The sequence below is a fragment of the Nostoc sp. genome (assembly GCF_036917235.1).
GTDB lineage: Bacteria > Cyanobacteriota > Cyanobacteriia > Cyanobacteriales > Nostocaceae > Nostoc.
The window spans coordinates 1-57,671 of the sequence record NZ_JBALDU010000080.1 but is presented as its reverse complement, the minus strand read 5'-3'; the positions used below and the strand labels follow the sequence as shown (position 1 = coordinate 57,671).

General features: G+C 41.4%; 42 protein-coding genes (1 of these 42 running past the window's edge). 34 read left to right on the top strand and 8 right to left on the bottom strand.

Going from position 1 to position 57,671, the window contains the following annotated elements; all coding sequences use genetic code 11:
- The 6 genes from V7K44_RS23225 to V7K44_RS23200 all read right to left on the bottom strand — a co-directional run.
- Nucleotides 1-73 carry the start of an amidohydrolase family protein gene (locus tag V7K44_RS23225; RefSeq protein ID WP_334934794.1) on the bottom strand. 1,409 nt of this gene lie to the left of the window's left edge, so the window shows 73 of its 1,482 coding nt (coding positions 1-73); its start codon is at nucleotides 71-73; its stop codon lies beyond the left edge, outside the window.
- Between the two features lie 153 nt (nucleotides 74-226).
- Nucleotides 227-1,711 (bottom strand): amidohydrolase family protein, encoded by a 1,485-nt coding sequence (locus V7K44_RS23220; protein WP_334934792.1) that lies wholly within the window; start codon nucleotides 1,709-1,711, stop codon nucleotides 227-229.
- Between the two features lie 231 nt (nucleotides 1,712-1,942).
- Complete coding sequence (locus V7K44_RS23215; RefSeq protein WP_334934790.1) at nucleotides 1,943-2,953, bottom strand: ABC transporter substrate-binding protein; 1,011 nt, start codon at nucleotides 2,951-2,953, stop codon at nucleotides 1,943-1,945.
- Nucleotides 2,954-3,239: 286 nt separating this feature from the next.
- On the bottom strand, nucleotides 3,240-3,569 hold the full coding sequence (locus V7K44_RS23210) for a 4Fe-4S binding protein (protein WP_334934788.1): 330 nt from the start codon (nucleotides 3,567-3,569) through the stop codon (nucleotides 3,240-3,242).
- Complete coding sequence (locus V7K44_RS23205; RefSeq protein ID WP_334934786.1) at nucleotides 3,566-5,209, bottom strand: FAD-binding protein; 1,644 nt, start codon at nucleotides 5,207-5,209, stop codon at nucleotides 3,566-3,568. The genes V7K44_RS23210 and V7K44_RS23205 overlap by 4 nt, the downstream gene beginning before the upstream one ends.
- Nucleotides 5,210-5,723: 514 nt before the next feature.
- Complete coding sequence (locus tag V7K44_RS23200) at nucleotides 5,724-7,538, bottom strand: iron uptake porin (protein WP_334934784.1); 1,815 nt, start codon at nucleotides 7,536-7,538, stop codon at nucleotides 5,724-5,726.
- Nucleotides 7,539-8,605: 1,067 nt separating this feature from the next.
- Here V7K44_RS23200 and ssuD point away from each other — a divergent pair.
- The 6 genes from ssuD (at nucleotide 8,606) to V7K44_RS23170 (ending at nucleotide 13,560) form a co-directional block, all read left to right on the top strand.
- Nucleotides 8,606-9,754, top strand: a complete 1,149-nt coding sequence (gene ssuD, locus V7K44_RS23195) for an FMNH2-dependent alkanesulfonate monooxygenase (RefSeq protein WP_334934782.1) — start codon at nucleotides 8,606-8,608, stop codon at nucleotides 9,752-9,754.
- Nucleotides 9,755-9,845: 91 nt separating this feature from the next.
- Nucleotides 9,846-10,676, top strand: coding sequence for an aliphatic sulfonate ABC transporter permease SsuC (gene ssuC / locus V7K44_RS23190; RefSeq protein ID WP_334934779.1), 831 nt, complete (start codon nucleotides 9,846-9,848; stop codon nucleotides 10,674-10,676).
- Between the two features lie 144 nt (nucleotides 10,677-10,820).
- The gene (locus V7K44_RS23185) at nucleotides 10,821-11,591 is read left to right on the top strand and encodes an ATP-binding cassette domain-containing protein (RefSeq protein ID WP_334934777.1); all 771 of its coding nucleotides are present in this window, start codon (nucleotides 10,821-10,823) and stop codon (nucleotides 11,589-11,591) included.
- 251 nt (nucleotides 11,592-11,842) lie between these two features.
- Nucleotides 11,843-12,346, top strand: coding sequence for a GNAT family N-acetyltransferase (locus V7K44_RS23180; protein ID WP_334934775.1), 504 nt, complete (start codon nucleotides 11,843-11,845; stop codon nucleotides 12,344-12,346).
- 117 nt (nucleotides 12,347-12,463) lie between these two features.
- Nucleotides 12,464-12,610: a hypothetical protein gene (locus tag V7K44_RS23175; protein WP_334934773.1), complete on the top strand. Its 147-nt coding sequence runs from the start codon at nucleotides 12,464-12,466 to the stop codon at nucleotides 12,608-12,610.
- On the top strand, nucleotides 12,610-13,560 hold the full coding sequence (locus tag V7K44_RS23170) for a D-2-hydroxyacid dehydrogenase (RefSeq protein WP_334934772.1): 951 nt from the start codon (nucleotides 12,610-12,612) through the stop codon (nucleotides 13,558-13,560). The genes V7K44_RS23175 and V7K44_RS23170 overlap by 1 nt, the downstream gene beginning before the upstream one ends.
- Before the next feature lie 153 nt (nucleotides 13,561-13,713).
- Here V7K44_RS23170 and V7K44_RS23165 read toward each other — a convergent pair whose 3' ends face one another.
- Nucleotides 13,714-14,913, bottom strand: coding sequence for an acyl-CoA dehydrogenase family protein (locus V7K44_RS23165; RefSeq protein WP_334934770.1), 1,200 nt, complete (start codon nucleotides 14,911-14,913; stop codon nucleotides 13,714-13,716).
- A 439-nt stretch (nucleotides 14,914-15,352) separates the two neighbouring features.
- On the opposite strand from V7K44_RS23165, the gene V7K44_RS23160 reads away from it, so the two are divergent.
- From V7K44_RS23160 to V7K44_RS23025, 28 genes are all read left to right on the top strand, one after another.
- Nucleotides 15,353-15,490, top strand: a complete 138-nt coding sequence (locus V7K44_RS23160) for a hypothetical protein (RefSeq protein ID WP_334934767.1) — start codon at nucleotides 15,353-15,355, stop codon at nucleotides 15,488-15,490.
- A 1,696-nt stretch (nucleotides 15,491-17,186) separates the two neighbouring features.
- A complete protein-coding gene (locus V7K44_RS23155) occupies nucleotides 17,187-20,273 on the top strand; it encodes a peptidase domain-containing ABC transporter (protein WP_334934765.1) in 3,087 nt (1,028 codons plus the stop codon).
- Nucleotides 20,274-20,417: 144 nt separating this feature from the next.
- Complete coding sequence (locus tag V7K44_RS23150; protein WP_334934763.1) at nucleotides 20,418-21,962, top strand: HlyD family efflux transporter periplasmic adaptor subunit; 1,545 nt, start codon at nucleotides 20,418-20,420, stop codon at nucleotides 21,960-21,962.
- A gap of 140 nt (nucleotides 21,963-22,102) precedes the next feature.
- Nucleotides 22,103-22,891 carry a peptidylprolyl isomerase gene (locus tag V7K44_RS23145; protein WP_334934761.1) on the top strand — a complete coding sequence of 263 codons (789 nt, stop codon included), beginning with the start codon at nucleotides 22,103-22,105 and terminating at the stop codon, nucleotides 22,889-22,891.
- A gap of 436 nt (nucleotides 22,892-23,327) precedes the next feature.
- A complete protein-coding gene (locus tag V7K44_RS23140; RefSeq protein ID WP_334934759.1) occupies nucleotides 23,328-23,564 on the top strand; it encodes a hypothetical protein in 237 nt (78 codons plus the stop codon).
- A gap of 529 nt (nucleotides 23,565-24,093) precedes the next feature.
- Entirely contained in the window at nucleotides 24,094-27,060 is a 2,967-nt protein-coding gene (locus tag V7K44_RS23135; RefSeq protein ID WP_334934757.1) for a tetratricopeptide repeat protein, read from the top strand.
- Nucleotides 27,061-27,219: 159 nt separating this feature from the next.
- Nucleotides 27,220-27,717 (top strand): Nif11-like leader peptide family natural product precursor, encoded by a 498-nt coding sequence (locus V7K44_RS23130; RefSeq protein ID WP_334934755.1) that lies wholly within the window; start codon nucleotides 27,220-27,222, stop codon nucleotides 27,715-27,717.
- 242 nt (nucleotides 27,718-27,959) lie between these two features.
- A complete protein-coding gene (locus V7K44_RS23125) occupies nucleotides 27,960-29,222 on the top strand; it encodes a nif11-class peptide radical SAM maturase 3 (RefSeq protein ID WP_334934753.1) in 1,263 nt (420 codons plus the stop codon).
- A 6-nt stretch (nucleotides 29,223-29,228) separates the two neighbouring features.
- Nucleotides 29,229-29,399 (top strand): hypothetical protein, encoded by a 171-nt coding sequence (locus V7K44_RS23120; RefSeq protein ID WP_334934751.1) that lies wholly within the window; start codon nucleotides 29,229-29,231, stop codon nucleotides 29,397-29,399.
- A 108-nt stretch (nucleotides 29,400-29,507) separates the two neighbouring features.
- Nucleotides 29,508-30,788 carry a calcium-binding protein gene (locus tag V7K44_RS23115; RefSeq protein ID WP_334934749.1) on the top strand — a complete coding sequence of 427 codons (1,281 nt, stop codon included), beginning with the start codon at nucleotides 29,508-29,510 and terminating at the stop codon, nucleotides 30,786-30,788.
- A 369-nt stretch (nucleotides 30,789-31,157) separates the two neighbouring features.
- Nucleotides 31,158-33,161 (top strand): tetratricopeptide repeat protein, encoded by a 2,004-nt coding sequence (locus V7K44_RS23110; protein WP_334934747.1) that lies wholly within the window; start codon nucleotides 31,158-31,160, stop codon nucleotides 33,159-33,161.
- A gap of 224 nt (nucleotides 33,162-33,385) precedes the next feature.
- A complete protein-coding gene (locus V7K44_RS23105; protein WP_334934745.1) occupies nucleotides 33,386-35,371 on the top strand; it encodes a tetratricopeptide repeat protein in 1,986 nt (661 codons plus the stop codon).
- A 3-nt stretch (nucleotides 35,372-35,374) separates the two neighbouring features.
- Nucleotides 35,375-36,403, top strand: coding sequence for an NAD-dependent epimerase/dehydratase family protein (locus V7K44_RS23100; protein ID WP_334934743.1), 1,029 nt, complete (start codon nucleotides 35,375-35,377; stop codon nucleotides 36,401-36,403).
- 24 nt (nucleotides 36,404-36,427) lie between these two features.
- On the top strand, nucleotides 36,428-37,693 hold the full coding sequence (locus V7K44_RS23095; RefSeq protein ID WP_334934741.1) for a class I SAM-dependent methyltransferase: 1,266 nt from the start codon (nucleotides 36,428-36,430) through the stop codon (nucleotides 37,691-37,693).
- 39 nt (nucleotides 37,694-37,732) lie between these two features.
- Nucleotides 37,733-38,530 carry a sugar phosphate nucleotidyltransferase gene (locus tag V7K44_RS23090; RefSeq protein WP_334934739.1) on the top strand — a complete coding sequence of 266 codons (798 nt, stop codon included), beginning with the start codon at nucleotides 37,733-37,735 and terminating at the stop codon, nucleotides 38,528-38,530.
- Complete coding sequence (locus tag V7K44_RS23085; RefSeq protein ID WP_334934737.1) at nucleotides 38,527-39,180, top strand: PIG-L deacetylase family protein; 654 nt, start codon at nucleotides 38,527-38,529, stop codon at nucleotides 39,178-39,180. The genes V7K44_RS23090 and V7K44_RS23085 overlap by 4 nt, the downstream gene beginning before the upstream one ends.
- Before the next feature lie 39 nt (nucleotides 39,181-39,219).
- Nucleotides 39,220-39,777, top strand: coding sequence for a dTDP-4-dehydrorhamnose 3,5-epimerase (gene rfbC, locus V7K44_RS23080; RefSeq protein WP_334934735.1), 558 nt, complete (start codon nucleotides 39,220-39,222; stop codon nucleotides 39,775-39,777).
- Nucleotides 39,778-39,938: 161 nt separating this feature from the next.
- Nucleotides 39,939-40,823 (top strand): hypothetical protein, encoded by an 885-nt coding sequence (locus V7K44_RS23075; protein WP_334934733.1) that lies wholly within the window; start codon nucleotides 39,939-39,941, stop codon nucleotides 40,821-40,823.
- 40 nt (nucleotides 40,824-40,863) lie between these two features.
- Nucleotides 40,864-41,781 (top strand): NAD-dependent epimerase/dehydratase family protein, encoded by a 918-nt coding sequence (locus tag V7K44_RS23070; RefSeq protein WP_334934731.1) that lies wholly within the window; start codon nucleotides 40,864-40,866, stop codon nucleotides 41,779-41,781.
- Nucleotides 41,782-41,816: 35 nt separating this feature from the next.
- Nucleotides 41,817-43,157: a DUF4910 domain-containing protein gene (locus V7K44_RS23065; protein ID WP_334934729.1), complete on the top strand. Its 1,341-nt coding sequence runs from the start codon at nucleotides 41,817-41,819 to the stop codon at nucleotides 43,155-43,157.
- Between the two features lie 575 nt (nucleotides 43,158-43,732).
- Nucleotides 43,733-43,900 (top strand): CopG family transcriptional regulator, encoded by a 168-nt coding sequence (locus V7K44_RS23060; protein WP_334840183.1) that lies wholly within the window; start codon nucleotides 43,733-43,735, stop codon nucleotides 43,898-43,900.
- Nucleotides 43,901-44,440: 540 nt separating this feature from the next.
- Nucleotides 44,441-46,222, top strand: a complete 1,782-nt coding sequence (locus V7K44_RS23055; RefSeq protein WP_334934726.1) for a ShlB/FhaC/HecB family hemolysin secretion/activation protein — start codon at nucleotides 44,441-44,443, stop codon at nucleotides 46,220-46,222.
- The gene (locus V7K44_RS23050) at nucleotides 46,219-46,494 is read left to right on the top strand and encodes a hypothetical protein (protein ID WP_334934724.1); all 276 of its coding nucleotides are present in this window, start codon (nucleotides 46,219-46,221) and stop codon (nucleotides 46,492-46,494) included. Before V7K44_RS23055 ends, V7K44_RS23050 begins: the two co-directional genes overlap by 4 nt.
- 70 nt (nucleotides 46,495-46,564) lie before the next feature.
- Nucleotides 46,565-49,042 carry an S-layer family protein gene (locus tag V7K44_RS23045; protein ID WP_334934722.1) on the top strand — a complete coding sequence of 826 codons (2,478 nt, stop codon included), beginning with the start codon at nucleotides 46,565-46,567 and terminating at the stop codon, nucleotides 49,040-49,042.
- A gap of 99 nt (nucleotides 49,043-49,141) precedes the next feature.
- Nucleotides 49,142-51,691: a CHAT domain-containing protein gene (locus V7K44_RS23040; RefSeq protein WP_442940712.1), complete on the top strand. Its 2,550-nt coding sequence runs from the start codon at nucleotides 49,142-49,144 to the stop codon at nucleotides 51,689-51,691.
- A 194-nt stretch (nucleotides 51,692-51,885) separates the two neighbouring features.
- Nucleotides 51,886-52,806 carry a DUF928 domain-containing protein gene (locus V7K44_RS23035; RefSeq protein WP_334934718.1) on the top strand — a complete coding sequence of 307 codons (921 nt, stop codon included), beginning with the start codon at nucleotides 51,886-51,888 and terminating at the stop codon, nucleotides 52,804-52,806.
- A gap of 167 nt (nucleotides 52,807-52,973) precedes the next feature.
- The gene (locus tag V7K44_RS23030) at nucleotides 52,974-55,769 is read left to right on the top strand and encodes a CHASE2 domain-containing protein (protein WP_334934716.1); all 2,796 of its coding nucleotides are present in this window, start codon (nucleotides 52,974-52,976) and stop codon (nucleotides 55,767-55,769) included.
- Entirely contained in the window at nucleotides 55,766-57,067 is a 1,302-nt protein-coding gene (locus tag V7K44_RS23025) for a hybrid sensor histidine kinase/response regulator (RefSeq protein ID WP_334934714.1), read from the top strand. Before V7K44_RS23030 ends, V7K44_RS23025 begins: the two co-directional genes overlap by 4 nt.
- On the opposite strand, the gene V7K44_RS23020 is transcribed toward V7K44_RS23025, so the two are convergent.
- Nucleotides 57,051-57,623 carry a hypothetical protein gene (locus tag V7K44_RS23020; RefSeq protein ID WP_334934712.1) on the bottom strand — a complete coding sequence of 191 codons (573 nt, stop codon included), beginning with the start codon at nucleotides 57,621-57,623 and terminating at the stop codon, nucleotides 57,051-57,053. The two genes, V7K44_RS23025 and V7K44_RS23020, sit on opposite strands and share 17 nt — an antisense overlap.
- Nucleotides 57,624-57,671: the final 48 nt, after the last annotated feature.

Here is a 57,671-nt window from a genome sequence, read left to right as displayed (position 1 = left end):
TGATGGGATAACCAAGTTTTTCGCGAATTTGAGCAGACCTGGTTTTTTGTGGGCGGTCTAGAGCGATCGTCATGATAGTCTACCCTAAATTATTCAAAAGATTTGTGTATCTTTAGATCCCCCCTAGCCCCCCTTCAAAAGGGGGGAATTGAGCCACTTTTTGCCCCCCTTTTTAAGGGGGGTTGGGGGGATCATCAAGATTGAGGGACATAACGAGAAGATGGAATTAACGGTCGGCGCGAGCTAAAAATTCATCTGCTGTTTTTTCGACAGTTGTACCTTTGAAAAAGTCACGATTGAGGCTGGTGTACAACTCCAAGGGATGAATTGACAGAAAGTACTCCAAATCTTCTTCGGTGATAATCTTGCGTTCTACCATTGAATAGGTATTAGCTGCGATCGCAGTAATATCAGATACATCCCAGTGACCAGAATCGGAACCTAAGAATGCTTTAACCCTGTCGCCATAAGGATTAGCTTTCCGGTTAAAGGCTTGAGCTACACGGGTATCATCTGATTCTGTGCCGAAGTAGAAATGATTCAAGAAGCGATCGCGGATATCTTCTGGCTTGGTAACTCCTGCAACGGCGAATTCATCCAAATCACCTGGTTCTAAAGGAGATAATAACTCAGCGTGGAAACCTAAACCGCTACCTAGCTGATCCAAACGATCGTGTATTAATTCACCACCATAGCGGGTATAGAGTTCTAGCAATTCTTCGCGATCGATATTGGCGGGATTGTTATTTTCCACCAAATGATCTTTATTGCGGGTATCCCAATGCCAAATCAAATCGGTGTACAAACTAGCACCCCAAGCTGCACCTCCTTCTAAGAAAGCAAACTTGAGTGTAGGGAAGCGGTGAGTTACACCACCAAAGAACAGAGATTTACACAGCGCTTCTCCAGCCGATGCAAAGTGACCAATATGGTTGTATTGGTAATTGCTAATGGAACGCCGATTTATCCAGCCCATACCGGAAGAGTGGGTGGTGGGTACAACTTTCAGTTCTACGCACTTCGCCCAGAAGGGATCGTAATCATACTTGCTATCCAAGCCAAAGGTATCAATCCAGATGGCTTCGTTAGCTACTTCTTCGCCATATTTCTCGAAGGCGGGAATCGGGCGGCGGATATGTCCGGGGATTTTAATGGCTTTAAGTCCCAGTACTTTCACCGCATATTCTAATTCTGCGATAGCCTCTTCGGGCGTATGCATAGGAATAGCAGCAATGGGTGTTAAGCGATCGCTATAAGGACGGAAAATATCAGCGTGATAAGTATTAGCCGCCCGACAAACAGCCCGCCGCATTTCTTCATTGCCGATATGTGGTGCCATCGTTGCCAAGTTGGGATACACAACGGCAAAGTCTGTACCAGCTTCTTGTAAGCGTTCGTGTAACAACTTAGGTAAACTAACGGTAGCTAAATTTAAAGCGTCGTTAGTGGGACGAGTCCAAAAAGGAGGGCGGGCGGTGCGGTTAGCGCGGCGTTCATCCCAAGATTGCTTGAACCATTTAGAGCGAGATGCACCCGGTAAGTGTTCTTGAAAACGCTGTGCGATCGCAGTTCCAGCAACTTGCTCTAAATAGTCCAAGAATGCTGGGGGAAATTCTTGAGTATGTATATCAGTGTCAATGATCGGATAACCCAGTTTTTCCCGAATTTGAGCAGACTTAGTTTTCTGTGGACGGTCTAGTGCAATAGTCATAGCATTTTACCTGAATTTGTAGATGGATTGCTCAAAAGGCAGGAGCCAGGAGGCAAGCAAAAAGCTTTTGAAATATGACGGTTGAGCCTTTGAGCCTGGGAGTTGCACCTTTTAGCTTGGGAGTTGCACCTTTGAGCTTGGGAGTTGAGCCTTTGAAAGACTTAATTACAAAAATTTGTTTTTCTTGCTCAGAAAAGTTACTGATTTCTGCTTCCTCATCTCCTCCACTCTTTATTTTTCTTTAATAGCCCAATCTGTTAATTGAAAGTTTGACTTTGCTAAACCCTGCGAAACTAAAAAATTCTTTGTCCCTTCTAAAAGTTTCACGCCCTCGACTGGTAATGGTTCTTCTGATATTTGTTTGAGTGGTAACGATACTTTGATGATATCGATGGGATATTTAGTAATTTGGGCGTGGTACTGATAATATTCTTCAGAATTGGCTTTTAAATCCTTGGCTGCTTCTGTCAGAATTGCATTAAATTTATGTGAAAAATCAGGTTGTTTCGCCAAAAAGCTTTCAGTTGCGACAACTAATGATGTCCCTGACAAACCCTGATGATTTGCTGAAGAATCAATCACTGGAAACCCTTGTGATTTGAGAAAAGGCCCTAGATCGCTTGAGGTTGCATAAGCTGCGACATCACCACGTTCTAAAGCTGCTTTTGCCTCAGTAGTCATCAAGTGAACAACTTTTACATCTTTGGCAATTTTAGCTTCAGCTAATAGTCCCAGTAGGTATCGATGCATATAAGAACCTTTTTGGGTAGCTATTTTTTGTCCCTTAAGTTCAGCAAGCGATCGCGGGCCATTCTTTTTCGCCACTAACCAAGCGGTTGTATTAAATTGAGTAATCCGCAGCAGTCGGGTTTCTTGACCCCTCGCTCTCAAAACTATGGCTGGTGTATCGCCTAAAGAACCAACATCTAATTGTCCGGCGACAAGCGCCTCATTTAGATCGGGTCCGTTAGGAAATCTTGCAAAAGTAATATTTTTAAATCCTGATTTTTGCAACTCACGATCTAAAATTCCTTTTTTCTTAGCCCAACCAAGTGGCCCTGTAGGTTCTGAACTACCTACATAACCTATTCGTAATGTAGAAATATTATTGGATGCAGCAAGAGTGTTATTAACATTAACAGCCTCAACAGATTGAGCAGATTTAGTTTCCCCTTGGCTACATCCTGTAGTTAGTAGCAGCAGGACACAAGCCATCGAGGTTGATAATCTCGTACTAGACATAAGATATTTAGGGCGTATTTTCAAACCTCTGGTTAAGCAACCTAGTCTTTGAAGATCCCCCCAACCCCCCTTAAAAAGGGGGGCTTTAAGAATTTCTTTTCCCTCTTCTTTAAGAAGGGCTTTAAGAATTTCTTTTCCCCCCTTAAAAAGGGGGGTTAGGGGGGATCTTCGAGTTTTAAAACAGTCACTAGACTCAAAATTCCTAAATTTTCTAGGACTACATTCTGCTTCCTGCTTCTTGCCTCCTACCTTCTTTAATGCCAGCATGACTATTTTCTCCACCGCACTATTTCATCTGCTTCAAAATTTGGAATGTTTCATCGGCTTTTGCTGTTGAAGTGCGTTTATGTCCCCAACCAATGTTTTCACGGTAACTACCCAGTAGCCCAACTTCTATTAATTCTGCCTCGTTGACTGAAGTTTTCATATCGCTTTCTGGTGCAACATAAAGGGCATCAACTGGACAATACAATTCGCACATATAACAGGTTTGACAGTCACTCTGTCGGGCAATGGTTGGCGGTGTATCTGGCACTCTGTCAAACACATTGGTTGGACAAATATTCACGCAGAGATTACATTCTATGCACCGCGACTCGCTGACCAACTCAATCACACTGCCACCCCTATTTTCGATTTTGGATTTTCGATTTTGGATTGCGAAATATCTTCTGTATTTAGTAGCGGCTGACTCTTTACCCAGACTCGATCTAATCCGCCACTAATCAAGTAATGTTGCTGGTTAGCATCTTGTTCTGGATAGTCTAGATGTCTGTGCATACCACGAGTTTCTTTACGTTCAATGGCACTGCTGTACATCCATCGCGCTGTGGCTACCATTGCGGCAGCTTCTCGCGCCCGGATCAGCTCTTTATCTGAAGTTACCTGGCTACTGCGGAGTTCTTGCCAAAGATGATTTAGCTTACTCAAAGACTCGGTTAAACCTTGTTCTGTACGGAAATAGTTCTTTTCGTAAGGGAATACTTCAGCTTGGACTGCTTGAATAATTTCATCAGTTGCTAAGGAGCGATCGCTTCCACTATCTAATACTACCTCTCCAACTCCCTTAACTTGTCGTTGAGTTTTGTATTCTCCCAAACTGCGGCTATATTCAGCAGCCGATTTCCCCGACCAATAACCAGAAGATATTGCCCAAGCTGCATTATGACTACCACCGCCAGTAAATCCGCCACAAATTAGTTCGCGTGTGGCTGCATCTCCAGCTGCATAGAGTCCTCGTATAGTACTGGCACAACTCTCATCTACAATCCGAATTCCCCCCGTTCCGCGCACAGTTCCCTCTAAACGCAGAGTCACAGGGAAACGTTGAGTAAATGGATCGATGCCTGCACGATCAAAGGGTAAAAAGAAGTTGGGCTGTGCTAAACGCATAGATGGCCGCATTGATTCCGCCGCTTTGTCTATGATGGCGTAGACTGGCTGTTGTAGTAATGTCTGAGCTATTACTGACCGTCTATGAGAACTTGCCCCCGGAATAACAGTACCATCTTCGTGGGTGAAAGTTGCCCAATTATAAAACAGGGTTTTGGTAACTGAAGAAAAGGCGGGAGAGATGCCATAAGCATTAGAAAATTCCATGCCCGACATCTCGGCTCCTGCTTCTGCCGCCATCAGATAACCATCCCCCGTCAGGACGTTGCATCCTAACGCTTTACTGAGAAATGCACAGCCACCAGTTGCGATAATTGTGGACTGCGATCGCACTATCCATTTCTCACCAGTCTGACGGTTCACACCTGTTGCACCGGCAACAGCACCATCGTCATCAACCAGTAATTCTAAGGCGGGGCTGTTGTCTAAAATCTTGACTCCAGCACGTTGAATTTGCCGCCGCATCAGCCGCATATACTCAGGCCCTTGCAGCGATCGCCGATAGGGTTTGCCTTCATCGTCGGTAGGGAAGGGATAACCCCACTCTGCTAACTGATTGACGTTTGTATAGGTCTGATCCAGTACTCGATCCATCCAACTGCGATCGGATAAAAACCCACCCAACGATTCTCGACTCGCCTTTGCAGTTTCTCGTGCTTCTGGATCGGGTGGCACATACCACACACCATTTCCAGATGCAGCAGCGCATCCAGTTGTTCCACAATACCCTTTGTCTACGAGGACAACCCTAGCTCCACTTGATGCAGCACTCCAAGCCGCCCAAGTTCCAGATGGCCCGCCTCCAATCACAAGCACATCTGCTTCTAAGTCGAGTTCAAAATCGTTTGTTAACGTCTTCAGCATCTACCATTTCCCTCCATCAATAAACTCTTAAGCATCAAGTCTTCACCCCATCCATACTGCAAAATAAATATTTAAAAATCTAGAAATTGCGATCGCTTAATACAGGTTCTGATTAGCTTGACATTACTCAAATACTTTAAATCGATCGACAAACCGTAGTTTTTAGTATAATAAAGTCTTTCACAGTTTTCAACAAAAAGCAAGCATTTTACCAAACAACTCCAAACGTAAATTTATGTAAAACCAACTGAGTTATCTTTCTCAATAACTTGCTTTGTAGCGTCTTTTGTGTAATGGTCTAATTTTGGTTGATAAAATATAAAATATTTAAATTCGATAATTTTACCGTAGTTTAATAAATTTTTCTAAACGGTTTTGTCTAGATAGAAAAGACGCGATAATTGGATTGGGCTTTGTTTTGCGGTATTAACATTGGCTCCCTTAAGACTCAAGAATCCCCGGACTTTTGATTAAACGTCAGCAAATTTTTATTCAGTCCGGGGAGTGTCAAAGGTTAAAACCTAAAGACAGTACGAACCCAAGCAAATAAACTATCAGGATTGCTAGCATCCGAATTTGGTGCAGTAATCCAGATCAAACCCGGTGTAACCTCAATGTTATCTCCGATTCTATATTGGTAGAATGCCTCAACGTGCAGGGAAGTATCTTTGTCTGCTTGTCCCGCACCTGCCCCCAAATCTACACCCTTACTGAGACTAATCATTTTTGGTTCCATACCAACTAAAACCCCCCCTAGAGCACCTTCACTAAAAAGATCCGGGAATGCCAGTCCTACAGCCCAATCCATAGCTTCGCCATCTCCGCGCCCCAAATAGCGGTGTGCTGCATAACTTACCCAGGCATTGACTGCGAACTTGGGATTAACTTGATAGAACGCCTGTAGACCATAAAGATTGCCCACAGTTGAGGCTCCAGGCACGGTACTGTTTACTAGGTTACTCCCGACTGCTGGGCCAAAATTTGTTCCACTAAAACCTAGAGTGTTTGGTGGGCTATAAGTATTGACGTAAGTTGCCGCTACCCGAAAATTCCGATTAGAAGAGTAGTATATTAACTGTGCTAAAGCTAAATATCTGCCTGTAAATAAGCCGTTATTAGTTGTGGGATTACCACCGTTTGGCGCGCTGTACGCTAGCCCTAATTGAAGTTGTTTGCCCAATCCCTGGAGTACAGCAATTCCAGGGCCGCTATCTCCATAGTTATAGACCAAAGACCGCCGTGAAAATCGTGAAATTCCATTAGCACCAGTCGCAGAAGACGATTCAAAATATGGGTTAATGGGGCCAGAAAGACCTATCTCACTAGCTCCGTCAGACAAGGGATAAATGTTGACTTGGGTATTTGGAAAAGGTAGAAATCGATAGCGAACACCACTGAGAATAAGAGTGTTGCGTGCAAAAGTAATACTGGAGTTATCAGCAGTTCTGCCCTCATAAGTTCCCAATAATCCAGCTCTTGTTTGTCCCAGTGATTCAATATTTCCACCTCCTATTGTTATACCTAGTGAATCTTTTCCGTTAAAACTGGTGTTTAACCGTAAAGAAGTTGAGCCTTGAAGTGTGGCATTGTGAGGTGCTGGTCTCTTAGTGACTACATTATTACCCGCCAGAACTTCGCCAAAAACAATCTGAGATCGACCTATAAGTTTGGTTGTGGTCGTAAACTGAGTTGCTTCTAACTTCGCACTTCGTGCTTCCAGGCTATCTACACGTCCCCGAAGTTGGGCGAGTTCTGGAGAAAATTGTTCTTGTAGTTTTTTGATGGTATCCAAGTCTTCGCGTTTAACTAAATCTGTTGTCGAAGTCGCTATTAGTTCATTGAGGCGATCTAAAGCTGCATTCAACCCAGCGGCAAATTCATAGCGCGTTAGGGAGCGATCGCCTTTAAATGTACCATCTGTATATCCTGCAATTACACCGTAGCGCTCAACTAGAGACTGTAATGCTTGAAATGCCCAATCTGTAGGCTTAATATCTGATAGTTGCGAGACGGATGTTACTTGCCCTGCTCCATTATTTGGAGCTTTTTTGTTAGTTGGCGGTGCAACTTGCAACAATTGCGAGACTGGTGTCACTCGATCTCGGAGATCGTTTGGAGCTTTTTTAAGAGTGACTGGTGCAATTAAAGTGTCTACTGTTTGATTGACAACTGATTCTGGAGCTTTATTCTCTTCTACTTCAGTAGTAGATACATCAGATTTAGGCAATTCAGCCTGACTTTTGGCTGGATAAAAAACCAGGATAGCTAGAATATCTAGCACCGAAAGCAGGAACACTATGGATCTATAATTCCAGCGAAATTTCGACATTACTCCTTAACTCCTCAACCTTAAAGATGTATAAATTAGCCCTTTATTTATACAGAAAAGACAATATAAATCATTGTTCTAATGTTTATGTTCAACGATTAGAACATGGATTTACCAAAGCTTTAGCTGCTGAAAAAAGCGCAAAATTCTGATAAATATCGAAACCAGTACTAAGTAGTTGAATGTACAATCCTAAATTCGCAGTGATCTAGGAATTATGACGCTTAAAATAAGCCTAAAAACGTCTGGAATTACACAATAACCGACTTAGCAAAGACTTCTTTACTTTTAAGGGAAACTCAACCACACACTAGAGACATTCTAAAGTCCATTTTTTAGTTATGCTGTACAAAGTTCATCAATGGCTACTGACATTGACGAAAGCTTGATTTCGATTCAAATGATTATTTGCCAATTAACATTAGTTGAAAACACTATTTTGTAATCAGCTATATTTTGACAGCATCAATCGTTACACAAGTACGATAGTTCTATCGACTTACCGTACTTTTGTAGAATTATCTTTGCATAGAGCTTGGTACAATGCAAGACCTAGTACTTTTTCTTCGTAGATGCGCTCTATATATTCGCCTCAAATGCCAACACTGAAGTAACTGCACAGATCCGAGGCAGAAAATTGCCATCAAAATAATCCTAAACCCGGTTAAAGGCGAATAGGGGACAAAAAGACGCCGATACAAGACTAAGCTGTTAAGTACTTAATTTACACGTTGAGATCCCAGGGGAGAGGGTTTGAAGTTCTTACCCTTAGAAAGTGCAAGTTAGCAAGGTTTCTGTCGATGAAATTAGAAGTGAACACTTCAAAGTCGCAAAAAGGCGGGTAATTGACACAAAACTTGTATTCTTCACGACAGCTATTGTTGCAAAAAAAGTGTCATGATTATTGGCATTGTGTGTGAGAACGTCAATCTTGTGGGTAGTCATTCTTTATGAATCGTTAATCTATCACTGGCGTTTTAAATAATTTCCTGTAAAATGCTGACTATAAACTCCGGTAATTCGATCGATATGCCGTAGCATATATACTTGTACCCTGTCTGACACAAATGCAAATTCTTTGGTTTATTCCTACTGGATCTCATGACGGACGCTATTTAGGCACAGATATTGGCTCTCGTGTTGTCACACCTGATTATTTACAACAAATTGCCCAAGCTGTGGATAGTTTAGGCTACACGGGCGCATTGTTACCCACAGGAAGTTCTTGCGAAGATGCTTGGATAACTGCCGCTGCTTTCATCTCTGTCACCAAGCAGATGAAATTTCTGGTGGCAATTCGTCCAGGAATTACTTCCCCAAGTGTTGCTGCACGGATGGCAGCAACATTTGACCGAATTTCTAAAGGAAGATTGTTGATTAATGTAGTGACAGGTGGAGATCCGGTGCAGCTGGCTGGGGATGGCTTGCATCTTAGTCATGACGATCGCTATGATTTAACCGATGAATTTCTCAGAGTTTGGCGGGGTATCGTCAGTGGAGAAACAGTCGATTTTAAAGGAAACTACCTGGATATCAAAGGTGGTAAACTCCTATTCCCACCAGTTCAAAAACCCTATCCACCTTTGTGGTTTGGTGGCTCATCTGCTGCCGCCAAGCGGGTTGCTGCTAAACATATAGATGTTTACCTGACTTGGGGTGAACCTCCACAACAAGTGGCCCAAAAGATTGCCGAAGTTAGGAAATTGGCGGCTGAACAGGGCAGAATAGTCCGTTTTGGGATTCGCTTGCATGTAATTGTGCGAGAAACCGAGTCAGCTGCTTGGGATGCAGCCAATGAGCTAATTAAGTATGTCGATGAGGATGCGATCGCTAAAGCTCAGAAAGACTTAGCTCAATCTGATTCTGAAGGACAGCGGCGCATGAGTCAACTACATGGTGGTAGTCGAGAAACCTTAGAGATTAGTCCCAACCTGTGGACAGGAATTGGATTGGTGCGGGGTGGTGCTGGTACGGCCCTAGTTGGAGATCCCGACACCGTTGCCGCGAGGATGCTGGAATATCAGAATTTGGGCATAGAAACATTCGTTTTCTCTGGATATCCTCATTTAGAAGAAGCGTATCGTACTGCTGAATTATTATTTCCACGTCTACCTTTGCAAAGTGAACCTACACCTTTAACGCCACCAGTATTGAGTCCTGTTGGCGAAATCGTCACTAATGAAAAATTTGCGAAACAATTAACAAGTGCCTCATGACCTAATAATTCGTAATTAAAGAGCAAGTTACGAATTATGCGAACGATGCTTCTAGATTCATCCTTGTGGACAATCTAAAATCCCAAATCTCATGACTATTTCTCTTAAACAGACCAAAAGCAACAACAATACAATATTTCTGACCGGGTTGTGGGAAAACCAACAATTCCAGAAGATAGTTCCTTGGATTGTGCCTGTTACCGTATTAGTTCTTTGGGAACTTGCTTCTAGAATTGGTCTACTTTCAACCAGGATTTTACCAGCACCAAGTGGTGTAATCGCTACAGCAATTAAACTAGGCTCAACTGGAGAACTGTTCCAAAATATAGGAATTAGTGCTGGGCGGGCGATATCTGGTTTTATAGTTGGTGGCAGTATTGGCTTCGGTTTGGGATTACTCAATGGCTTTTCCCGTATAGCAGAAAAGTTATTGGATAGTTCCTTACAAATGCTGCGTACTATCCCTAATTTGGCATTAATTCCGCTAGTGATTCTCTGGTTTGGTATTGGCGATCAAGCTAGATTATTTCTAGTGTCTATGGGGGTATTTTTTCCGTTATATCTCAATACATTTCATGGCATTCGCAGCGTTGACCCTGGACTGATTGAAATGGGAAAAGTCTACGGCTTAAAAACACCACAACTTCTGTGGCAAATAATTTTTCCAGGAGCTTTGTCTTCGATTCTCGTTGGTGTCCGTTTTTCCTTGGGGATTATGTGGTTGACACTAATTGTGGCAGAAACGATCGCGGCAGATTCTGGTCTTGGTTATATGGCAATGAATGCTCGTGAGTTTATGCAAACCGATGTTGTAGTTTTGAGTATTGTAATCTATGCACTACTAGGTAAATTAGCAGATGCTGTTGCCAGAGGATTAGAAACGAAATTCTTGGCTTGGAATCCCAATTATCAAAAGTCATAAATGCTAAACTCACCAGAATTAAAGGTTGAAAATTCCTGATTTTAACTTTTGACTTCTGTTGATTTTGAGTGTGATTTGCTTTCTTCAAAGTCTTATCAAATAAATAATAAAATTCCAGTTGTTATCGAAAAGGAGGTTTTGCAAGTGAATTCAAATGTACAGGGTACACAACTAAGTATTTTGGATTTGACGAAAGCTTTTGGCAATAAAACTGTTTTAAACTCGCTGAATTTAGAAGTTGAAGCAGGTGAGTTTGTCGCTATTGTCGGACGAAGTGGTTGTGGTAAGAGTACTTTATTGCGTCTGGTGTCAGGATTAGATAGAGCAACTTCAGGTGGAATACTACTGGATGGAGAACCACTACATAAACTGAGCCGCTCTGTAACAGTGATGTTTCAAGATCCCCGCTTGCTGCCGTGGAAGCGTGTTATTCAGAACGTGGGGTTGGGCTTAGAAGGTAATTGGCGTGAAAAAGCTTTATGGGTACTCAATAAAGTCGGACTCAAAGATAGAGCTGATGAGTGGCCTTATGTTTTGTCTGGAGGACAACGGCAACGGGTATCATTGGCCAGAGCCTTAGCCAGTCAGCCCCGTTTGTTGTTGCTAGATGAACCTTTGGGAGCATTGGATGCTCTAACTCGCCAAGAAATGCAGCATTTGATTGAAAACTTGTGGCAAGAGCGAAGATTTACTGCGTTTTTGGTTACTCACGATGTGGAAGAGGCTGTGGCGTTAGCAGACCGAGTGATAGTGATTGATGAAGGAAAGATTTCTATGGATTTACCTGTGAGACTTTCACGCCCGCGAGATCGAAGTAGCGAAGTATTTATCAATATCAGAGAAGCAGTTTTAGAACGAGTAATGAGCAATGAGAATACTCAGGTAAACAACCAGTTATTACAATTGAGTAGTTGAAATTTAAGCTTTTTTTAGCCAATCAAGATTAAACTTGAGGTAGCTGCGGTAAATAGGCTACTTCGAGATTAAGACTTGCTTTGGAAAAGCAGCTATATATAACAATAAAAAATTATTAATGAACAATCAAAATACCTCCCAACTCTCCTCTCTGCTGGTGTGGCTGATTTTTTATATATTCACGATCTAGATAAACTAAAATGTAATAATCTATATCGCTTTAGTGAAAACAAATAATACACAAGTATCTAATGATCGTCAAAAAATTAACAAAGTATGACGCAGAAGATTATAGACAGATCAGATTAGAAGCTTTAGAGAAAAATCCAGATTCATTTGGTACAACATATCAGGAAGAAGTAATTAAGACAATAGAACATTTTCGGGATAGAATTCCAGTAGATAACAATAATTTTATTTTGGGATGTTTTGAGGATAAAAATTTAATTGGGATAGTCGGATTTTACCAAGAATCAAGAATAAAACTCCGGCATAAAGCATATATTAGTAGCATGTATGTTCAACAAGAATATCGGAGCAAAGGTATAGGTAAATTATTACTAAATGAATTAATTGAAAGAGCAAAAACTATTAATGCGGTAGAAATATTATTACTCGATATTGTTAAAAACAATGTCTTAGGAAAAGCACTTTACTTATCATTAGGATTTCAAATATATGGAACAGAGAAAAGAGCATATAAATATAATAACCAATCTTTTGATCTAGAGTTTATGTGTTTACATATTAAATAATCAGTTATGAAATATTAATAAATATTATATCTGTGCCAAGGGAAAATGGCACTCAATTTTTTGTCAAACATAGGCAATTTACAGAGATAGCCTTAAATAAAGAAGAGGTAATCTACAATGAAGCTCATTTTGCCGCTCGATCTGGTTGCTGACATTGAGCCACATCTACCATCCAATACACAGATTGTACGAGTAGATGAGGTGCTGCCGATTGGGTTGCACAATCCAAAATCCAAATCCAAAATTAAATTAGGGAGTAGCTAATGGTGAAACTAATTTTACCCGATCATCTCATTGCAGATATAGAGCCACATCTACCATCTAATATAGATGTTGTGGAGGTGGATAGTGAAGGTAATCTTAATGGTGATGTCAGTGATGCAGAGATTTATGTCAATGGATTTTATCTGAAAACCTCTACTCTTGACAAAGTACTAACAGCAGCACCCGCGCTGCGTTGGCAACAGTCACCAAGTGCTGGCGTAAATCACATCCTCACGCCAACTTTTTTGCAAAAGGACATTATCCTCACTAATGGTGCAGGGGTTCATGCAATTCCAATTTCAGAATTTGTACTGACATTTATGCTCTATCACGCCAAGAATCTGCGGAAATTGCAAACTTTGCAGAATGAACACACTTGGGTAAGAGGAGTGTTTCTTGAAGAACTGGCAGACGCAACTTTATTAATTCTCGGCACAGGAAATATCGGTCAAGCGATCGCATCTCGTGCTAAAGCATTTGGAGTTACAGTATGGGGTAGTCGCCGCCATCCTGAACCCCTACCGAATTTTGACAAAGTTGTGGGTGCCGATGAGTGGCGATCGCTCCTCCCAGCCGCAGACTATGTAGTTCTTGCGACACCTTTAACTCCAGAAACTAAAAGCTTGATCGATGAAGCTGCGTTGCGCTCTATGCGTCAGTCTGCTTACCTAATTAATATTGCTCGTGGTGCGATCGTAGATGAAGCTGCATTACTTACCGCACTACGTGAAGGCTGGATTGCGGGTGCTGGATTAGACACTGTTGCAACCGAACCTCTGCCGCCAGAAAGTCCCTTATGGTCGCTACCGAATGCCTTTATCACTCCCCATTGTTCAGCCTTGTCGCCACGCCTGAGAGAGCGCATAGCACAACTATTTATTGACAATCTTCAACGCTACCAAAACGGTCAGCCCTTGCGGAATGTTGTAGATAAGCAAGCAGGATACTAAAGATTGGGCATTGGGCACAAGAGGCAGAGGTGCGGAGGGGCAGAGGAGCAGAGGAGATCAAACTTACTGCAACTTCTCCCCGGTCACTGAGCGTAGCCGTTCGCGCAGCGTCTCGTAGAGAAGTGCTGCTCCCCTGCTTGCCCCACTCCCCAATCACTTGACTTTCAGCACCGACTTTCCTAAAGATTGGCAAATAACATCATTTTGCGGTGTATGGATACGGCTGCACAGAACGTCACGGTAGTGTCGCTCTAAAGGATTTCTCTTTAATAAACCAGGATTACCAGTTAGTTCTAAGGCAATCTCCACAGCACGAATCGAGTTGGTTGTAGTGAGATATTTAACAGCCTGTGCCTGTAATCCTACGTTAGGCTCATATTTGCCCTTATCAATATCTTGAGCCAAACTATAAATCAATCTATTATTAGCAAACAGCAGTGCTTCTATCTCACCCACGGCAGTTTGGAAGCGTGGCAGAGTTGCCAGTGGCTCTTGGAGATTAGAAGGCGATCGCTCCCAAAGATACTTAACAAGCCAGTCTCGCGCACTACTAGCAACACCGAGATATAAAGCACTCACTGTCAAACTGCCCCAAGTGGAAATCAGTGGATCAAAAGATGGCGCAGCAGATATGGGGTTGATATTTAGAGCATACTCTGAAGGAATTAATACATTCTCTAAAATGAGGTCATGGCTGCCCGTAGCTCTCATTCCCAAGTGATCCCAGGTTTCGACAATTCGCAAACCTGGCAGATCGCGCGGAACTAGAAAATTCCCAACTTGTGGTTCATCTTCAGTTGTCCGTGCCCAAACAACAAAATAGCTGAGGATAGGACTGCCCGTGGTGTATTGCTTATGTCCTGTTAAACGCCAGCCCTCTGATGTTCGTTCGGCAATTGTCGCTGGCAATCCGCCTCTCGCTGGCGTTCCTAGCTCTGGTTCGACACGGGCAGCATTTAGCAGGGCAATGCCTTCAATTGATTCACGACACAGCCGCTTGTATACTTCTGGATGCCAGCGACGGCTACGGGCTGCATGAGCATGTTGAAGATAGTGCATTGTCAGTACTAATGCCGTCGAAGCATCGCCACGCGCTATCCCTTCAATCACCCGGCAAATAGTTGCCAATCCCAAATCCTGGCCACCGAATTCACACGGAATGGTGAGGTTGAGCAATCCTGCCTCATGCAAAGCTGTAAAATTCTCGAAAGGAAAGGAAGAATCTCTATCGTGCGCCCCTGCACGGGTGGCAAAATCTTTGGCCAGAGCCTCAACTCGGTCGAAAATATTGGGGAGAGTTTCTAAGCCTTGTGCTACAAAGGTGTCTGGCACTGCTTGCTCCAACTGTGACATAAATACTCCTTCGTAATTCACTGTACTACTAAATCAGAGATGTTTTATCACTATGGAAGCATCTCAAGTTTGCAGGAACATCAATTTTTCGCATGACGGCAGTCTCCCCTCAATCTTCAATCCTCATTACCCAGACTGTATTACTTCTAGCACTAGTGAAAATACTACTTAAAATCGACCGATATTTAGTAATTTAATGATTTTTGTAAGTATGACACAAACTCCTTTCATAGAGCAAGCCAAGTAGAAAATTCCGCGATCGCCCCACAATTTAGGAACTGAGTTCCCTACTGGTCTTTTAAGCTAATCGTCATTCAAATTAAATCTCCGCATTTGGAACTAAGCATGGAGAAACAAGCGTTTAAATATTCTCTGTTGAGAGTAATATAAAGATCCCTAGATAACACAGGGATAATTTTCTCATCAAGTAGATTTTCCAATGGATAAATATACAGCAGCACCATTGGCGATCGCAACCAATATCACCTTGGTTGCTTTTATAGCGGTTCCTCTGCTACTGAGGTATAACTGGACTTCATATATAAATTTTTTAACTTTGAGGATGTACGCGATCTGAGTGAGAACCGCTATGGATGATTTCCTATATTTAACCAAATCTATGATGTCACAATTTCGTCAGGGTACTGGCTCTATAACCACCATTCAATTTATCCATTTACTACTTGACTCGATCGCATCGCAATCTTAGGTTTTAAGAGACGAATTTGCGATTTATTGTCATTTTTTGAACTATAGGCTCATTTAAACATCATGCTTATTTCTCAACTTATATCAAGCTGTAATATGTATTGCTGCTATGCCCTTGATGGGAAAAATGCTAAGATTAAGGTAGTTAACTAGTGTGTGTGCCGGATCACAACATTAATGTGTTTTACCTCACAGCTAATTCAAACAACTTAAATGTCACCTTTAAGCAAACAATAGTCGCCGATATGACTAGCATCATGTTATGCCACCTAGCTATTTAAAGATTTAATGTATAAATGGTTGTGAAATATATTTTTTTTGTTAAAAATCATCTATTAGCTGACTTGTCATAAAATTTACATTAAGAAACTACTAAAATATCTAAATTTAAGTGCTAAGGAGTGTAAGCTAATTATGTAAATATCATGTTTGTATGTAAATATGATGATGTTTGCAAGTCTCTTTTGTTCACTTGCATTTATTACACTATAGGAGGTATAATACAAACGTTAAACAAACGTTAAATAACTTGCTAGATGCTACCTTAAAGATACTAGGCAGTGCTGGAAAAATATCCATTCTGGAACCTGCAAGCAAGGTTAAGCAATATTTGTTTAAGTGGAGTTTTGCTTAATTGGTAAAATACTACTTACTTAAACAAAAATTACGATGTGCTTTTATAGCTTTATAGTTTTTATAGTCTTCTGTTTCCTGTAGCCTACTCAAGATCCTCTTTTGTTCCAGGTTGCACGATAAGGATGAAGCTATCCCGAAGACTATCCCCTAGACTCGCAAAGCACTAGGGAATATGCCGGGAACTAATTGCACATTGTGTAAATTTCTGATTAACACTACAACGTTATTCAGATTTGTAGTTGTGGCTTTTTTGCTGTCAGGCTTTGATTACACAACTGCAATGAATTACGTTTTCACATAATTTACGACTCAATGCAATTTCTAACTACAATTATGTCACACCATTTAAGTCAAGACAAGGCTGTTAAAAAGTTAGGAATGTCTGAAAACATTCTTTTAAGAATTCTTCCGATTCAGGTCTTGTTTAAGAGGATGAAAGCTAACTTTCAGCCATAACATTGTCCCGAACTAGAAAAAACTTCGAGAGTTTGTGATTGAGAAATGAAATACTTTGCATAGCTATTACTGCATATAGCAAATTATGCTCCGAAAAGAATTCCTCTTAATCATCACTTACAACCACTGCTGATTGCAAAAATGAGCAATCCCTATCTGTGTGGAGTCTGTCAATGCAGTTATTTGCTCTTGAAGCTAAATGTCGGTAAACAAAGCTCTAGCTCGATATTCTGGCATTTACACAAGTTATTGCCACATCAAGAACTGGCTGCAACAAGTAGATTGCCCACTTAAGAAAAATACCTTGTATGTAAAAGAGAGATGCTTTACTACCATACTATTTCTCTCTAAACTCTACTCTAATAAAGCTTAGAGTTTCCTCGGTGAAAATACGGGATTAAATAATATTTTTAATGAAGTTTTGATTGGATTGCGACTGATAACTAATTAAATTTTTTTGTGGAGATTAGAAAATGCCACCAGTGCTTTCTGAGCAACATGTGGGTGAAAGAATTTTGTACACCTTGGGTACAAAACTTTCAGAAAAAGAATTAGAGAACTTATTGGCAGAAATGGAGGTTGTGGAGCCACCATCAGCAAAGCAATTCTGGCAATCTGCACAGACTAGTCCTGGTATATACATTATTCTTACAGGTAAAGTCCGACTATTAGATAGCTCTGAGAATTTAATTACTACCTTTGGTGCATGGTCTGTTTTTGGTGAATTGACTTTGTTTCCCGAAGCTAACTTTAGTCCTTATGCAGTTAGAGCTTCGACAAGCTTAAAACTTGGCTATTTCAGGCAAGAAGCATTGCAAAGGTTGATAGACAAGTATCCTAACATTCGCGATCGCCTATTTGCCCGTGCAGAACTTTGGGATTTGTTGTTGTTATGTCGCCAAGTATCACAATTCCCACGCCATACATCACAAGTTTCAGGAATGCTCAAAGCCTTATCTTTGTTTGAGCGACACCAATTAGAAACTGGCTCTGTAAGTCCACAAATATCCCAAGATTCACAGTTGTGGCTATTGTACAAAGGTCAACTGCGGCATTCTGAAGACCATTCTTTGACACCAGGTACAATCTTTGCTCAACCAAAACAAGGAGATTGGCAAACAACGCAACCAACGATTGCTTACATTCTGAAAAACGACCAGATGCAAACAGCACTAGAATACTTCCCGGAGTTGGGGGAGTGGGCTTTTGCCATGAGCGTCAGCGGAACGGGATTGGAAACTGAGGACTGGGGACTGGGTGCTAGAGAAAAAATTCAATCTCCAAAATCTAAAATTATTCCTTTTCCCCAAAGAGAAAAGCAGTCGTCACAACAACAGCCAACAAAAAAATCACGTTTTTACTTTCCCAGCCCAAAAGTACAAGTGGGGCATTGGTGGAAACGCATCACCAAAAGCTATCCCTTCTATGCCCAACAAAGTGCAGCTGATTGTGGCTCTGCTTGCTTGGTGATGATTGGTAACTATTGGGGCAAACATTTTAGTATCAATCGCCTACGGGATATGACCAATGTCACTCGCAACGGTGCATCCCTAAAGGCTATGGCTGCAACAGCAGAATACCTGGGTTTTGCCACCCGTCCAGTGAAAGCTACTCTTGATAAATTAGCAGAACAACCTTTACCTGCAATTGCTCACTGGGAAGGTAAACACTTTATTGTTGTCTATGAAATCACCAAAAAGCGGGTGATTGTATGTGACCCGGCTCTTGGTCAACGCAGTCTGACAAAAGCTGAATTTCAAGCAGGTTGGAGTGGTTATGCATTGTTACTGCAACCGACAGCTCTACTCAAAAGTGCTAAGGACGAAAGTAGAAGTTTCTGGAAATTTTTTGAGTTAGTCAAACCTCACTATCGAACACTACTAGAAATTTTCATCGCTTCGATAGTTATTCAATTATTTGGGTTAGTAACGCCAGTATTTACCCAGTTGTTGCTCGACAGAGTACTTGTGCAACGCAGTGTTCCAACCTTAAACGCCATTGGTTTGGGAATGATTGTTTTTGGGTTGTTTGGTGTTGCTGTCAATGGTGTACGGCAATATCTCTTATTTCACACTGCTAACCGCATTAGTATCGCCTTACTCGTAGGCTTCATCAAACATACCTTCCGTTTACCCCTTGCTTATTTCGAGTCGCGTTTCGTTGGAGATATAATCTCGCGCATCCAAGAAAACCAGAAAATTCAGCACTTCCTGACTGGTCAGACACTCTCCATTGTGTTGGATATGCTGACATTAGTGGTTTATCTGGCTTTGATGTTCTCCTATAGCTGGCGGATGGCATTATTCGTGCTGTGTACTGTACCGCCATTTTTTATCTTGGCGCTGGCCAGCACAAGTATTTTGCGCCGCATCTCCAGAGATATTTTTAATGCAGCTAACAAAGAACAAAGCTATCTCATAGAATCCCTAAGCGGAATTCGTACCGTCCGCTCATTAGCAATTGAACAGACAGTGCGTTGGCGTTGGGAGGAACTGCTAAATGATTTAATCAAAAAAGATTTTAATGCTCAAATAATTGACAATCGCTTGCAAATTATCAGTGGCGTCATCCACACCTTTGTAAATACTTCATTGCTGTGGTACGGAGCGACCCAGGTAATTAATGGCGAACTAACTATTGGACAATTAGTTGCTTTCAATATGTTGGTGGGTAACGTCTTGAGTCCTTTCCAGCGACTGGCTCTGCTGTGGAATGAATTACAGGAAATCGTGATTTCCACTGAACGCATTAATGATGTGTTGGAGGCGGAACCAGAAGAAGACTTAGAAACTAAACCCCGCAAATCGTTGGGTAAACTTCGCGGTAACATTTGTTTTCAGAATGTTACCTTTCGTTATCACTCAGAAAGTGACACTAACGTATTAGAAAATCTCAACTTTGAAATTAAGCCGGAACAGATGGTTGCAGTCGTAGGGCGCAGCGGTTCTGGAAAAACAACTCTCAGTAAATTGATTTTGGGTTTATATCCACCGACAGATGGCAAAATCCTCATTGATGGTAACGATATCACCAGTGTATCTATGCGATCGCTCCGTTCCCAAATCGGCGTTGTAGACCAAGATACTTTTCTGTTTGGTGGAACTGTTCGCGAAAACATTGCGATCGCTAATCCAAATGCTTCTTTAGAAGAAATTATCCAAGCAGCAAAATATGCTGGAGCCGATGAATTTATTCAAAAATTACCAATAGGTTACGAATCAGAAATTGGTGAAAGCGGCGGAATGCTTTCTGGTGGACAGCGCCAACGCCTAGCAATTGCTCGTGCTTTGCTCGGAAATCCTCGGTTATTACTGTTTGATGAAGCCACTAGTCACCTAGATTCAGAATCAGAACGGATTATTCAAAACAACCTCAAAACAATTCTTAAAGGACGTACAAGTGTAATTATTGCCCATCGCCTCTCTACAGTCCGTAACGCGGACTTAATCCTGGTTTTAGATCAAGGTATTTTGGTAGAAAGCGGTACCCACGACGAATTAATCGCTAAAAAAGGTCATTATTACTACCTGAATCAACAACAGATGTCTCAAGTTAGTTGATGGGGCATTGGGCAGTCTTTTTATTCTCGACGAGACTCTGCGCGTAGCTTGCTTCCCTGTAAGGGTACAATTTTAAATTTTGAATTTTGAATTGATTTCTCCCCCACTCCCCATCTACTGTTATCGTGTTATCGGAAAAAAACCATGCCACATCCCAATAGATCCTCCCCACTTCCCCCAGATGAGCAAGATAAATATCAAGGTTACAAACAGCAAGAGGAATCGGTATTTGACGAGCAGACAGAGGCAGACAATGAAAGTCAAGATTTGTACTACGGTACAGAAAAACTACTTAATGCCTTACCTCGAATTTGGACTCGTGGTTTGTTGTATACGCTCATTGCCTTTACTGGTCTATTCTTGCCTTGGGCAATTCTCTCGAAAGTCGATGAAACTGGTAGCGCCAGAGGGCGTATAGAACCTAAAGGCGCAACTCAAAAATTAGACGCTCAAGCTGCTGGAAGTGTGAAAGCAGTTACGGTCAAAGAAGGAGATACAGTTAGAGCCGGCCAGGTTTTACTAGAACTGGATTCTGAGTTGCTACAAACGGAACTCCAACAAGTCCAGAGCAAATTGCAAGGGCTACAAAATCGGCAATCCCAACTGGAACTGCTGAAAAATCAACTCTTAATGTCAACGAGTCTTTTAGAACAACAAAATAAATCCCAAGAATTAGAAAAATTGGCTCAACTCAACCAGGTGCAGCAAAACTTGGATGCCAAACTGAGTAGCTATAACCTCCAAAAGTTAGAAAAACAATCATTAGTCAAACAAGCAGAGGAGCAAATTTCAACCAGTCGCGACGATCAAGAATCGGCTGAAAAACTTTTGAGTATAAATTCTAACCAAGTTGACCGTTATAGCCAACTTGTTGACAAGAAGGTAGTTGCTACAATCCAATTAGAGGAAAGCAAAAAACAAGAGGAAGAAAGCAAACGACTTTATAAAAAGTCTCTATCAGATATTAAACAAGCCGAATTGCGTTTAGCCCAAGAGCTAAATAATTATCAAGTAACTATCAAAACGTTAGAGTCTGATATCAAACAAGCAAAACTCCGACTGCAAGAAGAACAAAGTAGTTATAAAAGCGCCACGCAAGCCGGACAACTAGCTGTAATGAAAAATCAGGAGCAGCTAAAAGACATACAGTCACAAATAACAGCAACGCAATCAGAAATCGCTCAAACTAAAAGCCAGCTTGTATCTACAAGATTGCAAATTCAGCAGCGCGTGGTGCGATCGCCGATTAATGGGGTGATTTTTGAATTACCTACCACTAAGGCAGGAGCGGTGGTACAAGTCGGTCAAAGGATTGCTCAAATTGCACCCACGAAAACAGACTTCGTACTCAGAGCAAATATGCCTAATCAGGATAGCGGTTTCTTGAAGTTAGGAATGCCAGTAAAAGTCAAGTTTGATGCCTATCCCTTCCAAGAGTATGGCATCGTGCAAGGGAAAGTTACTTGGATTTCGCCTGACTCGAAAGTTAGCCAAACACCCCAAGGCAACATCGAAACCTATGAATTAGAAATCACCTTAGATCAGCAGTATGTCCAAAGTGGCAACAAACGTATTCGATTAGGTGCTGGTCAGACAGCAAATGCTGAAGTCATCATTCGTCAACGGCGAGTAATTGATTTTGTTCTAGATCCGTTCAAAAAACTGAAAAAGGGCGGTTTGGAGATGTAGTTAAAGGTATTGGAATCAGGAAATAGGACAAGGGAGATTGGAGGAATAATATAATGCCCCATGCGCACTTGCCCTCAGCAAAGCCAAAGCGATGCCCAATCCCCAATCCAATCCGCTTAATTAATTGGAGATATCATGTTATGCCCCACAATCTGACTATTTCCACCTCAGATATCATTCACAGTCTGAAACTCTCCTGTCAGATACCTGCTGTTGTGGAAGCGATCGCATCGCAAAGTATTATTACCGAAGCAGCTCAAGCGGCAGGAATTACAGTCACGCCAGAAGAACTACAGCAAGAAGGAGATAACTTAAGGTTCGCCAAGAAGCTTGTCAAAGCTAAAGACACCTGGTCATGGCTAGAAAAACACCACCTCTCTGTGGATCAGTTTGAAGAATTAGCCTACAACAATATCCTTGCGCGGAAGTTAGCGAATCATCTATTTTCCAATCAGCTGGAAAAGCATTTTTACGAACATCAGCTAGATTATATCGCTGCTGTTACCTACGAAGTTGTCTTCGAGGATCGAGACTTGGCTTTAGAGCTTTTTTATGCCTTAGAAGAAGGCGAAATCAATTTTCCAGATATTGCTCGTCTATATATCTCAGAACCAGAAGCCCGTCGTGCTTATGGATACAAAGGACTCCGATACCGCAAAGATTTTCGTCCAGAGATTGCAGCCGCTGTCTTTGCTGCTGCACCACCAGAAGCTCTCAAACCGATAACTACTCCCAAGGGAGTGTATTTAATTTGGGTGGAAGAAGTCATTCAACCCCAATTAGATGAACAGTTGCGCCAAAAAATCATTACAGAATCCTTTTCTGATTGGTTAAAGCAACAAATCACCACGATGAAAATAGTTACTCAAATAGACTCAGACGGTTCACAAGAGGAATTAATAGATATGTTATTCACCAAGACTAAATAATGTAGGAGTTTGCAAATTTTTTTTCGCTAAGTATCTACCCTAAATTAGGATAGATTTCTATAGTATTTAAAAATGTTGCAGATACAGGTTTTATTTACTTCGAAACTTAATAGCTTTTCTTTTTTAGTGTTTTGTGAATATATCTACAAAGTGCTGCTTTTGCTTTACTTAAAAATTAAATTAAATCGCTATAACTCTTACTGGGCAAGAATTACTTTAATTTTTGCTTAGATTTATTGTGCAGTTTTTTCTAACTTCAGGCATGAGTAAATATAATGCTTTTTAAACATAAATACATTAGTTTTTTTAATCATAAATTCCTCAAAAAAGTGTTGACTTTTTTGAGGAATAAAGTATATTAGATGTATAGCCAAACGAAACAAGTTGGTTAGACCAAATATTCCCAACAACAGTTATAAAATTTAGGAGAACTCAAATGATCATTTCTGATCTTAACTACTTGGAAAATACCTCTGAAGAAATTCTTGGTGGTTGGAAGAAGATTGTAATCGTTAAGCCTGTAATCAAAAAATTCAACAGCGTTGCACAAGCTGATGCAGACGCTAAAGCAACTGGCGGCCTCAACAATGTAGCCGTAACCTTTACTAACGCTACCGTCACTCCTACTAGTGCTACTGCTTCATCATCAAGCTTTGCTCAAACTAGCAACTAGTAGTTAACAAGTACTAATAATTAAACTCTACTTACAAAAAGTATTAACTTCTGCAAGTAGAGTTAGGCTCGAAAGCTTAGTATATTGATAAATGCCGAAGGCTCTTTGCTCATTTGAGCCTTCGGCTTTTACCAAAAATACATCTTTTGATCTCAAAAAACTGTTTCCGCAATAAAATTTTACAACTTACAACATTTAATTCTCAAACTCAGTTCGCAGTCTGTGTTGTTTGCCTGCCCTGAATTAAAACTCTGGGCTAATAGTTATTTTACCGTAGCCTTAAGCTTCTCGTAGACCCCCGAAAGTAGAGAAGGGTAAAATTCCTTTTAATTAAGTTTAGGAAGTAATCAAGCAGACATGATATCAATCGATATCAGTTATAAGTTTCAAAAGCTTGAGTTCCTTGCAGATATAGGAACAAAAGATATATTAAATAAAAATTGTATAAGTTATAGCTCATAAATAAAAGGATACAAGCTCCTAAGTTTATTTATGGGGATTGTTAATTTTGAATTTGGAGCAAAGCGACGTGACCACAATTCCTGATGCTCTCCAACTCGCAAGTCAATATCACCAAACTAAGCGCTTCACCAAAGCCGAAGAGATTTATCGTCAAATTATAGACTTAGATCCCCAGCAGTCAGAGGCATTTTATGGATTAGGTCTGCTGGCGCAGCAACGGGAACAATATCAAAATGCAGAACGATTTTTTCAAACAGCCTTGCAATTACAGCCAGAAGTAGGGACAATACACAACAGCTTGGGATTTGCTCTGCAACAACAGGGTAAACTAGAAGAAGCGATCGCCTGTTATGAAAAAGCATTAGAAATTCTCCCTGACAGCATAGAAGTACAAATCAATATCAGAAATATTTTTCACATTCAAGGTAAGCTGTCACCAGAAGAGCAAATCTACTACGCAGAGTTGAATGAGCAGTTTGCTTTAGGTAGGCAACAGGCAGGCGATTTCAAGATAGCAGAGTTATATTATCGCCAAGCTATTGCATTGCAGCCAGATTTGGTATCATCTCATACTAATTTAGGAGAAGTACTCCAAAAACAAGGGCGATTCAATGATGCCATCGATTCTTATCAACAAGCAATAAAAATTAAACCAGACTATCATTACGCCTATCACAACTTAGGGTATCTTTTCCAGGAAAAAGGAAAATTTGCAGAAGCAATAGAAGTTTACGAAAAAACTTTAAGCATTCAACCTGATTTTGCAATCACCTATAACAACTTAGGAAATATTCTCAGAGCACAAAATAAATTTGATGCCGCCATAGAATCCTATCAAAAAGCGATTAAAATTCGACCTGATGTTGATTACATATATTGCAACTTGGGAACAGCATTGAGAGATGATAACCAAATAGAAGCGGCAGTCCAGGCATTTGAGCAAGCCGTCAAAGTAACGCCAAACTATGATATGGCTAAATTTGGTGCTTGCATGAGCCAACTACCAGTTATCTACTCTAATGTTGAAGAAATTGCATTCAGACGAAATCAGTATCAACAGTATTTGCAAGATTTAGCTAAATATTATGAATTAACTAATCGGGAAGAACGGGCCAAAGCATCTGAGGCTGTGGGAGCATTTCAACCTTTTTATTTGACATATCAAGGTTTAAATGACCGAGATTTACAGCGAACTTATGGGGAAATGATTTTCCAGATTATGTCGAGTCGCTATCCCCAAGATTGTCAACCGTTGGTTCTGCCAAATTTAGATAAAAATCAAAAGGTTCGTATTGGTATTGTCTCTGGGTTTTTATCTAGTCATTCTAATTGGAAAATCCCTATTAAAGGTTGGGTAGAAAATATAGATCGAAGTGAGTTTGAATTATTTGGTTATTACACCGGGGACAGAACAGATTACTCAACAATAAGTGCCACCAAGGCTTTTGATAAATTTGCCCAAGGTGTTCGCTCAACTGAACAATGGTGTGAGGTAATCACAAAAGATAAATTACATATCTTGATTTTCCCAGAATTTGGGATGGACCCAATGACCCTCAGACTGGGTTGTTTGAGATTAGCGCCAATTCAAATGACATCTTGGGGACACCCTGAGACTAGTGGACTCCCGACAATTGACTATTACTTGAGCAGTGACTTAATGGAACCAGAAAATGCTCAAGAACATTATACAGAAAAATTAGTTAGATTACCCAATCTATCTATTCATTATATGCCTTTAGCAATTCAACCCGAAGAAATTAAGAAATCAGATATAGGTTTAAAAGAGGATGATATTTTCTTCTGGTGTTGTCAGTCATTATATAAATATTTGCCCAATCATGATGATGTTTTCCCCTCTATTGCTAAAGAATTAGGTAATTCTAAGTTTGTATTTATTAAAAGCAAAAGTGAAGAAATAACAGAAAGATTTCGCCAGCGCTTAAACCATGCTTTTGCAGCATTCGGGTTAGATTATCAAAATCACTGTTTGTTTTTGTCTTTCATGAATAACAGTAAGTTTGCTGGAACTACAGCTTTAGCAGATGTCTTCTTAGATAGTATTGGTTGGTCTGGATGTAACTCCACGCTCGAATCTATTGCTCATAATATTCCAGTTGTCACTTTACCAGGAGAACTGATGCGATCGCGCCATTCTCTGGCAATTTTACAGATGATGGGTATCGAAGAGACGATCGCTTCAAAGAAATCAGAATACGTCCAAATTGCCATCCGTCTGGGGAAAGATACTAAATATCGGCAATATATTTCCCAGCAAGTTGCAGAAAATAAACATAAGTTATATGGCGATTTAAAGCCAGTCAAAGCGCTAGAAGATTTTATTTTGCAGCTGGTTAATAAACCAAGACAATTTAACGCCCAAGAAGTTGCTGAACTCTTTCAACTTGCACTTCAAGATCATCGAGCTAATCGCCTAGACACAGCCGAACAGCTATATCGTCAGGTGATAGAAAAACAGCCAGACTATTCAGAAGCATTATACGGTTTAGGGATGCTGGCACAGCAGAAAGGTGAGTTGCAGGAAGCTCAGAAGCATTTGAGTGCAGCTTCGCAAGTTCAGCCTAACTCTGTGAAAATTTGGTTTAGTTTAGGCAATTTGCTGCAAGGTCAAGGACAGTTACCAGAAGCTGAAGCAGCTTACCGAAAAGCGATTGCGTTGCGACCAGATGCAGGGACAATATATAACAATTTGGGCTACACCTTACAACAACAAGATAAGTGGGAGGATGCGATCGCATCTTATCAAAAAGCTCTGGAATTTCAGCCCAACTGCATAGAAGCAGAAATCAATTTAGCGAATGCGCTGTTTGCCCAAGGGAAGCTTTCACCAGAGAAACAAGTCTATTACGCTGACTTGAATTATCAGATGGGCATTGCCCACCAAGAAGCAGCTGATTGGCAAACTGCTATTGTTTACTATCGAACTGCGATCGCACTACAGCCTGATTTGGTAGAAGCCCATTATAACTTGGGGGTGACACTCCAAGAACAAGGGGAATTAGAAGAAGCGTAGGCGTAGCCCGTCGTAGACATCGCTTGCTATCAAAAAGCTTTGGAGTTCAATCCCCAACACCAGGAAGCCAAGATCAAATTAGGAGAGATTTACCAAAACCAGCAACAAAAAGTTACACAAGTGGACTCACTAAAAGTTTCTCGCTAAAGAGGTTCTCTCATGCGATCCTCAACAGCCATCAATCTAAAAAACAAAAACAAAAAATCCAATCACCATAACAACACAGCAAAAATTATGTCATTAACAATTTTCGACAAAGTTAAAGAGTTCATCATCAGACTAGTTAAAGACGAAGCTTTTTACACTCAATTGATGAGCGATAAAATTGACGAAGTGATAAAAGTAATGGAAGACGGTGGCTATAATTTTTCTCAAGAAGAATTTGAAACAGCCTCAATTAAAATCTTGGAGTTAAAAGAATTAGGTCAGTTTGACGACCTCAGTGAAGAGGAATTAGTAGGAGCCTTTGGCGGGCTTACAAACAATAAGGATTTACTCGTTCAGCCATTGTATGGTGTTGTATTCTCACCTCCTGAAGAAGGTGGAAAACCACCAGTTAAAAAATGTAAATGGATTCCTAAACTAAATCCAAAGCCAATAGCTCCACCTATACAACCGTTATATGGAGTAGTTGTTAGTCTAACAGAAGTACAATAACCCGATAAAACGATGAAGAAATAGAATGCGTTAGTTTATCCCTCTTTTGTCACTCTCGGAAAACAATAATCGAACCCAAATTCTGAGACTTTGAATTAATCCAGCTTTGAGGCTTTATTTTCTAACATTAACTGTTTTTAATTAAATAGCGGAAAGTGAAGCGCCAAAAGGGTTTTAGTAATTGGAGTTTACCACTCTGACAAAAGAGGGTTATTTTGAGGGTTGAAATTGAGAGTTAATTTATGACACATCACCGCAAAAGCTACGCAGTTTGGGAAATTACCTTAAAGTGCAATCTAGCTTGTAGTCACTGTGGTTCCCGTGCAGGACATGAGCGCGCCAACGAACTTTCTCCAGAAGAAGCTTTGGATCTCGTCAAGCAGATGGCAGAAGTTGGAATTAAAGAAGTTACTCTCATTGGTGGTGAAGCATTTCTGCGTCCAGACTGGCTGGAAATTGCCAAAGCTATCAACGAGGCGGGAATGTTATGTGGTATGACTACAGGCGGTTATGGCATTTCGTTAGAAACCGCCCAAAAAATGAAGGAAGCGGGAATTCGTAGCGTCTCTGTTTCTATTGATGGCTTGGAAGCAACTCATGACCGCCTGCGGGGAAAGAAAGGCTCTTGGAAATATGCATTTAAGACCATGAGTCATCTGCGAGAAGTCGGTATTCCTTTTGGTTGCAACACCCAAATTAACCGCTTGTCAGCGCCAGAGTTTCCGTGCATCTATGAGTGTATTCGTGATGCAGGTGCTCGTGCTTGGCAAGTTCAGCTGACTGTACCAATGGGGAATGCAGCCGATAACGCAGATATCCTCCTTCAACCCCATGAACTGTTAGATATTTATCCCATGCTTGCCCGTGTGGCGCGTCGTGCTTACCAAGAAGGTGTGCAACTTCAGGCGGGAAATAACATTGGTTATTACGGCCCTTATGAACGATTGTTGCGGGGACGGGGAAAAGAGCATGACTTCTCATTTTGGCAAGGTTGCGGTGCAGGACTCTCAACCTTGGGAATTGAAGCTGACGGAGCGATTAAAGGTTGTCCCTCACTGCCGACTACTGCCTATACAGGTGGTAACATTCGAGAACAGACCTTGCATGATATTATCGAGGGTGCAGAAGAACTACGCTTCAATCTAGGAGCAGGAACACCTGAAGGGACAAAACACCTGTGGGGTTTCTGTAAAACCTGCGAATATGCTGAACTTTGTCGTGGGGGTTGCAGTTGGACTGCCCATGTTTTCTTTAATAAGAGAGGTAATAATCCTTACTGTCATCATCGCGCTCTTGTTCATGCCAAACAAGGTATGAGAGAGCGTGTAGTTCCCAAAGTCAAGGCGCAAGGATTGCCATTTGATAATGGCGAATTTGAGCTAATTGTTGAGTCTACAGATACTTTATTGCCAGCAAACGACCGATTACACTTTACTGCTGACAGCATTCAGTGGTCGGAAAGTTGGCAACAAGAACCCGAATTTTCTTACTTTTTAGTGAGATAATAAATCATGGTAGAAAATTCAGAAATTGACACAATTTCAGAGAACAAAACTGACCTTGAGTCATCATCATCTCAAGAATTAGAGAAAATCTCACTACTTCCACGTTCAGCTTGGAATAGCCAATTAAGCTATTTAAAAGTGCTGTTAAAAGCAAAGCAAGTCCTGGATAAAAGCTGACAGCTTCATTAGAGATATCGAGAGATTTAGCTCGTAAATTAGGAGAGAATTACTCCCCGAATATTTACGCGCAAATTTGTTAATTAACAAAATCAACACAGGTTTTTTATGGCATCAAGAATAAGTCTAACACTAACAACTCAAAAGTTACTTTCTTTCAATGGTAGAACTAATCTCAATAATAGACCCGATCCCAAGCCCGATCCTAGCCCTAATTTTGCTACCGCTGAAGGGGATGCAACTTTTTCTAACTATAGTGAAGGTGCTGCAAGCATTTTAACTTCTACCGAGGCAGATACATTAGTTAAAGGTGGCGTAACTGCTGCAATTGCTGAGGCTCAAGCAAGTTTTGATCCAACTTTTTCATCACTTTTCACTCAGGCTGCTGTCGTTGGATTAAGTGGTCAGTTTGAAGGTACTTCCAACAGCGAAGCAAAGATACTTGCTAGTTTTGCAGTTGGTCGTAATGAAAGCTTCTCTTTTGATTTTTCAGCAAATTTAGCATTGGCAGCTAAAGAAATTGAAAATCCTGACGTTGAATATAACAAAGCTCAGTCTACAACCACTTTTTTGGTATTAGATACCACAAATCCTAACAAGGCCAGAGTTTTAGATTATTTTGGCATCCAGGGTAAATTAGTCTCCTCTGATAAAATCGGGGATCTAACATTTGGTCGTAGTGGCAATGTCACAATCGACAGTCGTGATAAAGATTCTGATATTAATGGCAACAATGGTAGTGACTTCTTGGATGGTAATGCTGTTGGGACTTATGAACGGAATTTTAAGCGCAATACCAACTTAACTATAGTCAAAATTAATACTAGTTCTGTTGAATTGGCAGGAGATACTTTAATCGGCAACCTGGGTAGAGATGTTATCTATGGCACGATTCGGAAGGATAATCTGACGGGAACCAACGGGGCAGACAAACTTTATGCCAGCTTGGGGGATGATAAGCTATCTGGAAAAAGAGGTAATGATAACCTCGACGCCGGCCAAGGTAATGATTCGCTAGATGGTGGCGATGGCGATGATACACTCTATGGCGGTAAAGGCAATGATACACTCTATGGTGGTAGTGGTAATGATGTCTTAGTTGGTGGCGAAGGTAATGACACATTTACTTTCAAACGTAGCGATACCTTGTTTAAAAAAGACTTTGATGTCATTCAAGATTTCCAGGTTGGTGTTGATAAGCTTGTATTAGATGGCTGGGGAAGTCGAGGTAACATTACAGATACCAGCGATGGCGCTCTTCTCACCTTTAATTCTTTATCTCTGAGTAATTCTTTATCTCTGGGTAATTCTTTGTCTCTGGGTAATAATCCTCAACAAAGCATACTATTTTCAAACGTGAGTGCCAGTGATATCAGTTCGGTAATATAATTTGCTTAAGGCTAATTGCTCGTTTCATTTCCTAACAGACTCTGATTGACAAAGCATCTCAGTCAAAACAATCGGGTGAGTAAAAAATCTGATTGCACAAGAAAATGTCGATACTTTTTCTGGGAGAGATTTTGCCAACAGGAACCTCTATAGTGTACGCACTGAAATTACTTGAGTTGGTAATGTTTGATCGCTAACTTTAGGTTTATTTCTCGCCCATACTGTTGACAAAATCTCTACCTTATCTTAACTAAATAGACTTGCTTTATTAACAGGCAAAAATAGGTAAAATATTTTATTGATAGTTATCACTTATGTTCTGAATTTATAGTAATCTATAACAATATAATATCCAATTCAAATATAGTTATGAATACTACAAATATTTCAGAATCTAGAGTTAAATTTCTTATTCAAATTGCCGTGCAAACGCATCAGTCAGGTGACAAGGATGAAGCTGAATGGCTAGATCAAACAGAAGTGGCTGAAATCCTCGAACTAGCAGTTCAACAGCAACGAGACAATAGTTTATTGGAGGCGGAACAGCTATATAGTCAAGTTCTGGAAAAACAACCTGATAACGCTGAAGCAATATATGGTTTGGGAATGTTAGCGCAGCAGATGGGGCAACTCCAAACTGCTGAACAGTGGCTAAGTGCGGCTTCACAAGTTCAACCAAATTCTGTTAAAACTTGGTTCAGTTTAGGTAATTTGTATTTAGTTCAAGAACAGTTTTCCCAAGCAGAGAAAGCTTATCGGCAAGCTTTAGTTTTATTACCTAACTCACTACCAATTTACAACAACTTGGGCTATACTCTGCAACAACAAGGATTATTTGAAGAAGCAATTCACTATTATCAAAAAGCTCTAGAGTTAAAGCCAGACTTTATCGAAGCAGAGACTAATTTGGGCAATGCGTTACACGCTCAAGGTAAGCTCTCCAGCAATCAACAAATGTACTATGCACAATTAAATAATCAATTGGGTGTTAACCGGAAAAAAGCAGGGGATTTGAAAAATGCTGTAACTTGTTACAAGGAAGCGATCGCACTACAACCAAATTTGTTAGAAGCCCATTATAACTTGGCTTTGACGCTGCAAGAACAAGGGGAATTAGAAGAGGCGATCGCATCCTATCAAAACCTCTTAGAACTTAATCCCAACTATGGAGAAGTTTACCTGAATTTAGGCAAAATTTACCAACAGCAGAATAATTTAACAGAGGCGATCTCTGCTTATCAACAAGGGTTAAAGCTGATTAATCCCCACTATGCTAAAGTATTTGCAGCTACCCAAGACAACAAAGAAGAGATATCAGCAACTCCCCTACTTCCTCAAGGAGAGGTGCAAATAGGTGAGTATTACTTTCCACTAATCCCTCCAGTATCAGAAACGGAAGACAAGCGACCTTTTTGGAGTGTGGTTATTCCTGCATATCAACGTCCTGACTATCTACTAGAGTCCTTAGTCAGTGTCCTAGCTCAATGGTCAGGTACTGAGGAAATGGAAATTATTGTGATTGATGATGCAAGTACGCCACCTCTGTATCAACTAGTAAATGCGATCGGGCGAGGTATAGTACGCTATTACCGCAATCCGCAAAATCTCAGACAGCAGGGAACTTGGAATGCAGGAGTTAGTAATAGTCGAGGATTGTGGATTCACTTACTTCATGATGATGACTATGTGTTGCCAGGTTTTTATACTCGCCTCAAGCAGAGTCTAGAAGGTTGTCCAGATTCGGTTGGAGCAGCTTTTACAGGTTATGAAAATATCAACGAAACAAGAGAAATTACTTTCCGCCAACAATTATACGGGACAGATAAAGGTATAGTTTCAGACTTACTGCTATATATTGGTGTAGCAAACCCATTGAATCCGCCTGCTGTTGTGATTCGTCGAACAACCTATGAACGGCTAGGTGGATATCATCCAGAATTAACCTCTACTCTCGACTGGGAACTCTATAAACGGATCGCTACCTTCTATGATTGGTGGTATGAGCCAGAAATTTTGGTTCATTATCGCGTGCATTCCCAAAGTATGAGAACTGAACTTTCCTTATCTGGAGATCGGGTAGCATCAATCCGTCGTTCTATTGAGATTTCTGAAAGCTATCTTCCAGCCGATCTTTGTGCAGGAATTACAGCACAATCACGTAAACATTACTTCATTAGTTGTTTAGCAGATACAGAAGTTCCTCTCAAGGCTGGCGATCTTACTGGCGCTTTTCGCACACTTGAAGAGATTCTCAAAATCGATCGGTCTGCTGAGTCACTAGCACAGTTATTTACTTGGCTGAGAACAGATATTGCCACTCCTGTAAGGGATGAGATCGCCTTCAGGTTGATCTCTTTGCCTCTCGATAATTAGATAGTCAAAACCCTAACTAAATACTGGGAGTTCGCCCATTTTTTTTGAAGTTAGAAAAATTGGTAAATGACGTAGAAATAAGGGTTTGGGAAAAATCAGGTTTTTGGATAATAGCGATCGCAATTTGGGACAAACGCTATAACCCTTATTTTAACGTTCCGTCTTTTTTATAACTGTCTAGAAAATGAGCAAACTGGGAGTAATAAATCATAAAAATACTTAAAATGACAACAATTACTGAATCTCTCCAAATAGCATCGAAACATTATAGAGCTAATGATTTAACCAAAGCCGAACAACTGTACCGTCAGATTTTGGAAGAACAACCTAAGCATCCAGAAGCCTTATATGGGTTAGGTATACTGGCACAGCAGTCAGGTAAGTTTCAAGATGCTGAACAGTTGCTAAATGCAGTCCTCCAGATTCAGCCTAACTCCGTCAAGGCTTGGTTCAGTCTAGGTAATTTATATCAAGCCCAAGGTCAGTTACCAGCAGCGGTGGAAGCATATCAGCAAGCCATAGCACTAAAGACAGACTCAGCGCCACTTTATAATAACCTTGGCTATACCTTACAACTACAAAACAAATGGGAAGAGGCAGTTGCTTGCTATCAAAAAGCATTAGAGTTGCAGCCCAACTGTATTGAAGCTGAAGCGAATTTGGGTAACGCATTGCACGCCCAAGGAAAGCTTTCTTCCCAACAACAGGCTCAATACGGGACATTAAACAATGAGTTAGGCAGAAATCGGCACCAAGTAAAAGATTTAAAGACTGCTGTGGCTTACTATCGAGTTGCGATCGCTTTACAGCCTGATTTGCTCGATGCTCACTATAACTTGGGAATTGCGCTTCAACAGCAAGGTGATTTTGAAGAGGCAGTAGCCTCTTATCAAAAAATATTGGAACTCTATCCTCACAACGGAGAAATTTACTTCAAATTAGGCAAAATTTACCAAGATCAAAACAAATTACCAGAGGCAATATCTGCCTATCAACAAGGGTTGAAGCTCACCAATCCCCACTACCTCAAAGCATTTGTAGCTGATGCAGAAACCGACAAACATCAGGAAGTGCCGATTACACCGGAGCTTCCTCAAGAAGAGGTAATTGTGAGAAACTATAAGTTTCCCAAGATTCCAGCAGTTGTGGCTAGTGAAAAAAAGAGGCCATTCTGGAGTGTGGTGATTCCTGCATATAAACGCACTGACTATCTTCTCGAATGTCTAGCTAGTGTTTTAGCACAATGGACTGGAGAAGAAGAAATGGAAATTCTGGTAATGGATAATGCCAGTACGCCGCCACTCTTCGATCTTGTGAATTCTATTGGCAGAGGTATAGTAAGCTACTACCGAAACTCGCAAAATATTGGGTTAGTAGGAAACCATAACACAGGTATTACACTCAGTCGAGGGCAATGGATTCACATACTTCACGATGATGATTATGTTCTCCCTGGTTTTTATTCCCAACTCAAGCAGAGTCTAGAAGATTGTTCGGATTCTGTTGGAGCAGCTTTCACAGGTTTTGATAATATTGACGAAAAAGGGATGTTTCTTTCCAAAGGGGATATTTTTTACTGGTATGGAGAAAACAAAGGTATTATTCAAGATTGGCTGTCACAGATTGTAGTGACAAATCCGTTGAGACCCTCGGCAATAGTTGTTCGGCGGCAAACCTATGAAAGACTAGGGGGATATTGTTCTGATTTGAGCGATCTTAACGGGTGGGAAGTGTGTAAACGGATTGCTACTTTTTATGATTGTTGGTATGAACCAGAAATTTTGGCTTGTTATCGCGTAGATACAAGTTTGTACGCTAACAAAAGGTCGAATAATCTTTTTTTGACAGGAAATCATGCAGTATTTCTTCGCCGTGCTATCGAGATTACAGAGAGCTATCTTCCTGAGGATCTTTGTACAGAGATGACAGCAAAAGCCCGTAGCTATAACTTTGAATATCTTCTAGAAAGGAGGGTAATCATTCCTCTAAGAGCCGGTTATCTGACTGGTGCTTTGCGTATGCTTCAAGAAGCTCTAAAAATCGATTGTTCTCCTGAAGCGATTGCCAAGTTATTTGCTTGGTTGACTCAAGATGAAGCTGCTCCCTTACGGAATGAGATTGCTACCAAGTTGCTTGCTATTCCTGGAGAAAATATTCCAGACAAGATTCCTGCTGAATTAAAATCCCCACAAACTGCGATCGCACTATAAGATATGAAAATACTTGTAACTGGAACTGAAGGTTATATCGGCTCATTATTAGCTCCTCTGTTGATCCAAGAAGGTCATGAAGTTATTGGTTTAGATACTGGCTTTTATAAAGTAGGTTGGCTATATAACGGCACCAAAGTAACTGCCAAAACCCTCAACAAAGACATCCGCCATATTACAACAGAAGACCTACAAGGCATAGAAGCAGTAGTTCACATGGCAGAACTCTCTAACGACCCTTTAGGTCAGTTAGCCCCTGATATCACCTACGATATCAACCACAAAGGCTCGGTACATATAGCGAAACTGGCGAAAGCAGCTGGAATCCAACGCTTTGTCTATACTTCGTCATGCAGTGTCTATGGTTTTGCCACTGAAGACTACGTTAGCGAAGAGTCTACCATTAATCCCCAAACAGCTTATGCCAAATGCAAAGCACTTGTCGAACAGGATGTGAAACTCCTTGCTGATGATGGCTTTTCTCCCACCTTTCTCCGAAATGCCACAGCCTATGGCGCTTCTCCAAGAATGCGCTTTGATATTGTCTTAAACAATCTAGCCGGTTGGGCATGGACAATTAAAGAAATCAAGATGAACAGCGACGGTACACCTTGGCGTCCCCTAGTGCATCTATTGGATATCTGCAAAGCAATTATCTGTACCTTAGAAGCTCCGCGTGATGTAATTCATAACCAAATTTTCAATGTCGGTGATACAAATAGCAACTATCAAGTCAAACAAATTGCTCAAATAGTTGCAGATGTTTTTACAGATTGTCAATTGAGCTTTGGTAAACACGATCCTGACAACCGCAGCTATCGGGTTTTATTTAATAAAATTAACCAAAAATTACCAGGATTCAAATGTGAATGGGATGCCCAGCGCGGTGCCCAACAACTATATAATATTTTTCAGCAAATTGATATGAATAGAGGAACATTTGAGTCTAGAGGCTTTACCCGCCTGAAACAACTGGAATACCTCATTGGCACTCAGCAAATCGATCGAGATTTCTTCTGGCAGACTGTTTAAAAGTTTCATATCATATAATAACTTATGAATTTACTAAAGCCAACAAATAATCAGCTAATAACTGGTAATTGTCTATTCTGTGGAACAGGCTTACAGCATACCTTTATAGATTTAGGTATGTCTCCTCCCTGTGAAAGTTATCGCAGTCTCAAACAACTCAATGAAGTAGAGCAATTTTATCCTCTGCATGTCTATGTTTGTGAGGAGTGTTTGTTAGTTCAACTCCAAGAATACATTAGTCCAGAAAATATTTTTAGCGACTACGCTTATTTTTCTTCCTACTCTGATAGCTGGTTACAACACGCCAAAAAATACGTTGATTTAGTAGTAGAACGTTTCCAATTAAACCAGGAAAGCCAGGTAATAGAAATTGCTAGTAATGATGGCTACTTGTTGCAATACTTTGTTGCCAAAGGCATACCAGCGCTGGGAATAGAGCCAGCAGCAAATGTTGCTGAAGTAGCAATTAAAAAAGGTATTCCTACAGTTGTCAAATTTTTTGGACAGGAGACAGCGCAAGAACAGGTTGCTAAGGGCAAACAGGCAGATTTATTACTCGGAAACAATGTTCTTGCTCACACTCCATATCTCAATGATTTTGTCAAAGGAATGAAAATTATCCTCAAACCGCATGGTGTAATTACTATGGAATTTCCCCACTTGATGCGGTTAATCGAGGAAAATCAGTTTGATACTATTTACCACGAGCATTTCTCTTATTTTTCCTTTATTACTGTAGACAAGATTTTTGCTGCTCACGGCTTGACAATTTTTGATGTAGAAGAATTAACCACTCATGGTGGTTCTTTGAGAATTTATGCCCGCCACAATGAAGACTCTTCTAAACCTATTAGCGACCAAGTATCAGAACTTAAAAATCGAGAAGAAGCGGCTGGTTTTACGCAATTAGAATACTATTTTTCCTTTGGTGAACAAGTTAAAGAAACTAAACGCAACTTATTAGATTTTTTGATAAAAGTTAAACGAGAGGGAAAATCGATTGTTGGTTACGGTGCTCCAGGTAAGGGAAATACTCTCTTAAACTATTGCGGTATCCGCACAGATTTTATTGACTATACAGTAGACCGTAACCCTTATAAGCAGGGTCAATTTTTACCAGGAACTCATATTCCGATTTTTCATCCAGACAAAATTGCCGAAACCAAGCCTGACTATATACTAATATTACCCTGGAATCTGAAAAATGAAATTATGATACAAATGGCTTACATTCGGGATTGGGGAGGTCAATTTGTTGTACCAATTCCTGAAGTTAATGTCTACTCTTAAGTATTTAATATTTTTGCTCGTCAAAAAGGGGTAAGTGACATGAAAGTAGTTTTATTTTGCGGTGGCTTAGGAGCCAGAATGAGAGAATATTCAGAAAGTATTCCTAAGCCAATGGTGAATATTGGTTATAGACCCATATTATGGCACGTCATGAAATACTATGCTCACTATGGGCACAAAGATTTCATCTTATGTCTTGGTTACAAGGCCGACCTCATTAAAAGTTATTTCTTAAATTACAATGAATGGCTTTCTAATAACTTTAGCCTTTCCAAGGGTAGCCAAATTCAGTTGTTTAATCGAGATATTCAAGATTGGAATATTACATTTGTAGATACAGGGTTAACTGCTAACATTGGTCAAAGATTCAAAGCAGTAGAAAAGTATCTAGAAGGAGAAGAAGTATTTTTAGCTAACTACAGTGACGGTTTGACAGACTTACATTTACCAACGTATATCAATAATTTTTATCAGCGTGATAAAATTGGTAGTTTTTTATGTGTCAGACCAAGCCAAACTTTTCACTTAGTTGATATGCAAGAGGATGGTTTGGTAAAAAATATCCAAGATGTAAAGGAATGTGATATTTGGATTAATGGAGGATATTTTATGTTTAAAAAAGAGATTTTTAACTATATAAATTATGGCGAAGAACTGGTTATGGAGCCTTTTCAAAGATTGATTGCGAAAGAAGAACTTTTTGCATATAAATACACTGGCTTTTTCGGAGTAATGGATACATTTAAAGAGAAACAACAGTTGGATGATATGTATGCTCAAGGCAAAAGACCTTGGGAAGTTTGGGGAGATGAACAAGTACAAGTCGACCATTTATGATCCAACTTAGTTTGAATAAGACAGACGAATCTGAGTACAAAATTCTTTGTCTCGGCTCTCATTGTGATGATATCGAGATTGGTTGTGGAGGTACAATCTTAAAGCTGATAGAGAATTATCAAGATGTTGCGATCTATTGGGTTGTCTTTAGTTCCAATGAGCAAAGAGCAGAGGAAGCAAGCACAAGTGCTAGTCTTTTCTTAAAAGAAATTCCAGTCAAGAAAATTATCATTAAAAATTTTCGAGATGGCTTTCTACCTTTTCAAGGGATAGAGGTGAAGGAATGCTTTGAACAGTTGAAGCAAGAATTTTCACCAGATATAATCTTTACTCATCATCGAGACGATCGCCATCAAGATCATCGCTTAATTTCTGACTTTACTTGGAATACCTTTAGAAATCATTTAATTTTAGAATATGAAATACCCAAATATGATGGTGATTTGGGTATTCCTAATTTCTTTGTCCATTTAAATGAAACACTCTGCCACCGAAAAATTCAATATATTTTAGATGCGTTTGCTACCCAGAATAATAAGCAGTGGTTTACAGAAGAGACTTTTCGTGCGATTCTCAGAATTCGTGGGATTGAATCAAATTCACCGAGTAAATATGCGGAAGCATTTTATTGTCGAAAAATGTTTTTCTGAAAAATTAAAAGTTGAATTTAATCTCAGGTTTGTAAATTTATGATATTTACTGAAACTAAAATAAAAGAAGCGTTTATTGTTGATTTAGAACTGCACCGAGATATTCGCGGCTTTTTTGCTCGGAGTTTCTGTACTCAGGAATTTCAAGATCGTGGCTTAAAACCTACTATTGCCCAATGCAATTTATCTTTTAACTATAAAAAAGGAACATTGCGGGGTATGCATTATCAAATGCCTCCTTCTCAGGAAACAAAATTGGTGCGTTGTATCAGGGGGGCTATTTATGATGTAATTATCGATTTGCGTCCAGATTCTCCTAGCTATTTATCTCATATTGGTATAGAGTTAACTGCTGAAAATCGTCTTGCTCTCTATATCCCAGATAGGTGTGCTCACGGTTTTCAAACTCTGAGCGATGAGACGGAGGTGATGTATCAAATGGGTGATTTTTATGCACCTGAATATGCTGGCGGGTATCGCTATGATGACCCAGCTTTTGGTATTGAATGGCCTCTACCTGTGACTGAAATTTCGAATAAAGATCGGGCTTGGAGTTTATTTGAATCGAAAAAAATTGTAACGACTACGGTGATGTAAGACTTTTAAGATCAATTTAAAAATATATAGTTGCTGAGTAAATATAGGATTAGGAACACACAGAGGCGCAGAGACACGGAAAATCAAAATTTGAAAAATTAAATTTTGAGTTTCATACTTAAAACTGTGTTCAAACTTTGTTACAGCACATAAGGGGCGAAGTGAATACAATTTATTTTGATTCGATTTTTAGTGATGAAATCAGACGCAAGCATCTTTATAATGGACAATTGTTTGTCTTTTCTCCTTGTGCCAGTGCGATCGCTCTATGTGATTTTGCTCGTAGTATGGTTGAAGAAGCGTTTGCCCCTTTAGATCCGAGAGAAGCACAACATAGCCTGCCTGTAGAGAAATACGTTGAGATTTTAGCACAACTCAAGCCAGCTTTTATCCATCACCCTGAATCTAAACAACTCATTCAAGGCATCTTGAAAGAAAGTGGATGTGACTTGAATAAAACCTATTTCGATGTACCTCGCCTGAGAACAGCAACCAGCGATCGCTATCTGACTGCTGGTATTGCTTACGCTTTCCATCCTCATCGTGACATCTGGTATTCTGCTCCTCTGTGCCAGATCAACTGGTGGATTCCTGTCTACGATATTACCCCAGAGAATGCGATGGCATTCCATCCGCGTTACTGGAATCAACCAGTTAAGAATAGCTCAAGAGATTATGACTACGCTCAGTGGATTAAAGAAAGTCGCAGAAATGCGGCACAGCACATTAAAACAGATACGCGCAAGCAACCCCATGCAGAAGAAACTTTAGAAATGGAGCCGCAATTGCGGTTAATTACACAAGTCGGTGGCATGATTCTGTTTTCAGGAGCGCAGATGCACTCCACTATTCCCAACACATCAGGCTATACCCGTTTCAGTATTGACTTTAGAACCGTACATTTTGATGATGTCATAGCTCAAAAGGGTGCGCCAAATATTGATTCAACTTGTACAGGAACTTCTTTAGGCGACTTCTTACGAGGCACTGACTTCTACCCGATTACTGACACATTGTTGTTGTCTACAACAAACAATCTCTTGTAGAATAACTTTTGTTTTTCAAACTCCAGTCTGTGAGCAATAAATGGTGAACTATGTTGAAAAGTTGTCTGGACAAACAATACTAATTACAGGTGCTAGCGGATTTCTAGGATCTCATTTAGTCCGTCATTTATGCCACAATGGTGCAGAAGTACATGCTGTTTCTCGCAGTTTTCATACTTGTGATATAAGCTGCTTGCGATGGTGGCACGGTGACATGGAAGACATTAAGTTTGTTCAAAATATTTTCCACAGCATTAAACCTGACCTAATCTTCCATTTATCCGGTCTTGTGACAGCAGTTCCTAATCTAGAGTTCATATTGCCTACCTTTCACAGTTTACTGACTAGTACTATTAACTTATTGACGATAGCTGCCGAAATTGGTTGTAGTCGCATTGTGTTAATAGCTTCTTTAGAGGAACCAGAACAAGATCGTCCTGAAGTAGTTCCTTCTTCTCCTTACGCTATTGCTAAATTTGCTAGTAGTACTTATGGTCGGATGTTCCATCGACTCTATCAGACACCTGTAGTTCTTGTTAGACCCTTTATGACCTATGGGCCGGGGCAAAATGTGTCTAAGATCGTTCCTTCTGTTATTCTTTCCTTGTTGCAAGGGCAAGCTCCAAAACTTAGTAGTGGAAAGCGTCAAGTTGATTGGATTTATATCGATGACGTGATTGCAGGACTTCTCGCTGCAACACAAGTTCCTAATGTAGAGGGTTGTACATTCGACTTAGGTTCGGGAGAACTAGTACCCATTCATGCAGTTGTGTCCCAGCTTGTTAATCTGGTCAACCCTCAAATCCAGCCACTATTTGGTGCTTTACCTGAGCGGCCGATGGAAAGAATAAGAGTAGCTGATACGGCTTATACATACGATAAACTAGGTTGGCAACCTTCAATTTCTCTAAAGAAGGGCTTGGAATTGACTGTAAATTGGTATACAAAACATCAATAAAAGATTGGATACACCAATTAACAAGGATGCTACTTATGGTTGCAGATAGACTTCAGAATATTAATTTATTCGATCTAAAAAATTCTTTTAACTTAAAGGATATTAGTCTAGAAATTTACCAACTAATTTCTGATTTATATCCCATTTGCCGTAGTATTACAGGTGATGGTTTTAGAGAAACTTTAAAAATTCTCCAGCAGTATATTCCTTTGTCAGTTCATGAGGTGCCAACAGGAACAGAGGTATTTGATTGGACAGTTCCTAATGAGTGGAATATTAAAGATGCCTATATTAAAAACTCTCAAGGTGAAAAGATTGTAGATTTTACTAATTCAAATTTACACGTTGTTAACTATAGTATTCCCATACATCAAAAAATATCTCTTCAAGAACTTAAATCACATCTATTTACACTTACCGATTATCCTAATTGGATTCCTTACCGAACTTCATATTACAAGGAAAGTTGGGGTTTTTGCCTGACTCACAATCAGTATTTGCAACTAAATGATGAAGAATATGAAGTATGTATTGATTCTTCTCTGCAACCAGGTTATTTGACTTATGGTGAGTATTATATTCCCGGAGAAAGTACTGATGAAGTCTTGATTTCTTGCCATGCCTGTCATCCTTCACTATGTAATGATAATCTTTCAGGAATTGCGATCGCTACTTTTATCGCTAAATATTTAAGTCAAACTACACCAAGATATTCCTATAGATTTCTCTGGATTCCCGGAACCATTGGCTCAATTACATGGTTGGCTCTCAATGAAGCTCAAGTCAATAACATTAAACATGGCTTGGTATTAACTTGTTTAGGAGATGCAGGCAACTTTACCTACAAAAAAAGTCGTAGAGGTGACACTGAAATAGATCAAGTTGCTGCTTATGTACTCAAAAACTCAAAACAAGATCACAAAATTATAGATTTCTTCCCCTATGGCTATGATGAGCGACAATATTGCTCGCCAGGATTTAATTTAGCTGTAGGTTGCTTCATGCGATCGCCTCATGGTAGTTTTCCTGAATACCATACCTCAGCAGATGATTTAAATTTCGTTCAACCCCAATATCTTGCCGAGTCATTCTTTCAATGTAATTCGATGTTGCATATCCTCAACAATAACGAAATCTACTACAACAAAAATCCCAAATGTGAGCCACAGTTAGGTAAAAGAGGAATATATCGGGCAGTTGGTGGTAACAAAGATAGCGGGCTAAATGAAATGGCAATCCTGTGGGTTTTAAATTTATCTGACGGTCAGCATACTCTATTAGATATTGCAGAAAAGTCGGGTATGTCATTTGATGCGATCAAATCTGCTGCCGATACATTATCAACACATGACTTATTAACAATTAAAACCAATTAAGTTTGAAAAAGATTGGGAAAATGAAATTCGCTACGACGCAAACGTAGGCAAGTCCTTCTCACCAGGTAATCTAAAAGGGAGCATCCACTTTTGGCGGATCGCCCGCTACACGAAGAGAAGTGAAGTCTGGGGCTATAAAACTAAACCCGCACAACGACCGACTCAGTGACCACCTGCGCGGGTTTCAGAAAGTCCGTGTAGGCGGCCTACCCTTCTCTTCGAGAGGCTACGCCAACGGGTTCTCCAAAGGAGTACGTTTGTGTAGCCGCGATTTCCGCGAATTCTATTTGCTAGGTCTGCCAACTTTTTCTATATTATCCTCAATTGTTCTGTGAGAATACTTATTCTGTATTGATATATTTAATGTTAGTTTTACATTCTATTTATAATTACTGCCCGGAAAGTAGCTTAACTTTATAATCTAGAATATACTTCACCTCTTCACTATTACTTGGAAAAATATCCTATTTAACTTCATGATTACTTGAAATAAATGTCATTACTTATACCATTGTAAGAGCAGTTTAGATGATTGATATTAGAGAAGTAGTTTAAAAACATACCTTGTCTAGTACATGAATAAAAAATGGGCTGTTAAACGACTTACAATCAATCTCACATCAGGCGAGGCACAGAAGCTTGAACAATACTGTTCAACGACTGGCAGACCAGCAACTGATGTAATTCGGGAGTTAATTCGCTCTCTTTATGCTAAAGATGAAAAAGCCTCTGAAAGCTCATGAATCAAACTGCAAAAAAGTGAAACAGGATAAGTACATCTTAATTTGTCAGTGAAATATGCTGCTTAACAGTTATCAGCTAACAGTGAATCCCTATAAGTAAAGTTAGGGAATTTAAATAAGAATACTCTCTTACAAAGTTCAGAGCCGAGGAAATCTTCGCTCTGACTTTTGCTTTGGATATCGTGCAATCATCTTGATACATTTGCATAATTAAAAATATCAAATTAATTGAAAAAAGGTAGAATTCAGCATCAAGATGTTCTTACTAGCTTGCTTACCCGTAGCGGTAGTGAGTCTGCAAGTGTTTTGTAAACCACCGAATTTCAAGTTTTGTGGCTGTCTTTAAGCAGTAATTTATCCATTTTTTCGCGCAGAATACCCTTCTTGCATCTGGCTTTGCTCCTGAACTATTTTTTTACAATTAGTAATATTACCGATCTTTTCGGAAAAAAATTAAGTTAGATATGGTACTTACCACTTACTTCCTTATACTTTCCAAAGTATTAAGAATTTAATCCCTAATTTATTTAATTACAAATAATGCTTAGAAAAACCTTGGTTATAAATCAGCCAAAGGTAAGCAAGTCTTTGGGCGAACTGAGGATTTTTGCTGGATTTATAACACTCAGTTTTGCGATCGCCGCAATATTGTGTAACCATCAGGATGCAATCGCCCAAACTCCCGAACCTCAGACATTACCCCCAAGTCGGTTAGATAATCTTCCTGAGACTCCGTTACCGTCGGATGTGCTACCCAAGCCACCAGACGAGAATCAATTGCTTCCATCCCTAAAACTACCGAATCAGCCAATTCTGGAGCAAGATGACTCTAATGCCCGATTTCGGGTCGATCGCATTGAAGTTTTGGGCAGTACAGTTTTCAAAGCAGAACAGTTTGCCGCTGTCACAAATCCCTTTGTGGGACGGGAACTGACATTTGCAGAGTTGTTGCAAGTTAAAGATGCCATCACCAAGCTTTACACTGATAACGGCTATGTCACCACAGGCGCATTGATTACACCGCAGACAATAGAAGCTGGGACAATCAAAATTCAGGTGATTGAGGGTAGTTTGCAAGAAATTAAGATTGTCGGTAATAGGCGATTACACACTCAATACATTCGCGATCGCATTAAACTTGGTGCAGGCAAACCTCTAAATGTACCGCGTTTAATAGAAAAGCTGCAACTACTCCGCCTCAATCCGCGGATTCAAAACCTGTCAGCCGAGTTGCAGACAGGTGTGCAACCGGGAACCAATGTGTTGCAAGTGGAGGTTAAAGAAGCAGAAACTTTTAAACTGACAGCAAGCCTGGATAATGGGCGATCGCCAAGTGTGGGCAGTTTTCGCCGGGGAGTGGATCTGCAAGAAGCCAATTTATTGGGTTTGGGCGATACCCTGAGTCTGGGATACGCCAATACCGATGGCAGTAATACAATCAATGCCAATTACACGCTACCAATTAACGCCCACAATGGCACCCTATCCTTCGCTTTTAGCCAGGGATGGAATCGCGTGATTGAAAAACCATTCAGCGTCCTTGATATTCAGTCAAACACTAGGTCTTACGAATTGGGCTATCGGCAACCACTGGTGCAAAAACCAACGCAAGAGTTGGCAATTGGGCTGTCATTCTCGCGCCAGGAAAGCCAAACTGAGTTGGGTCTTGATAACATTGGGCCGTTTCGACTCTCCCCAGGTGCAGATGCGAACGGAAAAACCAATATTTCGGCTCTGCGCTTTTTTCAAGAATATACCCAGCGAAGCAACCAGTATGTATTTGCGGCGCGATCGCAATTGAGTTTTGGTGTAGATTGGTTCGATGCTAATGTCAGTGATAATGAACCAGATAGCCGCTTTTTTGCGTGGCGGGGACAGGCGCAGTGGGTACGGCAATTAGCACCAGATACTCTATTTTTAGCTAGGGGCGATTTCCAATTGGCAGCAGATTCCTTAGTACCTTTGGAGCAATTTGGTCTTGGTGGACAGCTAAGTGTCCGGGGCTATCGCCAAGATGCATTACTCACAGATAATGGTATGTTATTTTCGGCGGAATTTCGAGTCCCAATTGTCCGCGCTGCCAAAATTGGCGGAGTGTTGCAACTGACACCCTTCATTGATGTAGGTAAAGGCTGGAATACCAAAGGCAAAAATCCATCACCGAGTACGCTTGTTAGTACTGGGTTGGGGCTGTTGTGGAAACAGGGTGATGACTTCTTGGCCCGCATAGATTGGGGCATTCCTCTAATCTCAGTGGATGGTGAAAAGCGATCGCTCCAGGAAAATGGACTGTATTTCTCAGTGAGTTATTCAGCGTTTTGAGGCAATCAATAAATAATCCCTGTGACGATGTCCGCGATATCTCTGAATACCGCAAAACTGGCGAAGTCACAGCACAAATGCCTGAATCTTCAGAAGTTCCTGTCCAAGCTACTTCCTGGCATCGCAACACCCAAGGCAAAATTGAGTTAATTGCGGCTCAATCAACCCATATACAACCATATTTAACCTGTGGTGCACAAACTGAAGTTCCAGCAATTGCAATGCCTAGGGCAAGTTTCGTTTTCACAAAGCTCCCCCAAGATGACTACTAAAACTGTTGATGCTGTTCAAACACAATGCCGTTTAGGGAACCCTATATATATTATTAATAGAAAGTGAGCCATGAAAGCACCTTCTGTTTGCTGGGGTTTGATTAATTTAATGCTGACAGGTGGGATGCTCCTTTGGTGTGCCTCTGTGAGTGCCCAGCTAACTCCCGATGGCACCCTCAATACTACTGTCTCCCAAAGCGGTAATAACTTTACCATTACTAACGGTAGTGCCGCCAACAGTAACTTATTTCACAGTTTCCAGCAGTTTTCGGTTCCCACTGGCGGTTCGGCTACTTTTGATTTAACGAACACGCCCAACATTTCTACCATCTTCAGCCGTGTCACTGGCGGTAATATCTCTAGCATTGATGGCTTGATTCAGACGATTAACGGCAACAACCCCGTTAGTCTCTTCTTGATCAACCCTAGTGGGATCATCTTTGGAGCCAATGCCCAACTAAAGATTGGGGGTTCCTTTATTGGTACAACTGCCAGCAGTATTAAATTTGCCGGTGGTGCTGAGTTTAGTGTAATTAATTCTGAATCTGCCCCCTTGTTGAGCATCAATGTTCCCATTGGGTTGCAACTGGGTAACAATCCCGCACCCATCAACATTCAAGGTACAGGACATACTTTGAGGAATGTCAGTGGACTGGTTCTGCTTCCTCCGATTCAGACTCCCAGTTCTACAAAACTGCGGGTAGAGCCGGGAAACACCCTAGCTTTAGTGGGTGGCGACATACATCTAAATGGGGCAAACCTGATCGCTGAAAGAGGGCGAGTTGAATTGGGTAGTGTCAGCGGTACAGCATTGGTAAACCTGATACCAACCGCACAGGGCTATACACTGGGATATGGGAATGTACAAAGCTTTGGCAATATTCAATTGGCACAGCGATCGCTATTAGATATCAGCGGCGTGAATGCAGGTTCGGTTCAAATTCAGGGTAGGCAAATTCAATTCACCGATGGCTCTCTAGTACTGGCACAAAATTTTGGCAATCTCCCCGGTGGTGACATTCGCCTTCAGGCTACAGAGTCCATTAATCTAATTGCCAAAACAGCTGATGGCACAATTCAGAGCGGAGTGCGTAGTAATGCTTTTGGTATGGGAGCTAGTGGGAATATCAGCGTTATTACTCCCAACTTCACTATCAAGTCGGGAGCGGGGTTGAACAGCACAACTTTTGGAGCAGGTCCGAGTGGGAATATTTATATTGATGCAACCGCCATTGAACTGTCTGGCTTTTCACCCAATAATCCTGCTGATGTCACCACAGTCAACACTACTACACTAGGCACTGGGAATGCTGGTGATGTTTTCGTCAATGGTAATAATCTACTAGTATCAAGCGGTGCCTCACTATCTTCGGCTACCTTTGGCAGTGGTTCTAGCGGTAAAGTGACGATTCGCAACACCAACACCACGGTGATGGGAGAAAGCCCCTCTGGACTTTACAGCAACATTAGCTCAACTACATTTGCAACCGGAAGTGCCAAAACCTTGACCCTAGATACTGCGAAATTGCAAATTTTGGATGGGGGAGCGGTTGCCACTACCGCATTTTTTGCAGGGAATGGGGGAGATTTGAGGATCAATGCTACTGAAGCGATCGTCATCAATGGTCAAGGTCGGGCAACTAATAGTAGCATTAATGCCTCCACCATCCGACCCGATCCTTTATTGCGGAAACGATTTGGTTTGCCGGATATATTAACAGCGAATGCCGGCACTGTGAGCATTACCACACCGAACTTAACGCTGATGGATGGCGGGACAGTCAGTGTCACCAGTCAAGGTAGTGGAAATAGTGGCAATATTAATATTAATGCAGATACCATCCAATTAAAGAATCAAGGGTTTATTCAAGCACAAACAGACTCCGGTAATGGTGGCAATATTAAATTGTCTACCAAAAATCTGTTGCTTCTGCAAAACAATAGCCTGATAACCTCAACAGCTGGCGGATCGGGGAATGGAGGTAATATAAACATCAATGCACCCATCATCGCCGGCTTAAAAAACAGCGATATTATTGCCAATGCAGTACAAGGCAGAGGTGGTAATATCCAAATCACTACTCAAGGCATCTTTGGGCTGAAGTTCCGCAACCAACTCACTTCTGATAGTGACATCACCGCCAGTTCCCAATTTGGGGTAAGTGGCACGGTTCAAGTTAATACTATCGGTATCGATCCAAATTCTGGTTTAGTCGAATTGCCTGCAAATGTCACCGATCCATCCCAGCAAATTGCTACAGGCTGCGCGGGCAGCGAAGGCAGCCGCTTTGTGGCAACGGGACGAGGTGGTGTGCCGCAAAATCCAACGCAGCAAGTGGCGACCCTAAGCACCTGGGACGATGTGCGAGATTTATCTGCTTACCGCAAAACGGGCGATCTCAATGCCCAAATTCCAGCATCACCAGAGATTCTGATCGAAGCCACGACTTGGCATCGCAACGCCAAGGGCAAAGTTGAGTTAATTGCGACTCAACCAGACGCTCATGTACAACAGTCTTTAACTTGTGTTGCGGTTCCCAAGAGTTAATTTGCTCAGGAATCTTATAACCAAGTTGATTAAATCTTACAGTGACATAGTATACAGAATAATTAATTTTCGTAGTAATAATTACTTATGATTTTGCAAATGAAACAACTTCGTTGGCTATATATCAGTCTGAGTATTTTGAGCTTGTGTTTGGCAATAACCATTACACCTACTAGAGCGTCTCTGCCAGTACCAACAACTTCTACCCTGAATGCGTCAGCATCGACTTCTCAACCGACAAATTGGCTAGAACAGGGACGAAACCTCTACCATTCAGGACGCTTTGCAGAAGCAGTGACAATTTGGCAAACGGCAGCACAACAGTATCATACCCAAGGCGATCGCTTGAACGAAGCTCTAAGTTTAAGTTACCTCTCACTAGCACAACAGGAGCTTAATCAATGGCAAGCAGCCCAACAGTCTATTGAGCAAAGTCTGAAATTATTGCAAACATCTATTCCCTCTGCTGATGCAATTCTCTGGGCACAAGCACTCAATACCCAAGCGAATTTGCAATTGCACACTGGCAAAGCTGAAACCGCCCTCGAAAGTTGGCAACAAGCTCAAAAATTTTATGAGCAAGCAGGTGACACAATGGGAAGCCTGGGTAGTCAAATCAACCAGGCACAAGCTTTACAAAGTTTAGGATTTTATCGTCGTTCTAAACAACAGTTAGAGGCACTGACTCAAAAACTCCAAGGGTTGCCGGATAATGAAATCAAAGTCAGCGGACTGCGATCGCTTGGTTTAGCCTTGCAAATAATTGGTGATAGCAAAAGTCAACAGGTTTTAGAACAAGGTTTAGCGATCGCACGCCAAATTTCAGCCCAACCCCAGTTAAGTTCTATTCTGATCGGCTTGGGCCAAACTGCCGTTGACTTGCAAGATCCAGAATCAGCATTAGATTACTTTGAACAGGCTCAACTCTTAACAACTAACCCAAGCGATCGGTTACAAGCGCGTTTAGCTCAGTTCAAACTTTTCCTCAATTACGACAAACTGGAGTTTGTTAACCCACTCGCACCTCAGCTACTCCAACAACTCCGGGAACTGCCCCCCAGTCACACCTCACTCTACGCAGCGATCAATTTTGTTGCCACCCTAGATCGTCAGTCAAATCCTGACCAAATCCTACCGCTGAAGGATTTGGCGCAACTGATGGCAGTCACAGTCAAATCTGCACAGCAAATTCAGGATACTCAAGCCGAAGCTCATGCACTAAGTCAGTGGGGAAAACTCTATCAGCGTACACAGCAATTATCTGAAGCACAGGAGTTAACTCAGAAATCCCTCAACATTGCCCGCCAACTCCAAGCTAACGATATCATTGCTCAATCTGCTTGGCAGGTGGGACAGTTGTATAAACAACAAGGCGATCGCTCAAAAGCGATTACCGCCTATACAGAAGCAGTCAACGCTTTAAAGGCACTGCGGGGAGATTTGGTAGCTATCAACCCTGATGTCCAGTTCTCTTTTCGCACCAGTGTGGAGCCTGTCTACCGAGAACTGGTTGATTTACTTCTAGAGAATCAACCTAGTCAAGCAGAACTAATACAAGCTCGTGAATTGATTGAGTCCCTCCAAATTGCGGAACTCGATAACTTTTTTCGGGAAGCCTGTTTAGATAAAACTCAACAGATCGATCGGGTTGATCCCACTGCAACCGTCATTTATCCGATCATCCTGCCAGATCGTTTAACAGTAATTCTCTCCAAAGCAGGGCAACCACTCCGTTCCTATGTTACTCACAAATCGCAAGCTGAAATTGAGCAGACTCTAGACAATTTTTTGGTTGCTCTTAACCCTGTCTCAGATTCTAAAAACCGAGATCGATTATCTCAACAAATTTATGGTTGGTTGATTCGTCCAGAGGAAGCAGAGCAAGCATTTATTGATACCAAGACATTGGTGTTTGTTTTGGATGGTCGATTGCGGAATATTCCCATAGCAGCTCTTTTTGACGGTAAGCAATATCTGATCGAGAAGTATGCTGTAGCGCTCTCACCAGGATTGCAACTAATGGCGACGCGATCGCTTCATCAAAACCACATCAGTGCGATCGTGGGTGGTATTAGCCAATCTCGCGCTGGCTTTAGTGCTTTGCCTGCTGTGGAATCAGAGGTGAAACAAATCTCCAAGTCAGTATCGTCCTCTGTGTTGCTAAACCAGAAATTTACCAGTCAAGCCCTCGCTGAACAGGTGAAATCCAGTAATGCAGGTATTGTCCACCTAGCAACCCACGGACAGTTTAGTTCCCGCCTAGAAGATACCTTCTTGCTTACTTGGGATGGACAAGTCAATGTTAAAGAGTTATCTGAACTCCTGAAAAATCGGGGTAGCGATCCATCAAAAGCCATCGAGTTGCTGGTACTAAGTGCCTGCGATACTGCCGCAGGCGACGATCGCGCCGTCCTCGGACTGGCGGGCTTGGCTGTCAAATCCGGCGCACGCTCAACTATCGCCACCCTCTGGCCCGTCAAAGATCGGGCAGCCGCGATGCTCATGACTCGCTTCTATGAGCAACTGCGACAACCCAAAATCACTAAAGCCGAAGCACTAAGACAAGCACAAATTAGTCTAATTCGCCAAACTGATTTCCACGAACCGTTCTTTTGGTCTGGCTTTGTTTTGATCGGCAACTGGATTTAGCTAAGTAATAAAACGGACTATTCTGCTAATAGCTTAGGCTATTTTTTACACGGTTTTGATTAAAGCTCGCCTATACTGCTAATAGAAGTTCCCTGACTTTACTGTTACTTAGACTTCTTCTCTGAGCTTCTGACCATAGTCAAAAGAAACGTATTTTGTTTGTATCACATTGCAATGACATAAGGGAAAACATCATGAAACGTCGATATTTAGCTAGTACATTGAGCGTCATCGCTCTGATCGCTAGCAGTACATGGACTACTGCCCATGCTGTTACATTTACCCCACCCCCCAACAGTAGTTCTCCTAGACAAGCAACTGGAGGAGCTTCTCGCGGTAGTATGTTTACACCTACTGCCGGGAAAGGTGCGCCCAGACAAGCAACTGGAGGAGCTTCTCGTGGCAACCTCTTTACACCTGCCCCTGGCAAAGGTACGCCCAGACAGGCAACTGGAGGAGCTTCTCGCGGCAAGCTCTTTACACCTGCCCCTGGCAAAGGCGCTCCCCAACAAGCAAGTGCGGGTGCTTCTCGCGTTGGTACTTACTACTTGAATCCATCGATTACAAATACAACGCAACCAGCAGCGCTAATCGCCCTCTTGCCCCAAAACTTCTATGGCACAACAGTGTCTGAACGTCCCACAATATTGGTGTATATCCCGGCTTCTAATGCCCAAGAAGCAGTGTTCAGCCTCAAGGATGAAGCTGGCAATATGCAACATCAAATGAACATTTCAGTTCCAGAGAAAACTGGAGTAATCGCGATCAAATTACCAGCTAATGCACCCGCTTTAGCCGTTGGTAAAAACTATCAATGGTTCCTAGCACTCAAAGTAGATGGTCAACTCAGTCCAAGTACGCCTTACGTCGATGGTTGGATTCAGCGTATCCAGCCCAGCGCGGAGTTGGCAACAGCAATTCAAGAGCAAGATGCTCTGAAGCGGGCTACTATTTTGGGTAAAAACGGTGTTTGGTATGACTGTGTGGCAACACTTGCATCGGTATATACCACTCAACCTAACAATGCAACTCTCCGAAAACAATGGGAAGAACTTCTATCCTCAGTGAGTTTGAAGGAGATTGTAACAGCGAACTTATTAGCATCTACTAACTAATGCCAATTTTGGGGTTGGGTATTGAAAAGAGGCTGAGGGGCGGGGTGCGGGGGGCGGAGGGGAAAACTCTTCTCTCTTGCTCCCTGCTCCCTCATCCCCATTACCCCTTATCCCCAGAGGGGGCCCCACCTTCCCCAGTCCCCAATCCCTAGTCCCCAATCCCCAATATGTGGCGCAGATTACAGGCTTTTATCCAACATACTCGCAGCATTTTAATTATTACCCCCAGCGTTGCCTTGACGGTTATAGTTGGGCAATCGTTGGGACTTTTCAATTTACCGGAATGGAAAATCCGCGACGAATGGGTTCGTCAGCGATCTTCAGAGGCGATCGCAGATGAGATTGTGATTGTTACAATCGATGAGCGTGATATCCAATCAGTGCGTAAATGGCCAGTTCCAGACTGGGCGCTGGCACGATTACTAGAAAAAATCCAGGCGCAGCAGCCTAGAGCCATTGGCTTGGATCTCTATCGAGATTTACCCGAAGGAAGCGGACACGAGCAACTTGTTCGAGTCTTTCGCAACACTCCCAATTTAATCGGAGTTGAGAAAATTACCGGCGAACGCGTCAATCCCCCGCCGGAATTGAAAAAACAGGATCGGGTAGGATTAGCAGATTTAGTCTTGGATGGCGATCGCTTTGTACGTCGCGCCCTGCTGACAGCTGAAGATGCCAAAGAGAAAAACACCATTAAAGCCGGGCTAGCAACCCTTGTAGCCCTAAAGTACCTCGAAGCTGAAAAAATTAGCTTAGAAAGCATTGACCCCCAAAAACAAAAGTTTCAGTTGGGTAAGGAAATTTACTTACCACTGCAAAATCAAGAAGCAGGTTATACCGATGCCGATTTAGGAGGCTATCAAATTCTGCTCAATTGGCATGGAACAGATGCCGCATTTCGGACAGTTGCGATGCGCGATGTGTTAGCAGGGAAAATCCCAGCAGATTTGATGCGCGATCGCATGGTATTTATTGGGTCAATCGCCTCCAGTACCAATGATTTCTTCAGCACACCCTTCTCTTCCTGGATCTCTGCTCAAAAACCGACTCCAGGTGTGGTTGTTCATGCCAATATTGCTCATCAACTAGTACGAGGAGCAAAAACAGGAAAAGCCAGTCTGCACGGTGTTTCTGGCATTTTTCTGTCGTTGTGGATTGTTTTGTGGTCTGTTATTGGTTCTGCGGGTAGTTGGTTGTTACCCAGTAGCAAGCTGCGGATTCCCGGTGGCAAAATCCTTTGGGCAACTGTAAGTATCAGTGGAGCCTGTATATGGGGTGGCTATGGGATGTTTTTGCATGGTGTTTTAATTCCGGTAACACCTGCCTTGGCCGCGTTTATCGGTAGTGTGATTGCAACAACTAATGCCTATAAACAGCGGCAGTTAGAAGAAACAAATCGCCAACTGGAAATTGCCAACAGTCAACTATTGGATTATTCCAAAACTCTAGAGACAAAAGTCGAAGAACGCACTCATGAATTAGTGGAGGCAAAGCAAGCTGCCGATGCTGCTAATCAGGCCAAGAGTGAGTTTCTCGCCAACATGAGCCACGAACTACGTACACCTCTCAATGGCATCCTTGGTTTTGCCCAGGTACTAGAAGGATCGCCAAACATGACAGCTAAAAACCTAGAAGGGGTTAGCATTATCTACCAATGCGGCTCACATCTTTTGATGCTGATCAATGACATTCTCGATCTCTCAAAGATAGAAGCGAGGAAATTGGATTTGGTTGTCACTAGTGTGCATCTGCCCAGTTTCTTACATGGTGTGACTGAGATTTGCGGTATCCGGGCTGAACAGAAAGGGATTAAATTTAATATCTTAATTAGCGATCGCCTACCACTTGCTATTGAAGTCGATGAAAAACGGCTGCGTCAAGTATTAATTAACTTGCTGGGCAACGCGATCAAATTTACTGATAGCGGTAGCGTAATTTTCAAAGTAGAGTTATTGGAGACTGAGCAAGAATCTTCCCAATCTGCAATCGCCAAAATTCGTTTTCAAATTGAAGATACGGGTATTGGGATGTCACCAGACCAACTTGAGAAAATCTTTTTGCCCTTTGAGCAAGTGGGTGAAGCAGGACAACGATCTGAAGGTACTGGCTTGGGATTGGCGATTAGCCAAAGAATTGCGGCATTGATGGGAAGCCAAATTCAGGTGCAGAGCCACTTAGGTGAAGGAAGTCTGTTTTGGCTGGATTTGACAGTATCAGTACCACTCGATGTCTACGACGGGCTACCCCTACATGACTGGCGTGGAGGAGCGATGTCTAAGACGGATTACACCCCAACTTCTCAGAAAATTACCGGGATTCAGGGTAGTGCGCCTCAGATTCTAATTGTCGATGACGATCGCAACCATTGTTCTATGTTAACCAGTCTGCTGCAAGAAATTGGCTGTCAAACCCTAGAAGCGACCGATGGCAAACATGGGCTACAGATGGCAATTGAACACAATCCAGATGTGATTCTACTCGATTTAGCCATGCCGAATATGGATGGTTTTGAGCTAATGGTTCACCTACAAGCGAATCCCGAAACCTGTTCTATTCCCATTATTGTCTCTAGTGCCAGCGTTTTTGAGGAAAATCGTCAGCGGAGTTTAGAGGCAGGGGCAACAGCATTCCTACCCAAACCTCTTCAGATTGACGAACTACTCAATAGACTGCGATCGCTCTTGGGAGTGGAATGGATGTATGCCGAATCTTCGCCTCCCAAAGGTGAGCAGATTACTGGTAGTAAATGGGTTCTACCATCCCAAGATGTTTTGCAACAACTCTATCATCTGGCAATGATGGGAGATATCTCGGCGATTGAGGGAATGTTAAGAGAACTAATTGAGGAAAACAGTCAACTAGCTCCCTTTGCAGCAGAGTTAAGCAAACTGACTGCCAATTTCCAAACCGGAAAAATCCGTAAGTTACTCAAATCATTTGTCACAACGGAGTTACATCCATGATCGCTGTTCCTATCTCGAAACCCATACATATTTTGTTAGTGGATGACAATCCAAACAATCTCAAGGTGCTATCTGAAGCGATTCAGAGGTGTGGCTGGAAAGCCCTCATGGCAACAGATGGAGAGTCAGCGATCGAACAAACAGCTTATGCTCATCCCGATCTGATTCTTTTGGATGTAATGATGGCAGGTATTGATGGATTTGAAACTTGTCGCAGACTGAAAACCAATCCTATCACTCACAATATTCCAGTAATTTTCATGACTGCCCTATCCGATTCTACAGACAAGGTGGCGGGATTGGAAATAGGTGCAGTTGACTACATTACCAAACCCTTCCAACAGGAAGAAGTCATTGCCCGTTTAAAGTTACACCTCAAAATTTCCCATCTCACCCGCACATTAGAAGAACGCGTGCAAGAACGCACCGCAGAATTAACTCAATCTCTACAACAGTTACAGCAAACCCAACTACAAATGATCCAGAGTGAGAAAATGTCCACATTAGGACAGTTGGTTGCAGGTATTGGTCATGAGATTAATAATCCGGTTGGTTTCGTTGGCGGAAATTTATCTTATATTGAGGAATATGTAAATAATCTACTTCGCCTGGTGAGCCTGCAACAGCAGAAGCTAACGCAGTCAGACTCGGAAATTCAAGAGCTTGTTGAAGAAATTGACTTGGAGTATCTGACGGAGGATTTGCCAAAACTAATGGCATCAATGCACCAGGGAATTACCCGTCTTAAAGATATCAGTCTCTCTTTGAGAACTTTTACTCGCGCAGATATTTCATCTCAGGTGGAGTTTCAGATTCACGAAGGAATCGATAGCACCTTAATGCTGTTGAAACATCGACTCAAAGGTAATGGCGATCGCACTAAAATCCAGGTTGTCACACAATACGGTGAGTTACCTCCAATCAGTTGCTATCCCGGACAACTGAACCAGGTGTTCATGAATATCATCGCCAATGCCATTGATGCATTTGATGAACTTCATCAAAACAATTGCGATCGAGATATTGCTGCTTACCCGAACATCATCACTATTACCACATCGGTTAATCCCCAACAACAAACCGTCACAATTTGCATCCAAGATAATGGCCCTGGTATGCTTACTGAGGTGCAATCTCGAATTTTTGAGCAATCTTTCACAACCAAGGCTGTGGGCAAAGGAACCGGGCTGGGATTAGCGATCAGCTACCAAATTATTGTTGACAAACACAACGGACAAGTCAAATGCTTGTCAACACCTGGTGAGGGGACAAAATTTATTATTACTCTGCCGATGTAGTTTCTATGCCAAAACCTCCAGCTTCGATATGACGAACTAGCGATTGAATGATGGGTGTAGCAATACTAATACTAAATAAAGCATTGAAGCCTGCAACAACGACTGGTGCTGACAAAATAACTGTAAATTCTGGAAATAAAGCTAACACAGCCACCAAGACCAAAAAAACAATTGGTGTCGCAATACCTGCTGCCTTTGCTGCTTCAAAAATTAGATTTTTATACTCTTCAACAGTAATGTCGCCCCGATAAAGATCCAAAGAGTAGGAAATCGCCGTGACTACAACCTGAGTGAGAATAGCTGTTACGGTTGCAGTAATCCCAAGTTTCGCGATCGTCCCAGAATTGCTGACAATAGAATCTACCGCATTATAAACCCGAATATAGAACTGTTCGCCAACGGTCATTACTTTGGCACCTCGGCGGAGATTGTCAACACCTACTTCCCAAAGGATATTATCAGCAGCATTCGATCCACCTTGGGAACGTGGATTGATGTGGCTACCATGCTTACAGCATTTACGGCTGTTATGAGGTACAGTAGCAGCAACTAGCAAACCAGTTTCTTAAATGTTGAGGATTTATTAAATTGAGTGCAACTGAGA

Excerpts from the sequence above, each read along its gene's own strand:
- V7K44_RS23220 (WP_334934792.1), bottom strand. The coding sequence starts at position 1,711 with ATGACTATTGCACTAGACCGTCCACAGAAAACTAAGTCTGCTCAAATT.
- V7K44_RS23215 (WP_334934790.1), bottom strand. The coding sequence starts at position 2,953 with ATGTCTAGTACGAGATTATCAACCTCGATGGCTTGTGTCCTGCTGCTA.
- V7K44_RS23205 (WP_334934786.1), bottom strand. The coding sequence starts at position 5,209 with ATGCTGAAGACGTTAACAAACGATTTTGAACTCGACTTAGAAGCAGAT.
- V7K44_RS23200 (WP_334934784.1), bottom strand. The coding sequence starts at position 7,538 with ATGTCGAAATTTCGCTGGAATTATAGATCCATAGTGTTCCTGCTTTCG.
- ssuD (WP_334934782.1), top strand. The coding sequence starts at position 8,606 with ATGCAAATTCTTTGGTTTATTCCTACTGGATCTCATGACGGACGCTAT.
- ssuC (WP_334934779.1), top strand. The coding sequence starts at position 9,846 with ATGACTATTTCTCTTAAACAGACCAAAAGCAACAACAATACAATATTT.
- V7K44_RS23180 (WP_334934775.1), top strand. The coding sequence starts at position 11,843 with ATGATCGTCAAAAAATTAACAAAGTATGACGCAGAAGATTATAGACAG.
- V7K44_RS23175 (WP_334934773.1), top strand. The coding sequence starts at position 12,464 with ATGAAGCTCATTTTGCCGCTCGATCTGGTTGCTGACATTGAGCCACAT.
- V7K44_RS23170 (WP_334934772.1), top strand. The coding sequence starts at position 12,610 with ATGGTGAAACTAATTTTACCCGATCATCTCATTGCAGATATAGAGCCA.
- V7K44_RS23165 (WP_334934770.1), bottom strand. The coding sequence starts at position 14,913 with ATGTCACAGTTGGAGCAAGCAGTGCCAGACACCTTTGTAGCACAAGGC.
- V7K44_RS23160 (WP_334934767.1), top strand. The coding sequence starts at position 15,353 with ATGGATAAATATACAGCAGCACCATTGGCGATCGCAACCAATATCACC.
- V7K44_RS23155 (WP_334934765.1), top strand. The coding sequence starts at position 17,187 with ATGCCACCAGTGCTTTCTGAGCAACATGTGGGTGAAAGAATTTTGTAC.
- V7K44_RS23150 (WP_334934763.1), top strand. The coding sequence starts at position 20,418 with ATGCCACATCCCAATAGATCCTCCCCACTTCCCCCAGATGAGCAAGAT.
- V7K44_RS23145 (WP_334934761.1), top strand. The coding sequence starts at position 22,103 with ATGCCCCACAATCTGACTATTTCCACCTCAGATATCATTCACAGTCTG.
- V7K44_RS23140 (WP_334934759.1), top strand. The coding sequence starts at position 23,328 with ATGATCATTTCTGATCTTAACTACTTGGAAAATACCTCTGAAGAAATT.
- V7K44_RS23130 (WP_334934755.1), top strand. The coding sequence starts at position 27,220 with ATGCGATCCTCAACAGCCATCAATCTAAAAAACAAAAACAAAAAATCC.
- V7K44_RS23125 (WP_334934753.1), top strand. The coding sequence starts at position 27,960 with ATGACACATCACCGCAAAAGCTACGCAGTTTGGGAAATTACCTTAAAG.
- V7K44_RS23120 (WP_334934751.1), top strand. The coding sequence starts at position 29,229 with ATGGTAGAAAATTCAGAAATTGACACAATTTCAGAGAACAAAACTGAC.
- V7K44_RS23115 (WP_334934749.1), top strand. The coding sequence starts at position 29,508 with ATGGCATCAAGAATAAGTCTAACACTAACAACTCAAAAGTTACTTTCT.
- V7K44_RS23110 (WP_334934747.1), top strand. The coding sequence starts at position 31,158 with ATGAATACTACAAATATTTCAGAATCTAGAGTTAAATTTCTTATTCAA.
- V7K44_RS23105 (WP_334934745.1), top strand. The coding sequence starts at position 33,386 with ATGACAACAATTACTGAATCTCTCCAAATAGCATCGAAACATTATAGA.
- V7K44_RS23100 (WP_334934743.1), top strand. The coding sequence starts at position 35,375 with ATGAAAATACTTGTAACTGGAACTGAAGGTTATATCGGCTCATTATTA.
- V7K44_RS23095 (WP_334934741.1), top strand. The coding sequence starts at position 36,428 with ATGAATTTACTAAAGCCAACAAATAATCAGCTAATAACTGGTAATTGT.
- V7K44_RS23090 (WP_334934739.1), top strand. The coding sequence starts at position 37,733 with ATGAAAGTAGTTTTATTTTGCGGTGGCTTAGGAGCCAGAATGAGAGAA.
- V7K44_RS23085 (WP_334934737.1), top strand. The coding sequence starts at position 38,527 with ATGATCCAACTTAGTTTGAATAAGACAGACGAATCTGAGTACAAAATT.
- rfbC (WP_334934735.1), top strand. The coding sequence starts at position 39,220 with ATGATATTTACTGAAACTAAAATAAAAGAAGCGTTTATTGTTGATTTA.
- V7K44_RS23070 (WP_334934731.1), top strand. The coding sequence starts at position 40,864 with ATGGTGAACTATGTTGAAAAGTTGTCTGGACAAACAATACTAATTACA.
- V7K44_RS23065 (WP_334934729.1), top strand. The coding sequence starts at position 41,817 with ATGGTTGCAGATAGACTTCAGAATATTAATTTATTCGATCTAAAAAAT.
- V7K44_RS23060 (WP_334840183.1), top strand. The coding sequence starts at position 43,733 with ATGAATAAAAAATGGGCTGTTAAACGACTTACAATCAATCTCACATCA.
- V7K44_RS23055 (WP_334934726.1), top strand. The coding sequence starts at position 44,441 with ATGCTTAGAAAAACCTTGGTTATAAATCAGCCAAAGGTAAGCAAGTCT.
- V7K44_RS23045 (WP_334934722.1), top strand. The coding sequence starts at position 46,565 with ATGAAAGCACCTTCTGTTTGCTGGGGTTTGATTAATTTAATGCTGACA.
- V7K44_RS23040 (WP_442940712.1), top strand. The coding sequence starts at position 49,142 with ATGAAACAACTTCGTTGGCTATATATCAGTCTGAGTATTTTGAGCTTG.
- V7K44_RS23035 (WP_334934718.1), top strand. The coding sequence starts at position 51,886 with ATGAAACGTCGATATTTAGCTAGTACATTGAGCGTCATCGCTCTGATC.
- V7K44_RS23030 (WP_334934716.1), top strand. The coding sequence starts at position 52,974 with ATGTGGCGCAGATTACAGGCTTTTATCCAACATACTCGCAGCATTTTA.
- V7K44_RS23025 (WP_334934714.1), top strand. The coding sequence starts at position 55,766 with ATGATCGCTGTTCCTATCTCGAAACCCATACATATTTTGTTAGTGGAT.